56 protein-coding genes (2 of these 56 cut by a window edge) are annotated in these 57291 nt (G+C 56.8%); 33 read left to right on the top strand and 23 right to left on the bottom strand.

Annotated features, from left to right (window positions below):
* Window positions 1-127, top strand: the final stretch of a protein-coding gene (locus HFD87_RS12580) for a DUF3750 domain-containing protein (RefSeq protein ID WP_060680732.1). The gene continues 647 nt to the left of window position 1, outside the view; 127 of the gene's 774 nt are visible here — the last part of the coding sequence; its start codon lies beyond the left edge, outside the window; the stop codon is at window positions 125-127.
* A 30-nt stretch (window positions 128-157) separates the two neighbouring features.
* Here the strand turns inward: HFD87_RS12580 and HFD87_RS12575 are convergent, their stop codons facing one another.
* A complete protein-coding gene (locus tag HFD87_RS12575) occupies window positions 158-337 on the bottom strand; it encodes a hypothetical protein (protein WP_022624131.1) in 180 nt (59 codons plus the stop codon).
* Window positions 338-530: 193 nt separating this feature from the next.
* On the opposite strand from HFD87_RS12575, the gene HFD87_RS12570 reads away from it, so the two are divergent.
* Together HFD87_RS12570 and HFD87_RS12565 are read left to right on the top strand one after the other, a co-directional pair.
* Window positions 531-776 carry a hypothetical protein gene (locus HFD87_RS12570; protein ID WP_010671328.1) on the top strand — a complete coding sequence of 82 codons (246 nt, stop codon included), beginning with the start codon at window positions 531-533 and terminating at the stop codon, window positions 774-776.
* 20 nt (window positions 777-796) lie between these two features.
* Window positions 797-1294 carry an AlpA family transcriptional regulator gene (locus tag HFD87_RS12565; protein WP_010671329.1) on the top strand — a complete coding sequence of 166 codons (498 nt, stop codon included), beginning with the start codon at window positions 797-799 and terminating at the stop codon, window positions 1292-1294.
* Window positions 1295-1297: 3 nt separating this feature from the next.
* Here the strand turns inward: HFD87_RS12565 and mgtE are convergent, their stop codons facing one another.
* The 5 genes from mgtE to ppk1 form a co-directional block, all read right to left on the bottom strand.
* On the bottom strand, window positions 1298-2731 hold the full coding sequence (gene mgtE, locus HFD87_RS12560; RefSeq protein WP_010671330.1) for a magnesium transporter: 1434 nt from the start codon (window positions 2729-2731) through the stop codon (window positions 1298-1300).
* 140 nt (window positions 2732-2871) lie between these two features.
* Window positions 2872-3057 (bottom strand): YfgG family protein, encoded by a 186-nt coding sequence (locus HFD87_RS12555; RefSeq protein WP_010671331.1) that lies wholly within the window; start codon window positions 3055-3057, stop codon window positions 2872-2874.
* Between the two features lie 101 nt (window positions 3058-3158).
* Window positions 3159-3773 (bottom strand): tellurite resistance methyltransferase TehB, encoded by a 615-nt coding sequence (gene tehB / locus HFD87_RS12550; RefSeq protein WP_010671332.1) that lies wholly within the window; start codon window positions 3771-3773, stop codon window positions 3159-3161.
* A gap of 41 nt (window positions 3774-3814) precedes the next feature.
* Window positions 3815-5341, bottom strand: a complete 1527-nt coding sequence (ppx, locus tag HFD87_RS12545; protein WP_010260078.1) for an exopolyphosphatase — start codon at window positions 5339-5341, stop codon at window positions 3815-3817.
* A 5-nt stretch (window positions 5342-5346) separates the two neighbouring features.
* A complete protein-coding gene (ppk1, locus tag HFD87_RS12540) occupies window positions 5347-7407 on the bottom strand; it encodes a polyphosphate kinase 1 (RefSeq protein ID WP_010260075.1) in 2061 nt (686 codons plus the stop codon).
* Window positions 7408-7557: 150 nt separating this feature from the next.
* On the opposite strand from ppk1, the gene HFD87_RS12535 reads away from it, so the two are divergent.
* Genes HFD87_RS12535 through pstB form a run of 3 tightly spaced genes read left to right on the top strand, consistent with a single transcriptional unit; the run spans window position 7558 to window position 12056 of the window.
* Window positions 7558-9645, top strand: coding sequence for an ABC transporter permease subunit (locus HFD87_RS12535; protein WP_167423505.1), 2088 nt, complete (start codon window positions 7558-7560; stop codon window positions 9643-9645).
* Window positions 9642-11276: a phosphate ABC transporter permease PstA gene (gene pstA, locus HFD87_RS12530; RefSeq protein ID WP_167423504.1), complete on the top strand. Its 1635-nt coding sequence runs from the start codon at window positions 9642-9644 to the stop codon at window positions 11274-11276. The genes HFD87_RS12535 and pstA overlap by 4 nt, the downstream gene beginning before the upstream one ends.
* 12 nt (window positions 11277-11288) lie before the next feature.
* Window positions 11289-12056, top strand: coding sequence for a phosphate ABC transporter ATP-binding protein PstB (gene pstB / locus HFD87_RS12525; RefSeq protein ID WP_167423503.1), 768 nt, complete (start codon window positions 11289-11291; stop codon window positions 12054-12056).
* A gap of 109 nt (window positions 12057-12165) precedes the next feature.
* On the opposite strand, the gene purN is transcribed toward pstB, so the two are convergent.
* Together purN and purM are read right to left on the bottom strand one after the other, a co-directional pair.
* Window positions 12166-12804, bottom strand: a complete 639-nt coding sequence (purN, locus tag HFD87_RS12520; RefSeq protein WP_010260066.1) for a phosphoribosylglycinamide formyltransferase — start codon at window positions 12802-12804, stop codon at window positions 12166-12168.
* The gene (purM, locus tag HFD87_RS12515) at window positions 12801-13841 is read right to left on the bottom strand and encodes a phosphoribosylformylglycinamidine cyclo-ligase (protein ID WP_010671337.1); all 1041 of its coding nucleotides are present in this window, start codon (window positions 13839-13841) and stop codon (window positions 12801-12803) included. Before purM ends, purN begins: the two co-directional genes overlap by 4 nt.
* 230 nt (window positions 13842-14071) lie before the next feature.
* On the opposite strand from purM, the gene upp reads away from it, so the two are divergent.
* From upp to hda, 3 genes are all read left to right on the top strand, one after another.
* Entirely contained in the window at window positions 14072-14698 is a 627-nt protein-coding gene (gene upp / locus HFD87_RS12510) for a uracil phosphoribosyltransferase (RefSeq protein WP_009088774.1), read from the top strand.
* Between the two features lie 147 nt (window positions 14699-14845).
* Window positions 14846-16129 carry a uracil permease gene (gene uraA, locus HFD87_RS12505; RefSeq protein WP_010671338.1) on the top strand — a complete coding sequence of 428 codons (1284 nt, stop codon included), beginning with the start codon at window positions 14846-14848 and terminating at the stop codon, window positions 16127-16129.
* A gap of 101 nt (window positions 16130-16230) precedes the next feature.
* Entirely contained in the window at window positions 16231-16938 is a 708-nt protein-coding gene (gene hda, locus HFD87_RS12500) for a DnaA inactivator Hda (protein ID WP_167423502.1), read from the top strand.
* Here the strand turns inward: hda and arsC are convergent.
* Together arsC and HFD87_RS12490 are read right to left on the bottom strand one after the other, a co-directional pair.
* On the bottom strand, window positions 16935-17276 hold the full coding sequence (gene arsC, locus HFD87_RS12495) for an arsenate reductase (glutaredoxin) (protein ID WP_010260053.1): 342 nt from the start codon (window positions 17274-17276) through the stop codon (window positions 16935-16937). The genes hda and arsC overlap by 4 nt on opposite strands.
* Before the next feature lie 32 nt (window positions 17277-17308).
* Window positions 17309-18772, bottom strand: a complete 1464-nt coding sequence (locus tag HFD87_RS12490) for a M48 family metallopeptidase (RefSeq protein WP_039390812.1) — start codon at window positions 18770-18772, stop codon at window positions 17309-17311.
* 754 nt (window positions 18773-19526) lie between these two features.
* On the opposite strand from HFD87_RS12490, the gene HFD87_RS12485 reads away from it, so the two are divergent.
* From HFD87_RS12485 to HFD87_RS12445, 9 genes are all read left to right on the top strand, one after another.
* A complete protein-coding gene (locus HFD87_RS12485) occupies window positions 19527-20132 on the top strand; it encodes a DsrE family protein (RefSeq protein ID WP_010671340.1) in 606 nt (201 codons plus the stop codon).
* A 31-nt stretch (window positions 20133-20163) separates the two neighbouring features.
* Complete coding sequence (locus HFD87_RS12480) at window positions 20164-20772, top strand: DsrE family protein (protein WP_010671341.1); 609 nt, start codon at window positions 20164-20166, stop codon at window positions 20770-20772.
* Window positions 20773-20896: 124 nt separating this feature from the next.
* A complete protein-coding gene (locus HFD87_RS12475; RefSeq protein ID WP_167423501.1) occupies window positions 20897-21922 on the top strand; it encodes a LacI family DNA-binding transcriptional regulator in 1026 nt (341 codons plus the stop codon).
* A complete protein-coding gene (locus HFD87_RS12470; protein ID WP_033769710.1) occupies window positions 21906-22928 on the top strand; it encodes an ABC transporter substrate-binding protein in 1023 nt (340 codons plus the stop codon). Before HFD87_RS12475 ends, HFD87_RS12470 begins: the two co-directional genes overlap by 17 nt.
* Window positions 22928-23803: an ABC transporter permease gene (locus tag HFD87_RS12465; protein ID WP_045139763.1), complete on the top strand. Its 876-nt coding sequence runs from the start codon at window positions 22928-22930 to the stop codon at window positions 23801-23803. The genes HFD87_RS12470 and HFD87_RS12465 overlap by 1 nt, the downstream gene beginning before the upstream one ends.
* Entirely contained in the window at window positions 23800-24615 is an 816-nt protein-coding gene (locus HFD87_RS12460) for an ABC transporter permease (protein ID WP_033778681.1), read from the top strand. The genes HFD87_RS12465 and HFD87_RS12460 overlap by 4 nt, the downstream gene beginning before the upstream one ends.
* Entirely contained in the window at window positions 24612-25595 is a 984-nt protein-coding gene (locus tag HFD87_RS12455; protein WP_010260026.1) for an ABC transporter ATP-binding protein, read from the top strand. The genes HFD87_RS12460 and HFD87_RS12455 overlap by 4 nt, the downstream gene beginning before the upstream one ends.
* Before the next feature lie 10 nt (window positions 25596-25605).
* Window positions 25606-26436: a phosphodiesterase gene (locus tag HFD87_RS12450; protein WP_159227060.1), complete on the top strand. Its 831-nt coding sequence runs from the start codon at window positions 25606-25608 to the stop codon at window positions 26434-26436.
* A 161-nt stretch (window positions 26437-26597) separates the two neighbouring features.
* Entirely contained in the window at window positions 26598-28163 is a 1566-nt protein-coding gene (locus HFD87_RS12445; RefSeq protein WP_010260020.1) for a sensor domain-containing diguanylate cyclase, read from the top strand.
* A 99-nt stretch (window positions 28164-28262) separates the two neighbouring features.
* Here the strand turns inward: HFD87_RS12445 and bcp are convergent, their stop codons facing one another.
* Window positions 28263-28730, bottom strand: a complete 468-nt coding sequence (gene bcp / locus HFD87_RS12440; protein ID WP_010260016.1) for a thioredoxin-dependent thiol peroxidase — start codon at window positions 28728-28730, stop codon at window positions 28263-28265.
* Between the two features lie 157 nt (window positions 28731-28887).
* A complete protein-coding gene (locus HFD87_RS12435) occupies window positions 28888-29469 on the bottom strand; it encodes a glycine cleavage system transcriptional repressor (protein ID WP_010260011.1) in 582 nt (193 codons plus the stop codon).
* A gap of 143 nt (window positions 29470-29612) precedes the next feature.
* Here HFD87_RS12435 and dapA point away from each other — a divergent pair, with 143 nt between their 5' ends.
* From dapA to ypfH, 6 genes are all read left to right on the top strand, one after another.
* The gene (gene dapA, locus HFD87_RS12430) at window positions 29613-30491 is read left to right on the top strand and encodes a 4-hydroxy-tetrahydrodipicolinate synthase (protein WP_010260008.1); all 879 of its coding nucleotides are present in this window, start codon (window positions 29613-29615) and stop codon (window positions 30489-30491) included.
* A 14-nt stretch (window positions 30492-30505) separates the two neighbouring features.
* Window positions 30506-31537: an outer membrane protein assembly factor BamC gene (gene bamC / locus HFD87_RS12425; protein ID WP_010260005.1), complete on the top strand. Its 1032-nt coding sequence runs from the start codon at window positions 30506-30508 to the stop codon at window positions 31535-31537.
* A gap of 145 nt (window positions 31538-31682) precedes the next feature.
* The gene (gene purC, locus HFD87_RS12420) at window positions 31683-32396 is read left to right on the top strand and encodes a phosphoribosylaminoimidazolesuccinocarboxamide synthase (protein ID WP_013358686.1); all 714 of its coding nucleotides are present in this window, start codon (window positions 31683-31685) and stop codon (window positions 32394-32396) included.
* Window positions 32397-32526: 130 nt separating this feature from the next.
* On the top strand, window positions 32527-33393 hold the full coding sequence (locus tag HFD87_RS12415) for a neutral zinc metallopeptidase (protein ID WP_010259999.1): 867 nt from the start codon (window positions 32527-32529) through the stop codon (window positions 33391-33393).
* Window positions 33393-35393, top strand: a complete 2001-nt coding sequence (locus HFD87_RS12410) for a tRNA(Met) cytidine acetyltransferase TmcA (RefSeq protein WP_167423500.1) — start codon at window positions 33393-33395, stop codon at window positions 35391-35393. The genes HFD87_RS12415 and HFD87_RS12410 overlap by 1 nt, the downstream gene beginning before the upstream one ends.
* Before the next feature lie 73 nt (window positions 35394-35466).
* Complete coding sequence (gene ypfH, locus HFD87_RS12405; protein WP_064690306.1) at window positions 35467-36147, top strand: esterase; 681 nt, start codon at window positions 35467-35469, stop codon at window positions 36145-36147.
* Between the two features lie 92 nt (window positions 36148-36239).
* Here the strand turns inward: ypfH and HFD87_RS12400 are convergent, their stop codons facing one another.
* From HFD87_RS12400 to HFD87_RS12390, 3 genes are read right to left on the bottom strand one after another with little or no spacing between them, the layout of a single operon-like run.
* Window positions 36240-36428: a YpfN family protein gene (locus tag HFD87_RS12400; RefSeq protein ID WP_003848800.1), complete on the bottom strand. Its 189-nt coding sequence runs from the start codon at window positions 36426-36428 to the stop codon at window positions 36240-36242.
* Window positions 36429-36450: 22 nt separating this feature from the next.
* Entirely contained in the window at window positions 36451-37578 is a 1128-nt protein-coding gene (dapE, locus tag HFD87_RS12395; RefSeq protein ID WP_010671351.1) for a succinyl-diaminopimelate desuccinylase, read from the bottom strand.
* A gap of 1 nt (window position 37579) precedes the next feature.
* On the bottom strand, window positions 37580-37948 hold the full coding sequence (locus HFD87_RS12390; RefSeq protein WP_124890192.1) for an ArsC family reductase: 369 nt from the start codon (window positions 37946-37948) through the stop codon (window positions 37580-37582).
* Between the two features lie 284 nt (window positions 37949-38232).
* On the opposite strand from HFD87_RS12390, the gene HFD87_RS12385 reads away from it, so the two are divergent.
* Window positions 38233-38424, top strand: a complete 192-nt coding sequence (locus HFD87_RS12385; protein WP_010259981.1) for a hypothetical protein — start codon at window positions 38233-38235, stop codon at window positions 38422-38424.
* A gap of 104 nt (window positions 38425-38528) precedes the next feature.
* On the opposite strand, the gene acrD is transcribed toward HFD87_RS12385, so the two are convergent.
* From acrD to narQ, 3 genes are all read right to left on the bottom strand, one after another.
* Window positions 38529-41645 carry a multidrug efflux RND transporter permease AcrD gene (gene acrD / locus HFD87_RS12380; protein WP_115765051.1) on the bottom strand — a complete coding sequence of 1039 codons (3117 nt, stop codon included), beginning with the start codon at window positions 41643-41645 and terminating at the stop codon, window positions 38529-38531.
* 167 nt (window positions 41646-41812) lie between these two features.
* A complete protein-coding gene (gene narL / locus HFD87_RS12375) occupies window positions 41813-42442 on the bottom strand; it encodes a two-component system response regulator NarL (RefSeq protein ID WP_167423499.1) in 630 nt (209 codons plus the stop codon).
* 137 nt (window positions 42443-42579) lie between these two features.
* Complete coding sequence (narQ, locus tag HFD87_RS12370) at window positions 42580-44268, bottom strand: nitrate/nitrite two-component system sensor histidine kinase NarQ (protein ID WP_029519734.1); 1689 nt, start codon at window positions 44266-44268, stop codon at window positions 42580-42582.
* 254 nt (window positions 44269-44522) lie between these two features.
* On the opposite strand from narQ, the gene HFD87_RS12365 reads away from it, so the two are divergent.
* The 4 genes from HFD87_RS12365 to HFD87_RS12350 all read left to right on the top strand — a co-directional run bounded on the left by HFD87_RS12365 (window position 44523) and on the right by HFD87_RS12350 (window position 48554).
* The gene (locus HFD87_RS12365; protein ID WP_010671356.1) at window positions 44523-44795 is read left to right on the top strand and encodes a DUF1471 domain-containing protein; all 273 of its coding nucleotides are present in this window, start codon (window positions 44523-44525) and stop codon (window positions 44793-44795) included.
* 278 nt (window positions 44796-45073) lie between these two features.
* Window positions 45074-46570 (top strand): L-asparagine permease, encoded by a 1497-nt coding sequence (gene ansP / locus HFD87_RS12360; protein WP_010259970.1) that lies wholly within the window; start codon window positions 45074-45076, stop codon window positions 46568-46570.
* A 142-nt stretch (window positions 46571-46712) separates the two neighbouring features.
* On the top strand, window positions 46713-47291 hold the full coding sequence (gene nudK / locus HFD87_RS12355) for a GDP-mannose pyrophosphatase NudK (RefSeq protein WP_031592577.1): 579 nt from the start codon (window positions 46713-46715) through the stop codon (window positions 47289-47291).
* A gap of 189 nt (window positions 47292-47480) precedes the next feature.
* Window positions 47481-48554 (top strand): DUF1176 domain-containing protein, encoded by a 1074-nt coding sequence (locus tag HFD87_RS12350; RefSeq protein ID WP_010259965.1) that lies wholly within the window; start codon window positions 47481-47483, stop codon window positions 48552-48554.
* Here HFD87_RS12350 and ampH read toward each other — a convergent pair.
* The 5 genes from ampH to amiA all read right to left on the bottom strand — a co-directional run bounded on the left by ampH (window position 48551) and on the right by amiA (window position 55188).
* Window positions 48551-49714 (bottom strand): D-alanyl-D-alanine-carboxypeptidase/endopeptidase AmpH, encoded by a 1164-nt coding sequence (gene ampH, locus HFD87_RS12345; RefSeq protein ID WP_010259962.1) that lies wholly within the window; start codon window positions 49712-49714, stop codon window positions 48551-48553. The genes HFD87_RS12350 and ampH overlap by 4 nt on opposite strands.
* 256 nt (window positions 49715-49970) lie before the next feature.
* The gene (tkt, locus tag HFD87_RS12340) at window positions 49971-51971 is read right to left on the bottom strand and encodes a transketolase (RefSeq protein ID WP_167423498.1); all 2001 of its coding nucleotides are present in this window, start codon (window positions 51969-51971) and stop codon (window positions 49971-49973) included.
* Window positions 51972-52028: 57 nt separating this feature from the next.
* Complete coding sequence (tal, locus tag HFD87_RS12335; protein ID WP_010259954.1) at window positions 52029-52979, bottom strand: transaldolase; 951 nt, start codon at window positions 52977-52979, stop codon at window positions 52029-52031.
* 345 nt (window positions 52980-53324) lie between these two features.
* A complete protein-coding gene (hemF, locus tag HFD87_RS12330) occupies window positions 53325-54239 on the bottom strand; it encodes an oxygen-dependent coproporphyrinogen oxidase (protein ID WP_010671360.1) in 915 nt (304 codons plus the stop codon).
* 100 nt (window positions 54240-54339) lie between these two features.
* Window positions 54340-55188, bottom strand: a complete 849-nt coding sequence (gene amiA, locus HFD87_RS12325) for an N-acetylmuramoyl-L-alanine amidase AmiA (RefSeq protein WP_010259947.1) — start codon at window positions 55186-55188, stop codon at window positions 54340-54342.
* Window positions 55189-55395: 207 nt separating this feature from the next.
* Here amiA and HFD87_RS12320 point away from each other — a divergent pair, with 207 nt between their 5' ends.
* From HFD87_RS12320 to HFD87_RS12305, 4 genes are all read left to right on the top strand, one after another.
* On the top strand, window positions 55396-55821 hold the full coding sequence (locus tag HFD87_RS12320) for a GNAT family acetyltransferase (RefSeq protein ID WP_003848834.1): 426 nt from the start codon (window positions 55396-55398) through the stop codon (window positions 55819-55821).
* A complete protein-coding gene (locus HFD87_RS12315) occupies window positions 55811-56278 on the top strand; it encodes a DUF2919 family protein (RefSeq protein ID WP_010259942.1) in 468 nt (155 codons plus the stop codon). The genes HFD87_RS12320 and HFD87_RS12315 overlap by 11 nt, the downstream gene beginning before the upstream one ends.
* A 65-nt stretch (window positions 56279-56343) precedes the next feature.
* Window positions 56344-56961, top strand: coding sequence for an RpoE-regulated lipoprotein (locus HFD87_RS12310; protein ID WP_010671361.1), 618 nt, complete (start codon window positions 56344-56346; stop codon window positions 56959-56961).
* Window positions 56962-57214: 253 nt separating this feature from the next.
* Window positions 57215-57291, top strand: partial view of a sulfate ABC transporter substrate-binding protein gene (locus HFD87_RS12305; RefSeq protein WP_167423497.1) — the start only. The gene runs 940 nt beyond the window's last position; the window shows 77 of its 1017 coding nt (coding positions 1-77); its start codon is at window positions 57215-57217; the stop codon falls past the right edge of the window.

Here is a 57291-nt window from a genome sequence, read left to right as displayed (position 1 = left end):
TGCAGAAGAGGGATTTGAAGTGAATCTGCTGGGCCTGAACATGGGAGTCGATTTCACACCGTTCCGGCTGCGTCTGCCGTTTATTGGCGGCCTGGGAAATGACAACCTTCAGCAGGATAAGCCCTGACAGTCTGGCCCCGTCAGGGGCCGTTTCACTTCAGCACACGCCAAAGTCACCCTCTTCGTGATAGAGATTGACGCTCTCTGCTTTCACTTCGATCTCTTTTTTCGCCGCATCATCAACGCGTGCACACCATAAGGTGTCACCTTCGACGCGCAGCACCTGCATTTTCGGGCCGCCGGTTTTAGACTGAACAAAATCCTCTGCTTTAAACATATTGCCTCCGTTGATTATCGTTTCTGCTGCCAGATGACTTCTGGCGCTGATCGTTTTTTGTGTGACGTTTTCCAGTTTATACCCTGACTGTTTTACTGCGAGAAAAAGTCTGCGCATGCTGAGCCGCACTAAGATAATTTCATAGGGTTGTCAGTTGACAACTTATCAATTCAGCGTCAGGATAGGGAAAAATATGGCAAGGAAGCGGCATCCCAACAAAGAGATCGAAACGGCGTTACGCTACGCCGAATCCCATGGCTGGCTGGTCGTCACGGGAGGCCATCACGCCTGGGGCAAAATGTACTGTCCGAAAAATCTGTTGATGTGCCGATGTGGGGAGTTTTGTCTGACCTGTATCTGGAGCACACCAAAAAACGCACATCAGCATGCCCGCGCGCTGCGGCGCGTGGTCGACAACTGTCACTATCTGAAGTCCTGATGCAGCACAAGGAGAAGCATATGGAATATTGTTTCACATTACGGTTCAGCCTGCCGGAAGGGCACGCGCCGGTGGATGAACTGCTGGAAACGCTGGCAGCGGCAGGCTGTGATGATGCGCTAATCGGCCTGGGCATGCCGGGCAGAATTGCACTGGAGTTCACCCGCGAGTCTGACTCCGCAACGGATGTATTGAAGCAGGCAGAAGAGGATGTGCTGCGTGCGATACCGGGAGCCACGCTGGTGGAAGCCGCACCCGATTTTGTGGGATTGACGGATGTGGCGGAGATCATCGGCATGACGCGTCAGAATATGCGTAAGCTGATGCTCAGCCACCGCCCGCCGTTTCCGCTGCCGGTGCATGACGGTAAAACCGCCATCTGGCACTTAGCGGATGTGCTGGAGTGGCTGATTCAGCGTGGTAACTATACGCTGCCTGCGGCGACCCGAGAGCTGGCACAGGTAACGCGGCAGCGCAATCTTAACGGGTCGCTGCAACGTTACGGCCTGCAAGCCTGAAGATTAGTGCGGCAGCAGGAAGATCGTCGCCAGTCCCAGGAAAATAAAGAAGCCGCCGGTGTCAGTAAGGGCGGTGATCAATACGCTGGAGCCGACGGCGGGATCGCGATTCATTTTAGTCATGACCAGCGGCACCAGCACGCCCATCAGCGCGGCCAGCAGCAGATTCAGCGCCATGGCCAGCATCATAACGCCGCCCAGCGCCATATTGTCATACATCAGCCAGGTGATACCGCCCATGATGCCGCCCCAGAACAGGCCGTTGATCAGCGCCACGCCAAGCTCGCGGACGATCAAAAACGAAAAGTTGCCCGGTTCAACCTGATGTAAGGCCAGCGCCCGCACAATCATGGTGATGGTCTGATTACCGGTATTGCCGCCGATACCCGCGACGATCGGCATCAGCGTGGCCAGCGCCACGATTTGCGAAATCGTCCCTTCAAACAGCCCGATAACCCGTGAGGCGACAAAGGCGGTACAGAGGTTAATCGCCAGCCAGGCCCAGCGTTTACGTACCGATTTACGCACCGGCGCGAACACATCCTCTTCCTGACTGATCCCCCCCATTTTACGAATGTTGCTTTCGTTTTCGGCATTCACCAGGTCGATGATGTCTTCAATGGTCACGCGGCCAATCAGCTTGCCTTTGGCGTCGGTGACGGCGGCAGAAATGAGGTTATAACGTTCAAAGGCGCTGGCTGCGTCTTCGGCCTTATCATTGAGCTGGAAGGTGGTAGGGCGCGCGTTCATCACGTCGCTCACCAGGGTTTTGGGTTTGTTAAGCAGGATGTCCGTCAGCAGCAGTTCGCCCAGCAGCTGATTATCTTTATTGGTGATAAAGAGTTTATCGGTACCGCCCGGCATGCTTTTGCGCTTGCGCAGAAAGCGTTGCACCGTTGCAAGCGTGACATCTTCACGCACCGTCAGGATATTGAAATCCATCACCCGGCCCACGCGGTCACGGTCAAGCTGCACCATATCGAGCATGCGGGCGCGCAGGGCGGGCTCCACAGTTGCCAGCAGGCGTCCGGTCAGGTCACGTGGCAGATAACGCGCCAGCCAGACCTGATCGTCGATATCCAGCGGCTGGATAGCGCGCAGGATATCGCGGTCGCTCATCTCTTCGGTGAGGCTGGCCCAGACCGTTTCAGACGCTTCAACCAGCACATGGCCGCGCCGCTCGTTCGGCACCAGCCGCCACAGCGCCTGACGTTCTTCTTCGGGCAGGGCTTCGAGAATATCCGCGAGGTCAGCGGCATGCAGTTGCAGAATGTCCTGTTCCAGCGCGTCACGCTGGGCCGCATTTTCACGTTGCTGTTCAGGATTGAGATCGCCCGATTTCTCCAGCAGGGCATCAACCAGATCGTGCTCGCTGAGCAGCAGCGTCAGAATGCGATGACGTATTTCACTTAAACGTTGAGAGTGAGAGGCAGACACATTGGATCCCTTAAGTCTGAAAGCACCAGCACGAAGTGTAGCGTTTCGCCTGAAAAAGGGATGCAAAAAAGAGTCCAGTTGTCTGGATAACATTTACGTATCAGGTGCGTTTCAGGCGAAAGGTCGTTATTGGTTATTCGCTATCGCGTATCGCCTGATGTTATGGCAACCGGTTCAGGAATAGCTTTCTGTTGCTGATGATGCTCGAAGGCAGCAGGCAGGATAAAAATCAGGCGACTAAAAAGAATGATAAAACTAATCAGCAGCACAATGCGGGTCATGGTGCCGGTTTTTTGACGTCTTCGGGGAGAAATAGCGCTGTTCACGCGGGGTGGTTCCTGTAATGACCCCATCTGGGGCGACTGCAATATTTAGTCACAGTCGCCTGATGAAATCAATCGCTGTTGAAAAAAACAGCAGATAAAGATCAGTAACTCGCTTTTTGCGCCAGCAGCGTCGCAAACCGACAGGTGATGCGGTTGCCATTTTCATCTGTGCGATGCAGCTGACCGGGGTGCTCGTTGTACTTCACGATGTGCCAGTTGCGGTAGTAGTGGCTGAGCTCACCTGATTTAAACGCAAAGGAGAAATCAGCCGGGCAGGGCATATCGTCCGTGTTCATCGCCGCCACGATCAGGTTAAAACCGTCTCTGACCGTACAGGCCTGCATGTCGGCAATCAGCTGCGGAATAGTCTGCGGCTGCAGGAACATCATCACCACAGTCGATAGCACAAAGTTGAAGCCGCCATTAAAGCGCGTGTTGTTCAGGTCGCGCTGCTCGGTATGAATGCCGCTGAGATTTTCCTGCGCAATAATCTCCTGCAGGCGCGCCAGGCTTTGCGGATTATGATCCCACGCCGTGACGTCAAAACCGTGCTGATTCAGAAACAGCGTATTGCGTCCCACGCCACAGCCAAGGTCAAGCGCCTTGCCGACGTTGAGCTGGGGCAGCGCCGCAACCACTTCGGAGTGGGGCGGCGTTAAACCATAGGTTTCGGCAAAATAATTTTCGCCTGAAAGGGGTGCGGTTGGTTGTGTCATATTCATCATTTCAGTTAAACGGGCGCCAGGCGCCCGTGTTGTCAGACTTCTTCTTCGAGGATCAGTTTCCATCCCGTGACGTCATTCCAGTAAACCTGCTCCCGTTCAAGATCGAGCTGAACCAGGTTGTTCTGCGTGAAGTAGCCCGCCGGGAAGGTCAGCGTCCAGTGGCCATCATCGCATTTCAGGGTTAACGCCTCCGGACGCGTGGTGGCCTGTCGCTGATTATTCAACAGGGTACCCAGGCGAAGCAGGAAGATCAGCGGTACAAACTGCTTTTTCTTGAACAGCGTCACGCGCGGCAGCTCATCAAGCTTTATCGCTTTACGATGGAATCTGACCAGCGCCGCCAGCAGCATCTGCTGATCCTGATTGAAGCCCGGCAGGTTGGTGTTTTGCAGAATATAGGCTGAATGGCGTTGCAGGCCGCTGTGATTGATGGTCAGGCCCACTTCGTGCAGCATCGCCGCCCATTTCAGCAGTGCGGCCAGTTGTGGATTCGCCAGTTTCTGATTCTGCTCGCGCCACTGCAGATAAAGCTGCTCGGTGGTGTCGAGCACGCGTCGTGCCTGATCGCTGTCGATAGCATAATGGTTCGCCAGACTCTGTGCGGTACGGCTGCGAATATCCTGATGGCGGAAACGGCCCTCCATCTCATAGAGCACGCCTTCACGCAGCGCACCGTCGGAGAGGCGCAATTCGCGAATGGCCAGCGCATCAAATACGCCGCAAAGAATCGCCAGCCCGGGTACAAACACGCCTTTACGCTCTTCCGACAGACCTGGCAGGCTGAGTGCAGCAAAGGATTTGTGTTTCATCACCTCGTCATAGAGCTTTTCGAGGCGCTCAGGCGTAATCAGCTTCTCTTTTTCATCCATCGCCAGCAGCACTTCGCAGGCGGCTTTGATGGTGCCGGACGCGCCCAGCGCATATTGCCAGCCATGCAGACGATATTGCCACGCCAGCGTTTCCAGCTTCTGCGCGGCCGCTAAACGGGCGCGACGGAAGTTTTCACGGCTGATTTCACCTTTCGGGAAATAGAGCTGGGCGAAACTGACGCAACCCATGCGTCGGCTCTCAACCAGTTGCGGTTCAAAATCCTCGCCAATGACCAGCTCGGTTGATCCGCCGCCGATATCGATCACCAGCTTGCGACCTTTCTCCGGCTGGGTATGTTCAACGCCCATAAAGATCAGGCGAGCCTCTTCATGGCCCGAAATCACCTCGATCGGATAGGGGATCACCTCGGCCGCTCGTTGCAGGAAGGTTTCGGCGTTGACCGCCTCGCGCAGCGTGTGGGTACCGACAATCGTCACGTTGCTCGGACTGAACCCCTGCAGGCGCTCGGCGAACAGGGCCAGGCAGGCTAACCCTCGCTCCATCGCTTCCTCGCTGAGGTTGTGCCGGGCATCCAGCCCGTCAGCCAGATGGACGCGCTGCTTAAGGCGGCCCAGTACCTGCATCGCACCATCGACAACCCGCGCAATCACCATATGGAAACTGTTCGAGCCCAGGTCAATCGCCGCAAACTCCTGGGGTTTTGGCGTACTTTTATGAGAAATTGGCATAGGATTTATTCAGGTTGTTCCAGTTTCTTGATGTAATCATAAATGGCCAGCTGCGATCGCACTTTACGACGATTGCCGCGCTGGACGTAATGGTTACTCAACTCTTTATCGACGATGCGGGCTTTCACCGTATCACTCAACTGAATAGCAATAATGTCGAGTATGCGCTGCCGGATGTGGGGATCGAGAATCGCCACTGCCACTTCGATACGGTAATCAATGTTACGTGTCATCCAGTCAGCGGAGGAGAGGAACACCTTCTTATCGCCGCCATTCTCAAAAATATAGACGCGATCGTGTTCCAGATAACGGTCAACAATACTGATGACACGAATATTTTCACTGATCCCGGGCAAGTCAGGGATTAATGAGCACATTCCGCGCACCAGAAGATTAACCTTCACCCCTACGCTGGAGGCTGTATAAAGCCGATCAACCAGACCTTTGTCCACCAGATTGTTGATTTTCAGAGTAATGCCGCAGGGCTTATTCTGCTGCGCATTAGCAATTTCGGTGTCGATTAGCTCATACAGCATCCGGCGCGAGTTCTGCGGCGAGACCATCAGATGATCGAACGTCACGGGCCGGTAGGGATTCTCAATAAAGTTGAATACCCGACGCACTTCATTGGTGATGCGCGCATCCGCGGTCAGCAACGAGTAATCCGTATAGAGACGCGCGGTTTTCTCGTTAAAGTTGCCGGTACCGATATGCGCGTAGCGCACAATCTCTTCGCCTTCGCGGCGTGAGATCAGGAACAGCTTGGCGTGGATCTTCAGGCCTGGTGCGGAGAAAATGACATGCACGCCCGCTTCAGTCAGGCGTTTCGCCCAGTAAATATTGGCTTCTTCATCAAAGCGCGCCTGCAGCTCCACCACCACCGTGACTTTTTTACCGTTGTAGGCGGCATGGATCATCGCATCCATGATGCGGGAGTGTTTAGCAACGCGGTAGATGTTGATTTTTATCGCCAGCACGCTGGGGTCGAACGACGCCTGGCGCAGCAGCTCCAGCACATGCTCAAAGGTGTGGTACGGGTAGTAGAGCAGCACGTCGCGATTGCGAATCGCATCAAAGCCGTTGCGGAAACCATCAAAGCCGATGTGGCGAATCTGCGGCAGCGGGCGGTTCACCAGGTTATTTTTGCCGACGTTAGGGAAGCCGATAAAGTCTTTGAAGTTGTGGTAGCGGCCGCCTGGCAGGATGGAGTCCAGGTTTGAGATGGAAAGCTTGTGGCACAGCAGCGACACCATCGTGTCTGGCATATCGCGCTGGTAGACGAAACGCACCGGTTCCGCCGTCAGTCGCTGCTTCAGGCTGGAGGACATCAGCTCCAGCAGGCTCGACTCCATCTCCGTGACCAGGTCGTACTCGGCGTCACGCGTCATTTTCATTGAATAGGCGTTGAGCGCGTCGTAGTCGTAGAAACCTTTAAAAATGTCATCCAGGCAGTAGCGCAGAATGTTATCCAGCAGGATCATTGGCTTACGGCGGCGCGGTGGCTCAGCCGGTAAATTGATGAAACGCGGGACTTTGTCGGACGGAATTTCCAGCAGCGCATACTGAATATTGTCACCGCGAATGATCTCTACCGCCAGATAGGTGTAGTCATCTTTAAGGAATTCGGTCAGATCCGTTTCATGGGTGATCAGAATCGGCGAGATATGCTGACGCAGTTCGTGCTTGAAGTAGTGGCGCAGCCACGCCTGCTGATTGGATGAGAGCTGACGTTCGTTGATCAGGAAGATCTGGTTACGTGCCATCTCCAGCAGCAGATCGTTATATAACGCATCAAACTCCTGATCGGACTTCATTACCCGCTGCTGAATTTTCTTAAACAGATGGCGTGGCGTACTGGCGGAACCCTGCTCTTCACCAATCAGAATGCGGCGTTTGAGGTCTGCGAAACGCACTTTATAGAATTCGTCGAGATTATTGGAGTAGATACCCAGAAAGCGCATCCGCTCAATCAGTGGATTGCTTTTGTCTGCTGCTTCCTGCAAAACCCGTTCATTAAAGGATAACCAGCTTAATTCTTTTTCAATATAAAGCTTTACCTGACCCATTCTCACTCCATTTAGCGGTTGCAGGACTGAAGATCCAGTATCCACCAACATTATGGCGAGAGTATGGCAGCGTTGTCCAACGCCAGGAGTTGTCTTATCAATCGGCTACGGGCAACATAGCGGCTTATTTTGGCCTGCTAGCGGAACCGCATGAGCGCAAACCACATTCCTGTCCAATTCAGCGATCGTAAGCGTCGTGCCGTTGACCGTCTGACACGGCGACTGGTCACCTGCTGTGGCGTGGCGATCCTGCTATTGATGCTGCTGCTCTTCTGCTGGCTGATTGGCGTGGTATTACCGCTGTTTAATGCGCCGGGCCTGCAGATTGCGGCCAGCCAGCAACTCTGGGATCGTGCGCCAGCCTTAGCGATTGGCAATCAGGGGAAGGTCGGCTGGCGCATCAGCGAGCGCGGTGCGGCGCGTTTTATTCCGCTGGATGGTCAGCCTGCGGAACCGGCACTGGCGCTGACCCCGCCGCCCGGGGAGATAGTGCGGAGTGCCGATGAGCAGACGCTACTGCTGAATATGCAGGGTGCGCTGACACTGATGCAGCCAACCGCCGACCAGCAGTGGCGTTTTCCGCTGGGAGATAAACCTTTTCATCTGCCCGATGGCGCAGTGACGAAGATGGCGCTGGCGACGCGCCATGCGGGTCAGTGGCGTATAGCCGCACTCACTGAGGCCGGACTCCGGGTGCTGACGCTCGGCACCGATCGCCAGGCCTCGGTTATCCCGCTGCCGCAACGCCAGCTGGATCTGCTGGCGCTCTCGCCTGCCGGCGATCTGCTCTACACCACCGAAAGCAATCTGCTGCGGGTCTGGCAACTTGATGATGACCGTGCACTATTGCGCGAAACGCACGCCCTGCCGCAGCGGCCAAAAAGTCTGCATCTGCTGGTGGGCGGCACAAGCCTGCTGATCCAGGATGGCAGCGGCGTCACACAGTGGTTTGCTATCGCCAGCGAACAGGGGCCGCGCCTGCAGCGCATTCGTACCTTTGCCAACAGCGACGGCGAGACCATTCTGGTGACGGAATCACAACGCCGCGTGTTTGCGACGCTCAGCAAACAGGGGATGCTGCGGCTGTTTGCCAGCAAGCAGAATGGCCCGATACTGCAGCGTCAGCTGGAACCTGGCATTGTGCAGGCGCAGTTTTCGCCGCGTGGCGACAGCCTGCTGATTGAACGGGCGGGAAGCTGGCAGACTCTGCGGCTTGATAATCCGTGGCCGGACGTCACCTGGCGCAATTTCTGGCAAAAAATCTGGTATGAAAATTATCCCGGACCGGACTGGATCTGGCAATCGACCGCGGCGGGTGACAGTTATCAGGCCAAGTTCAGCCTGATGCCGATGGTGATGGGTACGCTGAAAGCGGCGAGTTTAGCGCTGCTGTTTGCCACACCGCTGGCGCTGGCGGCGGCGATGTACACCGCCTGGTTTATGGCGCCCGGCCTGCGACGCTGGGTTAAACCGGCAATCGAAATGATGGGCGCGCTGCCGAGCGTAGTGGTGGGGCTGGTTGCCGGGATCTGGCTCGCGCCGCATATTGGTCAGGCGCTGGTGGGTGTGCTGCTGCTGCCGCTGACGCTGGCGGGCACGCTGCTGCTGTGCGGCGTATTCAGCGCGCGTTTACCGCCGCGCTGGCGTCAGCCGGGTCGTGAAGTGCTGATTCTGCTGCCGCTGTTGCTGCTGGTCACGCTGCTGACGCTGTGGCTGCCCACGCTGTTGATACCGGATGCGGGCGACTGGCTGCCGCATTACGAACAGCGCAATCTGCTGGTAGCCGCGCTGGCGATGGGCTTTGCGCTGGTACCGCTGATCTTTACCCTCTCTGAGGATGCGCTGTTCAGCGTGCCTGCTGCACTGGGGCAGGGCTCGCTGGCACTGGGCGCGACGCCGTGGCAAACCCTGACCCGCGTCGTGCTGCCGGGTGCTTCCGCCGGTATTTTTGCCGCCCTGATGATTGGTCTGGGGCGTGCCGTAGGAGAAACCATGATTTTGCTGATGGCGACCGGCAACACGCCGCAAAGTGAAGGTGGCCTGTTCAGCGGCCTGCGCGCGCTGTCCGCCAATATCGCCATTGAGATGCCGGAAGCGGCGGCGGGGAGTGCTCATTATCGCGTGCTGTTTCTTAGCGCCCTGATGCTGCTGCTGTTTACGCTGGTGATCAACACGGTTGCCGAGCTGATCCGTCAGCGGCTGCGCCAGCGCTACAGCCAGCACGAGGAGCAGGCATGAAAGCGATGCGACAGAACGATCGCTGGCGCTGGCTAACCGCCGGTGCCGTAGCCGTCTGCCTGCTGGCCTTTACGCTGCTGATTGGGTTACTGGCCTGGCAGGGGGTGCGCGCTTTCTGGCCGCAGCGCGTCGATCTCTACACGTTTAGCCAGCCTGAAGGGGGCGAGACGCGGCTGCTGGGTGAAACCCTGGAACATCAGCGGCGCTTTCCGGCCCCGGCAGATGAGCAGGGCAACAGCGGCGGACAGGTTAATCGCTATCTGATTAAAACCGGTAACCGTGACTGGGACGCACCCGATTTCCGGGTGGTTTACAGTCGCACGGCGGCGCAGGTCAGCCAGCCCGCGGACATCATGGTGCTGCAGCGCCGCAGCCACGGTCAGGCATACGGCTGGTTTGTCGGCCTGCGTGAGGATAATGAAGAGCTGACTGCGCAGGATCCCGATGCACTGCTGCATCAGCGGCTCGGACAGGTGCAGATGCTGGTGCGGCAGGCTAATCAGATTCGCCGGGTCGATATGGCGCGCCTCAACAGCCAGCGTGAGCAGCTTGATGAGCAGGCGGCCAAAAACCGTGCTGCCGGGCGCTTTGATCTGCAGGCCGAGTCAGAATATCAGGCCAATCAGGCCGCTTTGCAGCGCCGGTTTAATCAGCTGAGCGAGACACTGGCTTCGCTGCAACAGCAGAGTCAGCGCGATCTGTTAATCCTGCGGGATGTGCATGGCACCGAACATGCGATCCCGCTGACCGAAATCGTTGACAGCTGGAAGCCGAACGCGATGACGCTAACCGGCAAAACGCTGCATTTTCTGCATCAGCTGTGGCGTTTCGTCAGTGATTCACCCGCTGAAGGCGAGAGTGAATCCGGGGCGTTCCCGGCGATCTTTGGCACCGTGCTGATGGTGCTGCTGATGTCGGTGGTCGTGATGCCGCTGGGTGTCATCGCCGCCATCTGGCTGCATGAATATGCCGGACGCAATGCGCTGACCAGACTGGTGCGCATCGCGGTGGTCAATCTGGCAGGTGTTCCTTCAATCGTCTATGGCGTATTTGGTCTGGGCTTCTTTGTCTGGCTGGTGGGCGGCACGATAGACCAGCTCTTCTTCGCCAGCGCGCTGCCCAATCCCACCTTCGGGACACCTGGTTTGCTGTGGGCGTCGCTGACTCTGGCGTTACTAACGCTGCCGGTGGTGATTGTGGCGACCGAAGAGGGACTATCCCGCATTCCCAACAGCCTGCGGCAGGGGTCGCTGGCGCTGGGCGCGACTCAGGCGGAAACCCTGTGGAACGTGGTGCTGCCGATGGCGGTGCCTGCCATGCTGACCGGCCTGATTCTGGCGGTGGCGCGTGCCGCTGGTGAAACCGCGCCGCTGATGCTGGTTGGCGTGGTAAAAATGGTGCCGGAACTGCCCGTCGACGCGGTGTTTCCTTATCTGCATCTGGATCGCAAATTTATGCATCTGGGCTTCCAGATTTACGATCTGGCGTTTCAGAGTCCGAATATTGAAGCTGACCGGCCGCTGGTGTTCGCCACCGCGCTGCTGCTGGTGCTGATTATTCTGTCGCTTAATCTGCTGGCGATGGGCCTGCGTCACCGTCTGCGTGAACGCTATCGCCTTATGACTCAATAACAGGCTATGACTATGACGTCCGACACGGATATCGCGCTGACCGTTAACCAGCTGTCGCTGTGGTATGGCGAGCGCCAGGCGCTGCAGGCTATTTCGCTGCAGGTGCCGAAAAACAAGATTACCGCGCTGATTGGTCCTTCGGGCTGTGGCAAATCGACGTTGCTGCGCTGCTTTAATCGCATGAATGATGTGATTGATCATTGCCGGGTCGAGGGTGAGGTGTTGCTGGGATCGCAGCCGATCCTGCGACCTGAGCAGGATCTCTCGGCGCTGCGTCGTCGGGTCGGCATGGTGTTTCAGCGCCCCAATCCTTTTCCAAAATCGATCTATGAAAATGTGGTCTACGGGCTGCGTTTACAGGGTGTACGCGATCGGCGGGTGCTGAACGAAGCCTGTGAACGTGCGCTGCGCGCGGCGGCGCTGTGGAGTGAGGTCAAAGATCAGCTGTCACAGAATGCGCTGACGCTCTCGACCGGACAGCAGCAGCGGCTGGTGATTGCCCGCGCCATTGCGATTGAACCGGAAGTTCTGCTGCTGGATGAGCCGACCTCCGCGCTGGATCCCATCTCCACGCTGGTGATTGAAGAGCTGATGACCACGCTCAAGCAGCATTTCACGCTGGTGCTGGTGACGCACAACATGCAGCAGGCTTCTCGCGTGTCAGATTACACCGCGTTTATGCATCAGGGCGCGTTAGTGGAGTTTAATGAGACTGACCGTATCTTTACCGCGCCAAAACAGCGACGGACCGAAGATTATATTACGGGGCGTTACGGTTAAGTCAGTAACGGGAGCAGAGCAGGTTGTTATGTCAGACGGCTCAAAGGCTCCCTGAGCCTTTACCCTGACCGCCAGCACTTCAGGGGAAGCCCCGGCTTCCCCTGTCGGGTCAGTCGTTAGCATAACCCTGCGGCGGCAGCGGTTCGCCATCCAGCCAGGCCTTGCCGTCACGCATCGCCAGACGACCCTCAACAAACCAGCCGATTACCATCGGATAGATGGCATGCTCCTGATGCTGCACCCGCTCCGTAATCTCCGCTTCGCTGTCGCCGGGAAAAACCGGGACTTTGGCCTGCAGGATCACCGGACCTCCATCCAGCTCGTCAGTGACGAAATGTACGGAGGTGCCATGTTCGCTATCGCCATTTTCCAGCGCCTGACGATGCGTATGCAGACCCGGATATTTCGGCAACAGGGAAGGGTGGATATTCAGCAGGCGATCGTGAAAATGGGCCACGAACGCGCTGCTGAGAATGCGCATATATCCTGCCAGCACAATCAGGTCTGGAGTGTAGGCTTCGATTTCAGCGATGAGCTGGCGATCGAAGGCTTCGCGGTCAGTGAAGTCGCTGGCGGCAAGCGAGTGGGCGGGAATCCCCGCCTCCTGCGCCCGCGTAAGGCCATAAGCGGCGGCGCGGTTGCTGAACACGGCAGCCACGCTGCCGTGAATCCGCCCGCTTGCACAGGCGTCAAGGATGGACTGAAGGTTACTTCCGTTGCCGGAAATCAGTACAACCAGCTTTTTCATCCGTTGATGACCACACGCTCTTCGGCATCAGACGCTTTAATTACGCCGAGCTTCCAGGCTTTCTCGCCCGCAGCCTGCATCAGCGCAATCGCGTTGTCCGCGTCTGCCGGACTCAGGGCGATGATCATGCCGACGCCGCAGTTAAAGGTGCGGTACATCTCGAAACGGCTGACGTTGCCCGCCTGCTGTAACCAGCTGAAGACGGCCGGCCATTGCCAGCTCTTCTCGTCGATGACGGCCTGAGTGTTGTCGGGCAGCACGCGCGGAATATTCTCCCAGAAGCCGCCGCCGGTCAGGTGTGCGATAGCGTGCACATCGACCTGCTCAATCAGGCTCAGGATATTTTTCACGTAGATGCGGGTCGGTTCCAGCAGATGATCGGCCAGCGGTTTGCCTTCCAGCTGTTCAGCCAGCGGATCGGTGTTGCTGACTTCCAGAATCTTACGCACCAGCGAATAGCCGTTGGAGTGCGGGCCACTGGAGCCGAGAGCGATAAGTACATCGCCATCCTGCACCTTGCTGCCATCAATGATCTCTGACTTTTCCACCACGCCAACACAGAAACCGGCCACATCGTAATCTTCGCCGTGATACATGCCTGGCATCTCAGCGGTTTCACCGCCCACCAGCGCACAACCCGACTGCAGACAACCTTCGGCGATGCCGGTGATCACCGCAGAGGCGGTATCCACATCCAGTTTGCCGGTAGCGTAGTAGTCGAGGAAGAAGAGGGGCTCGGCGCCCTGTACTACCAGGTCGTTGACGCACATCGCCACCAGGTCAACACCAATGGCATCGTGACGTTTGAGATCCATCGCCAGACGCAGCTTGGTGCCAACGCCATCGGTGCCGGAGACCAGCACCGGTTCACGGTATTTTTGCGGCAGCGCGCAAAGCGCACCAAAACCGCCCAGTCCACCCATCACTTCCGGGCGACGCGTCTTTTTCACTACGCCTTTAATACGGTCAACCAGAGCGTTACCAGCATCAATATCAACACCGGCGTCTTTGTAACTGAGAGAGGTTTTGTCGGTCACTGCGAGGTCCCCACGCGAGTTGCGGTTGGTGGTTTAAAATAAAGCGCGGCAATTCTATCAGTGCAGGCAAACGTTTGCGAGTCCGGGATTGCGCATCGGGCGATTTTCATTAATCCTCTATTTGTCCCGGTAAAACCCGCGGCTTTGCGCAAGAGCAGGTGGCGCGGAGCGTAAAAGGCGGTATAATCCCGCGATTTTTTTTTAGCTCAACTCATTCCGGGAGAACACCAATGAAGATCGTGGAAGTCAGACACCCGCTGGTCAAACATAAACTGGGCTTGATGCGTGAGCATGATATCAGTACAAAGCGTTTTCGCGAGCTGGCGTCTGAAGTGGGCAGCCTGCTGACCTACGAAGCGACCGCCGATCTGGAAACAGAGCGCGTAACCATTGAGGGCTGGAATGGCCCGGTAGAGATCGATCAGATCAAAGGCAAAAAAATCACGGTGGTGCCGATTCTGCGTGCCGGTCTTGGCATGATGGAAGGGGTGCTGGAGCACGTTCCCAGCGCCCGTATCAGCGTGGTGGGTGTTTACCGTGATGAAGAGACACTGGAGCCGGTTCCCTATTTCCAGAAGCTGGTCTCTAACATCGAAGAGCGCCTGGCGCTGGTCGTCGATCCTATGCTGGCGACTGGCGGTTCCATGATTGCCACCATCGACCTGCTGAAGAAAGCGGGCTGCACCAGCATTAAAGTGCTGGTACTGGTTGCCGCACCAGAAGGGATTGCCGCGCTGGAGAAAGCGCATCCTGACGTTGAGCTTTACACCGCGTCAGTGGATCAGGGACTGAATGAGAAGGGTTACATCATTCCCGGGCTCGGCGATGCCGGGGACAAGATTTTCGGAACCAAATAAATCGCACAGCCGACCAGAGAGTCGGCTTTTTTTTGGCAAAAAAAAGATCCCCGAACGGGTTTGGTGTGTCTGCGAGGCTCACCGGCGTGCCTGCTGCTGTGCCAGAGGCGCGCGCCCTGGGGGATAAATAACACAAGGGGATAAATGATGACTCGTCGCGCCATTGGCGTTAGTGAACGACCGCCGTTACTGCAAACCATTCCACTCAGCCTGCAACACCTGTTCGCCATGTTTGGTGCCACGGTACTGGTACCGATTCTGTTCCACATCAACCCGGCGACGGTGCTGTTATTTAACGGCGTAGGCACGCTGATCTACCTCTTTATCTGTAAAGGCAAAATTCCCGCTTACCTCGGTTCCAGTTTTGCCTTTATCTCGCCAGTACTGCTATTGCTGCCGCTGGGGTATGAGGTCGCGCTGGGCGGATTTATCCTGTGCGGCGTGCTGTTCTGTCTGGTGGCGCTGATTGTCAAACGCGCGGGCACCGGCTGGCTCGATGTGATGTTTCCCCCGGCAGCGATGGGCGCGATTGTCGCCGTCATCGGTCTGGAACTGGCGGGAGTAGCCGCCAATATGGCAGGTCTGCTGCCCGCGGAAGGCAGTGCGCCCGACAGTACAACCGTGCTGATTTCGCTGGTCACGCTGGCAGTGACGGTATTCGGTTCCGTGCTGTTTCGTGGCTTCCTGGCGATCATCCCGATTCTGGTCGGGGTGGTAGCGGGTTATCTGCTCTCTGCATTTATGGGCATTGTTGACTGGAGCGGCGTAGTCAAAGCACCCTGGTTTGCGCTGCCAACCTTCTATACCCCGCGCTTTGAGTGGGTGGCGATGCTGACGATCCTGCCTGCGGCGCTGGTGGTGATTGCCGAGCATATCGGTCATCTGGTGGTCACCGCCAACATCGTAAAGAAAGATCTGATTCGCGACCCTGGCCTGCATCGTTCAATGTTCGCCAACGGCTTATCAACGGTCATCTCCGGCTTCTTTGGTTCAACGCCTAACACCACCTACGGTGAAAACATCGGGGTGATGGCGATTACCCGCGTCTACAGTACCTGGGTGATTGGCGGCGCGGCGATTCTGGCGATCCTGCTCTCCTGTGTCGGCAAACTGGCGGCGGTGATCCAGGCGATCCCGGTACCGGTAATGGGCGGCGTGTCGCTGCTGCTGTATGGCGTGATCGGCGCATCCGGTATCCGGGTGTTGATCGAATCCAAAGTCGATTACAACAAAGCGCAAAATCTGATCCTGACCTCGGTGATCCTGATCATCGGCGTCAGCGGTGCGAAGGTGCATATCGGTGCTGCGGAGCTGAAAGGCATGGCGCTGGCGACAATCGTAGGGGTTGGATTAGCGCTGATCTTCCGTGTGATCTCGCTGCTGCGTCCGGAAGAAGTGGTGCTGGAGGCTGAAGAATCGCGCGAGCCGTGATCGCAGCAAGCCTGACAGGATCGGGGCAGGGACGCCCCATTCATCTCTTTCTGAAAACTGTGTTAGACTTCCCCCGATTTTTTGCTTGTTCTCTTGCTGAGGTGCTTCTGAACACGCCGGCACAATTGTCATTGCCACTCTATTTACCTGACGATGAAACCTTCTCCAGCTTCTGGCCGGGGGAAAACCCGTCGCTGATTGCCGCGCTGAAAGGCGCTCTCAACCAACAACATGGCAGCTATCTCTACTTCTGGTCACGCGAAGGCGGAGGGCGGAGCCATTTGCTGCACGCCGCGTGCGCCGAGATGTCAGCGCGCAGCGAAGCGGTCGGTTACGTTCCGCTGGACAAACGCACCTGGTTTGTACCGGAAGTACTGGAAGGGATGGAGCAGCTGTCACTGGTCTGCATCGATAACATCGAGTGCATTGCAGGCGAGCCTGAATGGGAAATGGCGATCTTCGATCTCTATAACCGTATTCTGGAAACCGGTAATACGCGCCTGTTTATTACCGGCGATCGTCCACCACGCCAGCTTAATCTGCAACTGCCCGATCTCGCTTCGCGGCTGGACTGGGGGCAGATCTATCGCCTGCAGCCTCTCTCCGACGAAGACAAATTACAGGCGCTGCAACTGCGCGCCGGGTTACGCGGATTTGAGCTGCCGGAAGATGTGGGGCGCTTCCTGCTGAAGCGACTGGATCGTGAAATGCGCACCCTGTTTGATACGCTGGATCGGCTTGATAGCGCCTCGATCAGCGCCCAGCGTAAACTCACCATTCCGTTTGTGAAAGAGACACTCGGCCTTTAAAACAGGTCGAGCACCGCTTCGGGCGGACGTCCGATCCGCGCCTTGTCGCCATTGATCACTATCGGCCTTTCAATCAGCACCGGATGTTCCACCAGCGCATCCAGCAGTGCACTTTCGCTTTTGTCGCTGAGTGCCAGTTCGCTATAGATCGCCTCTTTAGTCCGCATCAACTGCTGTGCACTCTGCATTCCCAGTTTCTGTAACAGGATTTGCAGCGTCTCGCTATCGGGCGGCGTTTGCAGATAGAGCACCACTTCCGGCTCTATCCCGCGGGCGTTCAGCAGCGCCAGCGTCTCGCGGCTCTTGCTGCAGCGCGGGTTGTGGTAAATCGTCACCATCTCAGACTCTCCTCTATTCGCAGCGTGAATGCTCAGCCTTTCTGATATTGCTTAAAGCGCTGTTGTAACTGGCGCAGCTGATCGATACGGGCATCGTAGCGCGCCTGTTTCAGGCTGCCGAGCGGCACCTGTGCGCTGGCGCTGCCAAGCGCGGTGATCGCCTGATCGAGCTGGCCATTCAGCGCCAGACTCTCTGCCCGCGCCGATAACTCTTCATCATTCAGTCCCTGCTGTGCAGACGCCTGGGCCAGCAAATCCCAGCCGTTGGGATCATCTTTATTAGCCCAGGTGTAGCGATTCAAAATGCGGCTGGCGTTGGCATACTGTTTCGCTTCAACGTAGGCATTGGCCAGGTTGAGCTGCACTACCGGGCTGTTTTTTGCACTGGTGGCGGCGCTGAGCAGGGCGATCGCCTGTTGTGGCTGATTCAGGCCGATATCGATATCTGACATAAGATCCAGGAACCAGACGTTATTAGGCTGTTTCGCCAGCAGCGGCGTCATAATCCGCTTCGCATCGGCAAAACTTTTCGCCTGCAAAAACTGTATGGCTTTGCCATATTGTGACGCCAGCTGCTCACGAGAATTGCCGCTGGCATACTGGTTCAGCAGTTCGTCGGTAAGCTGATTACGCCCGGTCGAGTACATGCCCAGTGAACGCACCTTTGCCAGATAGAAATCTTCTGTAGATTGCACCACCACCGGCCGCATCTGGTTAGCGCGGTTACGGGCATCCGCCAGACGGCTGTCGGGCAGGGGATGCGTCAGCAGAATTTCAGGTGGCTTCGAGGAGAAGCGGCTCTGATCGGCCAGCTTCTGTAAAAAGTTCGGCATCGCCTGGGGATCAAACCCGGCGCGCTGCAGTACCTGAATTCCGATGCGGTCGGCTTCCTGCTCATTACCCTGGGTAAAACTGATAATCCCCTGCTGAGTTCCCGCCAGAGTGCCGGTCAGTGCTGCCATGCCCGCCTGCGGATTGGCCATCGCCAGCAGAATAGAGCCCAGCGCACCGACCCATGTCAGTGGCGCATTGCGCTTCTGATCTTCCATTGCGCGCGCCAGATGGCGCTGGGTAACGTGTGAGATCTCATGCGCCATTACTGATGCCAGCTGGCTTTCATTTTCGGTATAGCGGAACAGCGCTGAGTGCAGCACCACGTTGCCACCAAAAAAGGCAAAGGCGTTAAGCTCATCGTTCTGAATCAGAAAGAAGTGGAACGGGGTTTTCACCGAGTCGGCATGCGACACCAGTCGCTGACCCAGCTGATTAATATACTGATTAAGCAGCGGATCGTTGATCAGCGGCGCACTGGCACGCAGCTGGCGCACATAAAAGTCGCCCATCTGCAGTTCCTGATTAATCGACAGCGTCGAACCGGCCGTAGTGCCAATATCGGGAAGTGAATCACTGACATCGGCATAAGCAGGTGACAGAGTAGTGAAAATGAGCGTCGGAAGGAGCGCGGCGATCAGCGTTTTCTTTAACCGGTTCAACATGCCTTAATCCTGTAGAGAGGCCCTGAAAATGGACAGGTGCGCAGCGGGAATGTTCCATTTTTCGCAGATAACGACGGTTCGTGACTATCTTAACCAGAGCATCAAAAGAATGAAATGTCGTTTTCTGGCAAACGACCAACGTAATTTGTGCAAGATCGCCCATTTTGACGAAAAAAACTGAACATCCTGCCAACTTAAACCGCGGTTAAACGAATAAAAACCGGCGGAGTATCGCCGGGTTTGTGAGCGGTTAATTAACGCCTTATTCATTTATTCCCAATGCGCTTCGGCAGAATAAAGCAGAATCTGCTGCCGCGCAGATTTAGCCTGTGAGCGGATTTTTTTAAAGTTATGTAAATTCACTCAAAAAAACTGACTATGGCATGAGTTTTTCCAGGTCTACTCTGAAAAAATAGCTCTCTCTGAGCCGTGAATCTCCTCTTCGCCATTGATAAATTAAATCGTAGCTCCCGCCTTTATCCTGCTTATTCCAGCTCCAACTGGCTGTTATTTATTCCTGTTAATGTCACACGAAGGGAGAAGAGCACTAAGAGTCAGGTCCATTCTGATTAAGACCTTTTTTTACTCATAATGAAACTTTTCGATTAATACGGAAGGTGAATAATTTCAGCGGTTATCAGCCGCGCGCTGACCTGAATTTACGCAGGCGAGAATTATGCCTGCGCTGTGATATAGATAGCCGACCTGATTCAGTCCTGAATCTGCCAGACATTATTTGCCGGAGAGAAGTGTTATGCGTTCAGTTGTTTCATACGCGTTAATCGCCATTATTGGCGGAGTCGTTGGCGCGGCTGTCACACAGAGTGGCGAGATTTATGACAAAGTGACACGCCATTTTGCAACCGAGCCACAGGAAGCCCCGGGATTCTGGAGCACACCGGCGATTGAAGGTTACGGCAAAATTCATTATGAGCCCGACGCCGCGTTTAAACCGGTGGCGGGCCTGAGCAATAAAATTGTTTTCCAGATTACCCGAAGCGACGGCGCGATGACCGCGCCCAATCTGGGACTGGAGCGTGTGGCGCGCGTGGTGAATTTATATATCGCCTCCGGCATTCCGGCCGATCAGCTGAAGTTTGTCGTTTCGGTCACCGGCGACGCGACGCCCGCCATGCTGGATAACGCCCATTTTAAAAAGTTTTATGGCATCGAAAATCCAAACCTGAAGCTGATTAATGAGCTGAATCAGGCGGGAGTGAAAGTCTCGGTCTGCGATCAGTCCGTGGCATTCCATCACTATCCCAATAACTGGATTGATAAATCTGTAGTCCATGCGCTTTCCAGTCCGACCACCGTATCAACCCTGCAAAACCAGGGATACGCGTGGCTGGCAATGTAATTGATGTTTTAAACGATCGGGAGAAGAGTTAATGCGTCCAGCAGCTTTAGTGGTGATGGCAGCCGTAGCGGGATTTATCGGAGGCAATGTTTTACAGTTGCCGGAATTATTCGATAAGGTCAGCGGAAAAATGGCGGATAATAAATCCGAACCTGCTGATTTCTGGAGTACGCCAGCGATTGAAGGCTACGGAAAAATACATTATGTCGATACGCCTGCATTTAAACCCGGCACGACAGCGGGCCTGAGTAATAAAATAGTATTCCAGATCAACCGCAGTGAAGGGGATATTCGTAAGCCGAATCTCGGTCTGGAGCGCGTAGCGCGCGTCACCAACCTCTATTATGCGGCAGGTGTGCCACTCGACCAGCTGAAATTTGTGGTATCAATTAACGGCGACGCGGTTTCATCAGCGCTGAATAATGACCAGTTCAGCAAAGCCTACGGCGTCGATAACCCGAACCTGAAGCTGATCAGCGAACTGAAAAAAGCGGGCGTTCAGGTCACTATCTGCGATCAGTCAGTGGCGTTTCATCAGCTTGAGCGCAACTGGATCGACCCGATGGTCACTCACACCATCTCCAGCGGCACCACCGTTGCGACCCTGGAAAACAGCGGTTACGCCTTCCTGATGCTTTAATTCCCTCACAGCGGCGTCACTGCCGCTGTCACCTGCCCGTCAAATTCCTGTGATGCCCCTGTCATAGAACGCCGCTAGTGTTGTCGCAATGAGATCGATCTCATCGACAATACACGAGGCAGTCATGACCGATTTAATCAGCGTAGCCAGACTGGCAGGGGTCTCCCGCGCAACCGCCGCACGCGCCTTTTCTGACCCTCATCTGCTAAAACCGGGCACGCTGCAAAAGGTGCTTGCCGCCTCGGAACAGATCGGTTTCCGTCCAAATCATATTGCCCGTCAGCTCCGCACCCAGCACTCCACCACGCTTGGCGTCCTGTTGCCTTCACTGCTCAATCCGGTTTTTGCCATGCAGTTACAGGCGATGGAGCAGCAGGCTCGTCTGGCGGGATATGGGCTGCTGGTAGCAACCAGTGACTATCAGGCTGAGCGGGAAGCGGCCATTGTCGAACATATGCTGCACCAGCGTGTCGCCGGTCTGGTACTGACGGTGGCAGATGCCGACAGCAGTGCGCTGCTGCCGACACTGGCGGCGGCGAAGATGCCCTTCGTGCTGACCCACAACGTACCGCAACAGCACGAATGGCCCGCGCTGTGCGTAGATAACCGCAAAGCCATTGCCGAAGCGACCGCCCATCTGGTGTCACTGGGCCACCGCCACATCGTGATGGCTGCGGGCCCTATGCAGCAATCTGACCGCGCCCGTCTGCGCTATCTCGGCTACTGCGATGCCATGCAGCAGGCCGGTCTGACGCCGCAGGCGATGATTGAGATGCCCAGCCATATCCAGTCCGATTTCCATCTGTTGCTGCCGCTGATTAATGCACCTTTGCCGCTGACGGCGGTGATTTGCAGTAACGATCTGCTGGCTATCAGCCTGCTGGGCGCCGCTGCGCGTGCCGGCGTCAGCGTTCCGAATCAGCTCTCCGTGGTCGGCTTCGATGGCATTGAGCTGGGCGAACAGCTTTCACCTTCACTGGCCAGCGTGGTGCAGCCGATTGCGCTAATGGGCGCGCGCGCCATTGACCTGCTTCTGAATCCCGTCGGCGGTAAAACCCATCTGCTGGCTCATCATTTACGTCTCGGGGAGAGTGTCGCCCCGGCATTTCATGGCTCTTTTTCAGGGAAACATCATGTCACTCACCGTTAACTTCAAACCTATCGCCAGCGCTGCGCTGCTGGCCGGATGCACGCTTGCCTCATCGTGGGCGCAGGCGGCTGAAAATGCTATCTGCTACAACTGCCCGCCAGAGTGGGCCGACTGGGCGACACAGCTCCAGGCGATCGAAAAAACGACGGGCATTCATGTGCCGCAGGATAATAAAAATTCGGGTCAGGCGCTGGCGCAGCTGGTTGCCGAGAAAAGCAATCCGGTCGCCGACGTGGTCTATTATGGCGTCAGCTTCGGCATTCAGGCAGTCAGTGCAGACGTGGTCAGCGCTTACAAACCGGCAAACTGGGATCAGATCCCGGCAGGCATGAAAGATCCTGCTGGCAAGTGGGTGGCGCTGCACTCCGGTACCATGGGCTTTATGGTCAATGTTGATGCGCTGGGTGGCGCGCCGGTGCCGCGCTCCTGGGACGATCTGCTGAAGCCGGAATATAAAGGCATGGTGGGTTATCTTGATCCGGCCAGCGCCTTTGTCGGCTACGTTGCAGCCGTCGCGGTGAATCAGGCGAAAGGCGGCAGCCTGCATGACTTCACCCCGGCTATCAACTGGTTCAAAGCGCTGCAACGCAACCAGCCGATTGTGCCTAAGCAGACCGCCTATGCCCGGCTGATTTCAGGCGAAATCCCGATTCTGATCGACTACGACTTCAACGCCTATCGCGCCCGCTACAAAGATCACGCCAATGTGGAATTTGTGATCCCCAGCGAGGGGACGGTCACGGTGCCTTACGTCATCAGCCTGGTGAAAAATGCGCCGCATCCGGCCAACGGTAAGAAAGTGATCGATTTCGTGCTGTCAGATGCCGGTCAGGCGATCTGGGCTAATGCCTGGCTGCGTCCGGTCCGGGCGGGCGCGATGTCACCCGAAGCGAAGAAATATTTTCTGCCTGACAGCGACTATGCGCGCGCTCACACGGTGGATTATCAGCAGATGGCCGACGCGCAGAAGAGCTTCTCCGCCCGTTATCTGAGCGAGATCCGCTGATGTCACTCTCAGAGATCAATCCGTTTGCTGCTGGCGACTCAGTTCGCCACCGCCTTCGGCCGCTGGGGGCAAACTGGCCGTGGATGCTGCTGCCTGCGCTGCTGTTCTTTGCTGCCTTCTGGCTGTTGCCGTTTGCTCGTCTGTTGCAGATCGGTATGACGGAAGATCGTACAACTCACCACAGCGGCTACTGGACGGTAATCAGCCAGCCGCAATATCTGCAAAGCCTGCTGAATACCGTGCTGCTCTCGGCAGCGGTCACACTGGTGACGCTGCTGATTGCTGCGGTGGTGGGCTGCTTTCTGGCACGGCAGCGCTTTACCGGGCGAGGCACGCTGCTGGCGCTGCTGACCTTTCCGCTGGCCTTTCCGGGCGTGGTGGTGGGATTTCTGATGGTCATGCTGGCGGGGCGTCAGGGTGTTCTGGCGCAACTCAGTCTCAGCCTGTTTCATGAGCGCTGGGTCCTTGCCTATTCGCTCAGCGGCTTATTTATTGGCTATCTCTATTTTTCGCTGCCGCGCGCCATCGTGACGCTGGTGGCGGCCAGTGAAAAGCTGGACCGTTCGCTGGAAGAGGCCGCCCGATCGCTGGGTGCCAGCCAGTGGCGCATCATCATTGACGTCATCATTCCTGGGCTGAAACCGGCGCTGCTCTCCTGCGGCGCGCTCTGTTTCGCCACCAGCATGGGCGCCTTTGGCACCGCATTTACCCTTGGCACAGAGCTCGCGGTGCTGCCGCTGACCATTTATGGCGAGTTCACTAATTACGCCAACTTTGCCACCGCAGCGGCGCTTTCGGTGGTGATGGGGGCGGTTGCCTGGCTGGCGCTGATGCTGGCGAACGGACTGGCTGCCCGCCGTAAGGAGAAGACATGAAACGCCGGGGGCTGTTCTGGCTGCAGGTGGTGATCACCAGCCTCACCGCGCTGTTTATGATTGTGCCGGTTGTGCTCTCGATGCTGGCGGGCGTCACGCAGAACTATTTCACTGGCCTGCGCAGCGGCCTGACGCTGAAGTGGGTGGAACAGGTGTGGCAGATGTATGCCGACACCTTCTGGCTGTCGCTGCTGATCGCTCTGAGTTGTCTGGCGGTGACGGTTATCGCTGGCGTGCCAGCCGCCTGGGGCTTACTGAAATCACCGTCACGCTGGGCCAGCCGCATTGAGGAGTGCCTGATGCTGCCAGTCGCATTGCCGGGCCTCGCCACCGCTCTGGGCATCATTCTGCTCTATGGTCAGTTCAGCGCGTTGCGCGACAGCTGGCTCTTCATCCTGATCGGCCATGTGCTCTTTACCTTGCCCTTTATGATCCGACCGGTGCTGTCGGTGATGCAGGCAATTGATCTGCCGCGCCTTGAAGAAGCCGCCGCCAGCCTGGGGGCGGGCTTCTGGCGCCGCTTCTTTACCGTGGTCGTCCCGAACTGCCGCAACGGCATTCTGGCGGGCGCATTTATGGTGATCACCCTGTCGGTGGGGGAGTTCAACATTACCTGGATGCTGCACACGCCACTGACCAAAACCCTGCCGGTCGGTCTGGCCGACAGCTACACCTCGATGCGGCTGGAAGTCGGGTCCGCCTATACCCTGATCTTTATTATGATGATTTTACCGCTGCTGCTGTTGCTCAACGCCTGTAATCACTGGCTGGAACGGCAATCTTCGCAGCAGCAGAGAGAGGAAACCGTATGAATGAGGCCGTCAACGTGACGCTGCGCCACTGCTCGCGTCGCTTTAATCAGCAGGTGGCGCTGCATCCGCTCGACCTGCAGGTTCACGCCGGTGAAACACTGGTATTGCTGGGGCCGTCAGGCTGTGGCAAAACCACGCTGCTGCGTATTATCAGCGGTCTGGATAGCAGCGATCCCCCGGGAGAGATCTGGTTTGACAAGCGTAACGTCACCGCGCTGCCGATTGAGAAACGCAATGTTGGCATGGTGTTTCAGAACTACGCGCTGTTCCCGACGCTCAACGTGGCGCAGAACGTCGCCTATGGTCTGAAGGTGCAGGGCGTGCCACGTGCCGAGCGTGATGCGCGGGTCGCGGAGATGCTGGCACTGGTTGACCTGACACATCTGTCCCACCGGGCGATTGATAAATTGTCCGGCGGGCAGAAGCAGCGGGTGGCGCTGGCACGTGCGCTGGCCGCCCGGCCTAAAGTCCTGTTGTTCGATGAGCCGCTGGCGGCGCTTGACGCCAGGCTGCGCGATCGACTACGGCTGGAGATCGGCGCGCTGCTCAAGCGGCTGGCGATCACCGCGGTTTACGTCACCCACGATCAGCAGGAGGCGATGGCGCTGGGCGATCGCATCGCGGTGATGGAGCAGGGCCGTCTGGTGCAGTTGGATACTCCGCAGGGAATTTATCAGCGCCCGGCCTCCCGCTTTGTGGCGGATTTTGTGGGCGCCATAAACTGCATTGCGCACGATCCCGACGGTCATCCCCTGCGTTTTTGCCGCCCGGAAGATGTGTTGCTGGCCGACGACACCCGCTATGCCCAGCGCGGTGTGGTGGTGGGCAGTACGTTTCTTGGCGCCTCGCAGCGCTTACTGATCGATATCGGGCTGGATAACCCCATTCAGGTCGAGCGTCATGCCCGCGAAATCTGGCAGGCGGGACAGCGCATCAGCTGGTCGCTGACCCGCCAGGCCGCGCTGGAATTTAGTTGCTAAGGAGTCTGTTGTGTCTGTTCAACCCACAGTCATCGCGCAAATCAGCGATCTGCATATCAAGGCCTTTGGTCGTCTCTCTTATAAACAGGTCGATACCCATGCCGCTTTACTGCAGGTTATCGATACCCTTAACGCGCTGCAGCCGCGCCCCGATGTGGTGGTGATTACCGGCGACCTGGTGGATTTTGGCAGGCCGGAAGAGTATCAGACGCTGCGCGAAGCCCTGCAGCGCCTCCAGTTGCCCTTTTATCTGATGGCGGGCAATCACGACGATCGCAAGGCACTGCGTGCTGCCTTCCCGGATCACACCTACCTGCAGGCGGGGCCGACCCTGAACTGGCAGCTTAGCGTGGGCGGCGTCAGGCTGCTGGCCCTGGACTCCAGCGTACCGCAACAGCCGTGGGGGGAGGTGGATGAGCAGCAGTTGCAATGGCTGGATCAGGCACTGCGCGAGGCCGCGGATCAGCCCACGCTGGTGATGCTGCATCATCCCCCTTTTGCCTGTGGCATTGCGCATATGGATCGGCAACGGTTACGCCATCCAGAGGCACTTGAGGCGATCATTGCCCGCCATCCGCAGGTTGAGCGGGTGCTCTGTGGCCATCTGCATCGCAGCCTGCAGACCCGCTTTGCCGGAACCCTGGCCTGTGTCGCACCCGGCGTGTCGCATCAGGTGGCTCTGGATCTGCACCCGGAGGGGCCGGCTCACTTTATTCTGGAGCCGCCCGGCTTTTTGCTCCATTGCTGGCAGCCAATGCAGGGAATGGTCACGCATCAGTGCGCGATTGGCCACTTTTCGGGACCCTGGCCATTTTACGATAGTCAGGGGTTAATCGATTAGTGCCAGCTAAATCTGTATTAAGCGGGGTGATATTTGTCTTAATGCTGCTCAAAAATGCCGACACAGTGTAGACTTAAGCCCGGCTATCAGGGCTTCTGGCACACATTAAAAAAATAATCAGGCATTCACGACATGACACTCTTCTCCGGGGCGGCGACGCCATGTTAAAGCTCTTTCGGCCCAAGGCCGACTTGCGCAATCTGATCGCCCTGCTGGTGATTGTCAGCATTGTTATCACGCTCGCGAATACGCTCTACGCCACCTGGCGGGTGCAGCGCCAGGTGCTGATTGACACCACGCTTGAGGCTAACCGGGCCTATGCCGCCAAGCTGGCCTCAACCAGTGAAATCTTTTTTCAGCTGGCGCAGTCACAGTTGCACTACAGCGCCAATCAGCTAAGCCGTGACTTTAATAATGAAGGACTGCTGAATAGCGAAGTCAATCGTCTGCGTGAGCAGACCACCAGTTTCAACTCGGTTGCTGTGGTGGATGAGCAGGGCGCGATCAAAGCGATCTCGCCCGAATCCCTGACGCTGAAAGGGATGCGTGTCACCAGCGACGCCTCCCGCGAAGCGCTGACGTTGCGGCAGCCGATCATCAGTAAACCGACCCTTTCTGCAGCCAATAATCTGCTGGTGTTTGTCTCCTGGCCAATCTGGAGTCCCGATGGCGACTATCTGGGCTACATCGGCGGCACGATCTATCTGAAGAAAAAAAGCATTCTGAATGCGCTACTGGGTGAACAATTCTACCGTGATGGCACCACGGTCTATGTGCTCGACAGTAATAATGAGGTGTTGTATCACCAGAATCGTCAGCTGATTGGTAAAGTTCTGCCCGCCATCGTCAGTCCGCGTGACGAGCAGACCAATGGCTCGCTGATGCTTGCGGGTGCAGGTGAGTCGACGCAGCTGGCGGGCTATGCCGTCGTGCCGACCACCGGCTGGACGGTGGTGGCGCTGAAGCCGATTAACGTCACGCTGAACCCGCTTTCAGGCCTGTTAATGAAAGTCCTGAAGAACTCGGTGCCGTTCGCACTGCTGACCCTGCTGGTTGCGTTAGGGCTGGCACGGCTGATTGCCCGACCACTGTTCCAGCTGGCCCGCAAAGCCAGCCGGATGGATGCGCAGGGCGTATCAAAAGAGATTGGCGGCATCAGTGCCTGGTATTTTGAGGCGGCGCAGGTCAAGCGCGCGCTGCTCACCGGCATCGGACTGGTGCAGGATAAGATCGGTCGTCTGAGTTCGGAAGCCCAGACCGACCCCCTGACTCAGTTGCTGAATCGGCGTGGTCTTAATGCGGTACTGGAGTACTACCGCACGCTACGTCAGCCTTTCTCGGTGCTGGCGCTGGATATCGATCACTTTAAAAACGTCAACGATAGCTGGGGCCACGATGTGGGCGACCGGGTGATTCAGCAGGTGGCGAGCACGCTGCGTGCCAGCGCCCGTCAGTCTGATGTGGTGTGCCGCAACGGCGGAGAGGAGTTTCTGATGCTGCTGCCGGGAACGGCGCTGGATGAGGCGCAGATTATCGCCGAGCGCGTGCGACTGGGTATTGCAGAAGCCTGGCTCACCGACGTGGGACGCATTACCTTGTCTATCGGCGTCGCGGCCTGGAATGGTTCGCAGGATGTCGGGCTGGAAGGCAGTTTAAAACAGGCGGATGCGGCACTCTATGAGGCGAAAAATGCCGGGCGCAACTGCGTTATCGTGGCCGCCGCGTAATCGCGTTAACTCACAGTGTTTCGCAACGGCAGGATAAAAACGGGCGGGGAAGAGGCAGCTAAGCAGGGCGCGGCGTTAAGGCTACCGCGCCCCTCAACATCAGGCTGACTTGACGTAATCCAGCACCATGTCGTGGTGATTCGAGGTCTTGAAGTTATCAAACACTTTTTCGATCCTGCCCTCAGCATCTATCAGGAAGCTGATGCGATGAATGCCGTCATAGGTTTTCCCCATAAACGTTTTTTCACCCCAGACGCCAAACGCCTGGCAGACTTCATGGTTTTCATCGGAGAGCAGGGTAAAGTTCAGCAGCTCTTTTTCGACAAACTTTGACAGTTTTTCCGGTTTGTCGGTGCTGATGCCCAGCACTTCCACGCCCGCTTTTTTCAACTCATCCATGTTGTCACGCAGACCGCACGCCTGCACGGTGCAGCCTGGTGTCATCGCTTTCGGGTAAAAGTACACCAGAACGCGCTGTCCCTGGAAGTCGGTCAGATTCACGTGTTCGCCGTCCTGATCGGGCAGGCTAAATGCGGGTGCAGTATCTCCGGCTTTCAGTGGATTCATTACATCTCTCCATTTTCTTATTCAGGCTGTGGGTAATACACCATCCGGTCAGAAACGGCCAGAGGGAAAATTACCATCAGGGGGTATTTCACCACATAGCCGGTCACCTTTCAGTGGCAGTAATGTGGAGAAATAACTCCGGTTAATTGACCAAAGCTTAGCGTACCGCGCTGACAGATTCGCTGCTGTCGGCATCTGACACACTGTAAAGGCGCAGCGTTCCCTGAGCATTCAGCTCCTGACACAGGGTATTAAACGCCTGCTCAAACGGGGTGCCACTGGTTCGCGTCGGACTGTGAGCGGTCATTTGAATATAGAGCGTAGGGGGCAAATTGTGTTGCGCTGGTGTAATGCGCGACACCAGTTCGGCCACATTCATCTGATGCTTATCGATAAGATCGGTAAAGCGTTCAATAATATGCGGCGAATCAGCCACCTCAACCTGAATGAACGCGGTGTCGGGCATCGGCGGACGGAGCCGGGCATTGGTGCGCTTCATGACGATCAGCAGTTCCAGCTCTGCCCCTTTCAGTGGCAGGGTCGATTCAATCAGTGTGATCGCGTTCCAGCTGCCCGACAGCAGCATGATAAAGGTGAACTCATCCCCAAGCATGGCAAGACGGCTATCTTCAATATTGCAACCGCAGCTGCTGACGTGTCGGGTAATGGTGTTGACGATACCCGGACGGTCAACACCGAGCGCGGTGATCACCAGATGATGGGGCTGAGATTGCGGCAAAATGGCTTTTCCTCTGCTTTCGCTAATAACCATAAGGTAAACATAAAAAAAACTGCTGACAAGCGCGGGAATGGCGTGGCTGGCTTGCTTTTCCCTAAGTGTAAAACGTACCATGAAGCACTTGTTTGTCGAGGGGATCGCCAATGTTTACGGGAAGTATTGTTGCACTCGTTACGCCAATGGATGACAGCGGTAATGTCTGCCGGTCGAGTCTGAAAAAACTGATTGATTATCACGTCGCCAGCGGCACCGCGGCGATCGTTTCCGTCGGCACCACAGGCGAATCTGCTACCCTGAGCCATGAAGAACATGGTGATGTGGTGATGCTGACCCTGGAGCTGGCCGATGGCCGTATTCCGGTGATTGCCGGAACCGGGGCAAACGCCACCGCTGAAGGCATCTCTCTGACTAAGCGTTTTGAAAATTCCGGCGTTGTGGGTTGCCTGACCGTGACCCCATATTACAACCGTCCGACGCAGGAAGGGCTGTTCCAGCACTTTAAAGCGATTGCGAATAGCACCAGCCTGCCACAGATGCTGTATAACGTTCCTTCGCGTACCGGTTGTGACATGCTGCCGGAAACCGTTGCCCGCCTGGCCGAAATCAAAAATATTATCGGAATCAAAGAGGCAACCGGGAACTTATCGCGGGTTAGTCAGATCCAAGAGCTGGTTAATGAAGATTTCATTCTGGTGAGTGGCGATGACGCGACTGCGCTGGACTTTATGCAACTGGGCGGCAAAGGCGTTATTTCGGTGACGGCCAACGTGGCTGCGCGCGAAATGGTCGAACTGTGTCAACTCGCACAGCAGGGCAATTTCGTCGAGGCACGCCGCCTGAATCAGCGTCTGATGCATCTGCACCAGACGCTTTTCTGTGAACCCAATCCTATCCCGGTGAAATGGGCTGCGAAACAGCTAGGATTAATCGCTAACGACACGCTGCGTCTGCCAATGACGCCACTGACTGCAGCCGGCCAGCCGAAAGTGGAGCAGGCGCTGGTGAAAGCGGGTTTGCGATAATTTAGGGAGTTTGAATGAATTACTCAGTAAAGCGGTCAACAGTAGCCACAGTGGTGGGGCTTTCTACCCTGATGCTGTTGTCGGCCTGTTCAAGCGATCAGCGTTATAAGCGCCAGGTCAGCGGTGACGAATCTTATCTTGAAGCCAGTCAGTTAAATGAACTGAAAGCGCCTGCCGGAATGATCCTGCCGGTGCAGCGTGGTGATTTCGACGTGCCGCGCACGACCAGTCAGGCACCCACCGGCAAGCAGCTCGACATCCGTCCGCCAGCCCAGCCGCTGGCGCTGATGAACGGCACCCGCGCACAGTTCAGCAACAATACCGGCGCGCTGATGATTGATAACAGCCGCGGTTCAGTCTGGTCGCAGGTCGTCAACGTGGTGCAGTCATACAAATTCCCGATTGCCTCCCGTAATGACGCAGGCCAGCAGCTGACGACGGACTGGGTGCAGTGGAACCGTGCTGATGAAGATCAGCAGTATCGTGGCCGCTACCAGATCAGCGTGCAGTCGCAGAGCTATCAGCAGCAGTTAACCGTTCGTCTGCTGGAGCTGCAGCAGGATGGTAAAACCATTACCTCACCTGTGCAGATCCAGCGTTACACCGCGCAGATGCTGAATGACATCAGCACCGGTATGGACAAGATTGATACGGCGAGTGAAAACGCGGCCTCTGGTCGGGTGAACGGGGCCATTGATGTGCAGAGCGGTGCAGATGATACCGGCCTGCCACTGCTGATCCTGCGTACGCCATACAACGTGGCATGGCAGCGTCTGCCTGATGCAATGAAACGCGTCGGGATGGAAGTGACCGACACGACCCGCTCAACCGGCAGCATGAAGGTGACCTACAAGTCACTGAGCAGCAGCGACTGGGATTCAGTCGGTGCGAAAGATCCGGAATTACCAAACGGTGATTACAAAGTGCAGGTCGGCGATCTCGACAACCGCACCAGTCTGCAATTCATCGACCCGAAAGGGCATGTGCTGACCCAGTCGCAGAACGATGCGCTGGTGGCCGTGTTCCAGGCGGCGCTGAACAAATAAAGTTGCCCCAGGCCGGAGATTCTCCGGCCTTTTTATTTTGTTTTTGGCATAATAGCGCGCGGCGAAGTAAACGATTGCGTCAAGGCAATCGCCGCAGCGGCACTGGCCGCTGAACACCCGTTATTTCAAGTCTGGAGTGAACAAGATGCAAAAGCGAGCTGAGTTGTATCGCGGTAAAGCGAAAACCGTATACAGCACCGATAATCCGGATCTGCTGATACTCGAATTCCGCAACGATACGTCAGCAGGTGATGGCGCCCGAATCGAGCAATTTGATCGCAAGGGAATGGTTAACAACAAGTTTAACCATTTTATCATGACTAAATTGCAGGAAGCGGGTATCCCGACCCAGATGGAAGCGCTGCTGTCAGATACTGAAGCGCTGGTGAAGAAGCTGGAGATGGTGCCGGTAGAGTGCGTGGTACGTAACCGCGCCGCAGGCTCGCTGGTAAAACGTCTGGGCGTGGAAGAGGGCATTGTGCTCAATCCGCCGCTGTTTGATCTTTTCCTGAAAGATGATGCAAAGCATGACCCGATGGTCAATGAATCCTACTGCGAAACCTTTGGCTGGGTCAGCAAACAGAACCTGGCGCGGATGCAGGAGCTGACCTTTAAAGCCAACGACGTGCTGAGCAAACTGTTCGACGATGCGGGTCTGATTCTGGTCGACTTCAAACTGGAGTTTGGTCTGTTTAACGGCGAAGTGACGCTGGGCGATGAGTTTTCGCCAGACGGTGCGCGCCTGTGGGACAAAGAGACGCTGGATAAAATGGATAAAGACCGTTTCCGCCAGAGCCTCGGCGGCGTGGTGGAAGCCTATGAAGCGGTTGCACAGCGGCTGGGCGTGAAGCTCGACTGAGTTTGCCTGCCGCGCAGAAAGAAAAAGGAGAGCCCCGGCTCTCCTTTTTTCATTTCAGGGTAAAGCTGGTGATTGCTGCTTCACACAACTAAAATCATGCCATCTGAAAAAATGACTGAGGGAATACAGCATGCGCTGGCAAGGGCGTCGCGAAAGCGACAATGTAGAAGACCGTCGCGATCAATCGTCCGGTTTAGGCGGCGGAGGCCGCCAGATTCGTCTGCCGCGCGGTAAAGGCGGTATTGTGCTGCTGATTGTCGTGGCCATCGCGGGTTATTACGGTTACGACCTGACCGCACTGCTGACAGGCGGCGAAGTTGCACCGACCAGCCAGCAGCAACAGCGCAGCGTCAGCGCCAATGATGATGAGGCTGCGAAATTTACGAAGGTGATCCTGGCCACCACGGAAGACACCTGGGGCAAACTGTTCCAGCAGATGAACAAACAGTATGTGGCACCGAAGCTGGTGATGTATCGCGGCGCAACCCGCACTGGCTGTGGTACCGGACAGTCAGTCATGGGGCCGTTCTACTGTCCTGCCGATCAGACCGTCTACATCGACCTCTCTTTTTATGACGAGATGAAAACCAAACTTGGCGCGGACGGTGACTTCGCCCAGGGCTACGTCGTCGCGCATGAAGTTGGCCACCATGTCCAGAAACTACTGGGTATTGAACCGAAAGTGCGTGAAATGCAGCAGGGTGCCAGCCAGACGCAGGTTAATCAGCTCTCCGTCAAAATGGAACTGCAGGCGGACTGTTTTGCCGGTGTCTGGGGACACTATATGCAGCAGGAAAATATCCTTGAAGCGGGCGATCTGCAGGAAGCGCTGAATGCCGCCGAGGCAATTGGCGATGACCGCCTGCAGCAGAAAGGTCAGGGCCGCGTAGTGCCGGACAGCTTCACCCACGGCACGTCTGAGCAGCGCTACACCTGGTTCAAGCGCGGGTTTGATGGTGGCAATCCAGGACAGTGCAACACCTTCGCCAGCAACTGATGAGTCTGCAGCCTCTTACGCAGCTTATGCAGCAGGCCGGTGTGCGTCGTCTGGCGGTGATCAGCGGCGACCCGGCCTGGTGTTTACTACGGGCTGCGGCGTGGCGTGAAACGCTGACCGGCGACTGGCTGGCGTTGAGCCCGGAACCGCTGTTCTCTGCTTCGGATAAAGGGCCGGGTCAGTATAAAACGCCGGTCCTGCACAAACAGCCTGCTGCGGTGCGCACGCTGCTTGGCCGTGAATTTCGTCATGCTCTGTTTGACGCCCGTCAGGGCTTTCATGCCGACGCTTTCGCTGCGCTGGCTGGCACGCTCACCGCCGGTAGCTGGCTGTTACTGCTGGTGCCGCCCTGGGAAGAGTGGGCGCAGCAGCCTGACAGCGACAGCCTGCGCTGGGCCGATGTCGCTGAACCCATCGCCACCCCTTATTTTGTTCACCACCTGCAACAGCTGATATTAGCGGATGACCAGGTGCTGCTGGAGCGGCAGCATCAGCCATGCCGGTTTCCGGCGCAGCCGGACTGGCCGCAGTGGCACTGTCAGGCACCGCAGCAGCAGCAGGCGATACTCGATCAGCTGATGAGGCTGCCATCGGGGGTTGCCGTGCTGACCGCGCCCCGTGGACGCGGTAAATCGGCGCTGGCGGGTATGCTGGCGCGATTGAACGGACATTGTCTGGTGACGGCTCCGGCCAAAGCCTCAACGGAGGTGCTGAGCACCTTCGCCGCTGATGCCTTTCACTTTATGGCACCCGATGCGCTGCTGGCGCTGGAGACGCCACCGCAGGCGGAATGGCTGATTGTGGATGAAGCGGCGGCGATCCCGGCACCGCTGCTGCAGGCGCTGGTCAGTCGATATCCCCGTGTATTGCTCACCACCACCGTACAGGGCTACGAAGGAAGCGGGCGCGGGTTTATCCTTAAATTCTGCGCCGGGCTTCCTGATGCATACTATTTTACGCTCGATGAGCCGCTGCGCTGGTCGCGTTTCGATCCGCTGGAGCAGTGGCTGAACCAGGCGCTGCTGTTTGACGATGCCGCCGCGACCGCACCCGATTCTCCTGTAACGCCTCATCGTGTTGAGCGCCACGATTTCAGCGCGCTGGAGGCCGCGTATCGTCTGCTGACCAGTGCACACTATCGTACCTCGCCACTTGATCTGCGCCGCCTGCTGGATGCTCCGGGCATGCAGCTGTGGCGGGCCGGCGACGCGTCGGCGTTACAGGGCGCGCTCTGGCTGGTGGAAGAGGGCGGTCTTGAACCTGCACTGGCACAGGCGGTCTGGGCGGGCACCCGGCGACCCCGCGGGAATCTGGTGGCGCAGTCGCTGGCAGCCCACGCTGGTCTGGCTGAGGCGGCGACATTGCGCTCGCTGCGCATCAGCCGTATTGCCGTGGCGGCGGAGCGGCGTCGTCTGGGAACCGGACAGCAGCTGGTTGCGGCAGCGGCCAGTGCGGCAGCCGGATATGACTACCTCTCCGTCAGCTTCGGCTACACTGAATCTCTCTGGGCGTTCTGGCGCGCCTGTGGCTTTAGCCTGGTGCGGATTGGCAGTCAGCGCGAAGCCAGCAGCGGCTGCTACGCGGCGATGGCCATGTTGCCCTGTTCTGCTGCGGGTGAGGCATTGCAGCACCGCGCGGCAGAACAGCTGGCGCGAGACTGGCCGCTGTTGCGCCAGCATATCGCACTGGAACTGCAGTTTGATCAGGTTACTGACGACGGATTGACCGCGCAGGATATTCGTCTGGCGGCGGGTTTTGCCTGGGCGCAGCGGCCACTGGAAGCGAGCCTGCCGGTGTTGCAGCGTCTGGTGCAGGCCAGTTCAGCCTCTGTACCGCTGCTGGCTGCGGCGGTGGCCACACCCACAGCCCTGGGCGAACTGGCCCAGCAGGCGGGAGTGAGTGGGCGCAAAGCGCTAGTCGCAGCGCTGCGTCAGCAGGCGGCAGCGGCCCTCCAGACACTGGGCGTTGATGCAGCCTTGCTGCACCTGCCGTTGAAATAATTCGACCAGCTGGTTCAAATTATCCTCATATGATTTTATGCCAGGCGGCGTAGAGTGAACACAGGAGGTCAACATGACACTGAAATATGTAATCGTTCAACAGCCTGCCACCACAGCACAGCTGTTTCTGCTCTACCATGGCGTTGGCGATAACCCGGATTCAATGGGCGAGATTGGCAACTGGTTTGCCCGAACGTTTCCCGACGCGCTGGTGGTGTCCGTCGGCTCGCCTGGTGCGAGTCGTCAGTGGTTCGGCGAAACCGACCTGCACGATCAGACCGTCCAGCAGCGGGTTGATGCGGCCATGCCGCAGTTTGTTGGGTCTGTGCGTCACTGGCAAAAAAAGAGCAGCGTGCGGCCGGAAGCGACAGCCTTAATCGGCTTTTCGCAGGGCGGCAGTATGGTGCTGGAAGGGGTTAAGGCGCATCCGGATCTGGCGGGCCGCGCGGTGGTGTTTAATGGCCGGTTTATTACCCTGCCGGAGAAGGCCAGTACCCGCACCACCATCCACCTGATCCACGGTGATTATGATGAGCAGGTCCCGCTGCACCATGCGCAGCAGGCGGAGCATCGGCTGACCGCCTGCGGTGGCGACGTTACCCTGGATATCGTTGACGATCTGGCGCACGCCATCGATCACCGCAGCATGGAGCTGGCGCTGAATCATCTGCGTTATACGGTGCCAAAACGCTACTTTGATGAGGCGTTAAGCGGCGCAAAACCGGGTGACGATGATGTTATCGTGATGATGTAAAAAGCCCCTGCGCAAGCTCGATCTTAACGCTGATGAGAGCTGACTTTGTGATGAACTATAAAAAAGCCCCTGCATAGCAGGGGCTTTTTCGTTTACTTCTTCTTCGGCCAGTTGTCGTCGTCATCCCATTTATCGTTGAAATCACGATGCGGCGGCAGGTCAGGTTTGTTATCCATAAATTTTTTATGATCGATGCGTTTCAGATCTTTATAAACGTTCATCAGCACGCCAACCATCAGCAGGATCACCAGGATCCACCAGTAATCTTTAATAAATTCCATTTGCTGCTCCTTAAAACCGCCGTCAGGCGATCAGTTGTTCCATGATGCGTTGGTACATCCGGCTCAGCATCTGCAGGTCGGAGGCTTTCACACACTCATTGATTTTATGAATGGTGGCATTCACTGGCCCCAGTTCCACCACCTGTGCACCCATCCGGGCAATAAAGCGGCCATCGGAGGTTCCGCCCGTGGTCAGCAGCTGCGGCTTAATTTCATTATAGTGCGCTACAGCTTTCACGACGGCATCAACCAGCTTACCGCGCGTGGTCAGGAAGGGCTGGCCAGAGAGTTTCCACTCAATGGTGTAACGCAACTGGTGACGATCCAGCAGCTCTGCGACCCGCTGACGAATCATCTCATCGGTGAGTTCGGTGCTGAAGCGGAAGTTAAACTGCACAAACAGCTCGCCGGGGATCACATTGTTACTGCCGGTGCCCGCCTGGACGTTGGCAATCTGCATGCTGGTCGCCGGAAAGAACTCATTCCCCTGATCCCACTCGGTCGCGACCAGCTCGTTCAGCGCGGGCATCGCCCGGTGAACCGGGTTATCCGCCAGATGCGGATAGGCGACGTGGCCCTGCACGCCATGCACCATCAGGTTAGCGGTGATCGAACCGCGACGGCCATTTTTCACCACATCACCCACCACTTCCGTGCTGGAGGGCTCGCCGACCAGGCAATAGTCGAGCCGTTCGCGGCGCGCCATCAGCCGCTCAACCACTTTAACCGTGCCATTGGCCCCGCTGGCCTCTTCATCAGAGGTAATCATAAAGGCGAGTCGCCCTCGGTGATTGGGACGCACCGCAACAAAACGTTCGGCAGCCACCACCATTGCCGCCAGCGATCCTTTCATGTCGGCCGCGCCGCGGCCAAACAGCATGCCGTCGCGGATGGTGGGTTCAAACGGCGGATTAATCCAGCGGCTGGCATCGCCAGGCGGCACCACATCGGTGTGACCGGCAAACGCCAGCGTTTCACCTTCGCCACGGGTGGCCCAGAAATTCAGGGTGTCGTCGATGTTCATCGTTTCAATCTTAAAGCCAATGGCTTCAAGACGGGCGATCAGCAGAGCCTGACATCCGGCATCATCGGGGCTGAGAGAGGGGCGACGAATAAGCTGCTGCGTCAGCTCAATGACCGGGCAAAACATATTATGACTTCTCCTGGATAGCATTCTGATAGGTGGCTTCGCTGAAACCGGCGAGCAGGGAGCCATCCGGGGCGCGCAACAGCGGACGCTTAATCATGGCGGGATGCGCCAGCATCAGCGCTTTGGCGCTGCTGGAATCGGTAACCGCGTCGCGATCACTCTCAGGCAATTTACGCCAGGTGGTGCCCCGGGTGTTAAGCAGAGCCTGATAACCCAGTGCATCGATAAACTCCTGCAGCAGGACATCGTTCAGGCCATCCGCACGGTAGTCGTGGAAGTGATAGTCAACGCCTGCGTCTGTTAAAAAGCGCCGGGCTTTTTTTATGGTGTCGCAATTTTTAATCCCGAACATCACCCACTGCGTGCTCATTGCCCGATCCTTATTGTCCTGTGAGAAGTGAAAGCTGAAAAAAGCAGCCAAAGTGCGAGTTTACCATAGTGTGATCCGTTGCGGCATCTGCACAGGCGCGGGAATCGGGCCACAGAGCACGGCAGCAAGGTCATCGTCCGGCATCGGGTAAACGCTATCAATTTCGCAGCTAACCATTACCCTGCTTATCAATAAGAGCTTAGGAATTTCGCCATGTTGATAAAATAGTCTACCGCTGGGTTTAAAATAAATTATTTTCAACGGGGTTAAGGAGTTGCTGAAGTGTGCGTCAGCTTGCAAAACCAGCAACATTCATGTTTTTATGGCGTATGCCGATAGATATAACAGGTGTAAACGTATTCACCTGTATAAAAAAAGAGCGTAACATTGCCAGCACAATAAGAGAGGGCATTATGATTGACACCGAAATGGGAACCTGGAAAGAATTTATCGAAGCGATGTTACGCAACAAGTAACGCGCGAAGAAAAAGCAGGTTAATCCCGCTTGCTGGAATTCTTACCACACACAGAAATAAGGCGGCCACTGATATCAGTGACCGCTTTTTATTTGCGCCTCTACTTAGTCGAGCGGCTTCTCTTTGAGCGGGAAGCGGCGGCGTACCAGCACAAAGAACAGCGGCACAAAAAAGATCGCCAGCAGTGTGGCAGAGATCATTCCGCCCATCACACCGGTTCCTACGGCATGCTGGCTGCCGGAGCCCGCTCCGCTGCTGATCGCCATGGGCAGTACACCAAAGATAAAGGCCAGCGAGGTCATCAGAATCGGCCGCAGGCGCTGACGCGATGCCTCCAGCGTAGATTCCACCAGCTCGCGTCCACGGCTGTTGATCTCATTAGCAAATTCTACAATCAGGATGGCGTTTTTGGCGGATAACCCCACTACCGTCAGCAGGCCAACCTGGAAATAGACGTCATTTTCCAGCCCACGCATCCAGGTGGCGATTAGCGCCCCGACCACGCCCAGCGGCACTACCAGCATCACCGAGAACGGGATCGACCAGCTTTCATATAGCGCGGCCAGGCAGAGAAAGACCACCAGCAGCGAAATCGCATAAAGTGCCGGTGCCTGCGAACCGGAGAGCCGCTCCTGATAAGAGGCACCGGTCCACTGGAACCCGACGCCCAGGGGCAGGGCATTAACCAGTTTTTCCATCTCATCCATCGCCGTGCCACTGCTGACGCCACTGGCCGCTTCGCCGACAATCTCCAGCGACGAATAGCCGTTGTAGCGTTCAAGACGTGGGGAACCGGTCTCCCAGCGGCTGGTGGCAAACGCGGAGAAGGGCACCATTTTGCCGCTGCTGTTGCGCACGTACCATTTGTTGATGTCGTCTGGCAGCATGCGGAATTCAGCGGCGGCCTGCACATAGACCTTCTTCACCCGGCCACGATCCAGGAAGTCATTCACGTAGCTGGAACCCCACGCGGTGGTCAGGGTGTCGTTGATGGTATCCAGCGACACGCCCAGCGCCTGCGCTTTACGTGCATCAACATCGATCTGCAGCTGCGGGCTGTCATCCAGTCCATTGTGTCGTACCCGCGACAGCGCGTTGTCATTGCCCGCCATCTCCAGCAGTTTGTCACGCATCGCCATCAGTTGGGTATGACCGACGCCCGCGTGATCCTGCAGTTGCAGGTCAAAGCCGGAGCTGCTGCCCATGCCGGTGATGGCTGGCGGGCTGCTGGCAATCACCCGGCCCTCTTTGATCTTCTGGAATGCCTTCGTCGCGCGATCGATAATCGCGAACGAGGTGCGATCGGCACCGGGCCGCGCTTCCCAGTCTTTAAGCCGCACAAACAGACGCGCCACGTTTTGTCCATTGCCGCCCGGACCTGCGCCGATGGTGGAGAAGACCGACAGCACATTGGCTTTCTCCTCGGTGAGATAATAGTTTTCAACTTTGGCGACGACGCTGGCAGTTTGCTCAAGCGTCGCGCCTGCCGGAAGCTGAACCTGCGTCAGGAATACGCCGCGATCTTCCAGCGGCAGAAACGACGTCGGCAGACGCAGAAACAGAAAGGCCATCAGGCCGATGATGCCGAGATAGAGCAGCAGCCAGCGACCGCCCTTGCGCAGGATACCCGCGACCCCGCGCTCGTAGCGGTCAGCATTGCGATTAAAGTGACGATTGAACCAGCCGAAGAAGCCGCGACGCTCAGGCTGCTCGCCCTGTGAAACGGGTTTGAGCAGCGTGGCACAGAGCGCCGGTGTCAGGATCATCGCCACCAGCACCGACAGCACCATCGCCGACACAATGGTAATTGAGAACTGACGGTAGATAGCGCCGACGGTGCCGCCGAAAAACGCCATCGGCACAAACACCGCAGAGAGCACCAGCGCGATACCCACCAGCGCGCCCTGAATCTGGCCCATCGATTTTCGGGTGGCGGCACGCGGCGAGAGTCCTTCTTCATGCATGATACGTTCAACGTTTTCCACCACCACGATGGCATCATCCACCAGCAGCCCGATTGCCAGCACCATGGCAAACATGGTCAGGGTATTGATGCTGAACCCGCAGGCATAGAGCACGCTGAAGGTGCCGAACAGCACCACCGGCACTGCAATAGTAGGAATTAAGGTGGCACGGAAGTTCTGCATAAACAGGTACATCACGCCAAATACCAGCACAATCGCCTCCAGCAACGTCTTCACCACATCGGTGATTGACGCTTTAACGAAAGGGGAGGTTTCATAGGCGATTTTTGCTTCCAGACCGTGCGGGAAGTAGTGGGACAGCTCCTCAATGCGCGCCCGCACCAGCTTATCGGTGTTCATCTCGTTGGCACCGGATGCCAGCTTCACCCCCAGGCCTGACGCGGGCTGGCCATTGTAACGACTCAGATAATCATACTTCTCAGCGCCCAGCGCCACGCTGGCGACATCGCCCAGCGTCACCACCGAACCATCGGGATTGTTCTTCAGGGTAATCGCCCGGAACTGCTCAGGGGTCTGCAGCATCGACTGGGCGTTGACCGTAGCGTTAAGCGCCTGTTTCTCTACCGACGGCAGGCCACCCACCTGACCCACGGCAACCTGGGTGTTCTGCGACTGGATCGCACTGACCACATCTTCCGTGGTCAGCGAATAGGCGATCAGTTTATTGGGATCGAGCCAGATACGCATCGCATATTGCGAGCCGTAAGCGTCAACCTGGCCGACGCCATCAATACGGCTTAGCGGATCCTGAATATTACTGGCGACATAGTCTGAAATATCCTGCTTATCCATGCTGCCGTCGGTTGAAACGAATGCCACCATCAGAATATTACTGTCACCGGTTTTATTGACGGTCACACCCTGCGACTGCACCGCCTGTGGCAATTTGCGCAGTGCGGATTGCAGCTGGTTCTGTACCTGCTGACGGGCTTCATCGGGATTGGTCCCGGCGGTAAAGGTGAGGGTGATCTGTGCCTGGCCGGTGTTGCTGCTGTTAGAGGACATGTACATCAGATTATCGATGCCGGTCATGTTCTGCTCGATCACCTGGGTAACGGTGTTTTCCAGCGTCTGGGCGGATGCGCCCGGATAGTTAGCGGTGATGCGCACGTTGGGCGGTGCCAGATCGGGGTACTGTTCAATAGGCAGCGAAATAATCGAAAGCGTGCCACACAGGCACAGCAGAATCGCCAGAACCCAGGCAAAGATAGGGCGGTCGATAAAGAAATTCGACATTAAATCGACACTCCTCACTACTTTTATCGTTGGTCAGGCCCACCAGCAACGGGCGCTCTGGCAGGAAAATCGGCGGGTCTTTGCCATGATTCTCCGCCGCCGTTTACTCTACGTGCGGCAGCGGGGGAAATCGTGGAGAAATTGAGGAGAAAATGTAAATTCGTTGGCTATTTGCGGCTTTCAAGCCACATCACCGTGGCGGCGACGCGTGAGCGGACATCCAGTTTCCGCAGCAGGTTACGAATGTGCACTTTTACCGTCTCTTCAGAGATATGCAGAATAGCGGCAACCTCTTTATTCGACAGGCCACGCGCCACCTCCTGCAGCACATCCCGTTCGCGCTCGGTGAGCTGACGCAGAGGCTCGGCACTGTGCTGGCGATTAGCCAGATAGCGGGTGACGTCCTCGCTGAAGACCTTTTCGCCCCGCGATGCCTGCAGGATATGCCCCAGCAGGACCTCCGGCTCGCTGTCCTTGAGCAGATAGCCGTCAGCACCGGCATCCACCATGGCAAAAATATCGCTGCGGGCGTCAGAAACGGTCAGCACCAGAATGCGCGAACTGATCCCTTCATGGCGCAGCGCCTTCAGCGTATCCAGTCCTGACATGCCTTTCATATTCAGGTCGAGCAGAATGATGTCCGGTTCCTGATGGCGGGCCTCCGCCAGCGCTTCAGTGCCGTTGCTGGCTTCGGCGATCACCTCCAGCCGGGGATCCAGCGCCAGCAGCTGACGGACACCGCGGCGCATCAGCGGGTGGTCATCCACAATCATCAATGTTAATGCGGGCTGTTGCATATTTTCTCCGTTTCATTGGTTTCAGACTGCGGCAGATCAGACGGTATTGTTCAGGGACAACACCCTGTTCTGTATCGAATAGTCCGCGGTCGCAAACCGATAGATTATTTTAATAAATTAAGACCCGCTCTGGCCTGCTATTCCAGCGGGCGCGCCGGTTGCGGTGGAAAGCGCAACTCCACCCTGGTACCCCGTGGCTGTGCGTGGAGGGTCAGATGGCCGCTCAGGCGCTGAGCGCGCTCCGCCATAATAGTCAGGCCGTAATGGCCCGGCGGTTCGTCAGTGCTGTTCATCCCCACGCCATCATCCGTAATCGTCAGTAAGTGCTCACCTTTTTCACTGTGCTGATAATCCACCCGGATAACCTGCGCACTGGCGTGACGAATCGCATTCAGCAGCGCCTCACGGACGATCTGCAACACATGCACCTGCTGTTGTGCTTCCAGACTCTGCAGGCCGGTCTGATAGTTAAAGTGTATCTCTGCACTGCTCTTCTCCTGCAGCGAGGCGATCATCGCCTGCATGGCCGCCACCAGATCCGCCTGCTCAATGGTCAGACGGAAAGTGGTCAGCAGCTCACGCAGCTGACGATAGGCCTCGGCCAGCGCCTGATCGAAGTCCGCGATAATGGTATGGGCGGCGCTATCGTCTTTATCAACGGCGCGGCGCAGCAGGGTCAGCTGAATGCGTAAAAATGAGAGCGACTGCGCCAGCGAGTCATGTAATTCCCGGGCAATGGTCGTGCGCTCTTCAATCAGCAGCATCTGCTGATACTGCTGCTGTGCCTGCCAGATCCAGATAGCCCGTCCCAGCATCGCCGCCAGGCTGCGCATCAGTTCATCCGGAGGCGAGGCACCAGCTGTCTGCCAGCGCAGCTCGCCAATCTGCTGCTCGTCCTGCTGTAACGGCAGACGTTGCCACTGACCGGCTGCCTGATCATCACCGGCGCGAAACTGAAACTGGTCGCTGTCGAGCCGGATCGCCGTCAGTTTCTCGCGCGTCAGTACATTGGTTAACACGGCTTCAAACAGTGCCGGATGCAGCGGGCTGGCGGTCAGCATTTGTGAGCTGTCATAGAGTAGCGACAGCGTGCGATTAGCCTGGGTTAAATCTTCTGTTTTGGCGCGCACCGTGCTTTCCAGCAGCTGGTAGTGCGAATGCAGCCGTGCCGCCATGCCGCTGAAGGCATGCGACAGCACCCGCAGTTCATTCTGCTGCTCAACGTGCAGCGGCGGAAAAGCAAAGTTACCGCTCTCAACATAGCGACTGGCGGTAACCAGCGCATTAAGCGGGCGCACCACCTGCAGTCGGGTAAAGCGAATCGTCATCAGTGCCAGCGCCACAATCGCAATGACCCCCACCAGGCTGCTGGCGGCCACCAGATGCATTTTCAACTCGGTATAGCGCTGCAGACCCAGCACAAAGCGATCGATTTCACCGACGTAGATCGGCACCTGCTGCTGATAAGCCACGGTATCGCCCTGTTGCAACTGTTGCTGCAGCGAGGGCCAGGCGGCACGCAGCCGTTGATAGCGAACACTTACTTCACGGGGTACCCAGGGCCGATCGAGTTTCTGCAGCACCGGGGCATCCAGCGTTTGCTGATAGCGCGCCAGATGATGAGCCAGATTTTGCGGCTGACGGCTGGCATCCCAGGCCATGCGATAGCTCTGCATGCGCAGTGAACCCGCCAGATTGATCGCCTCCGCGTCGCGCTGGCTGCTCAGGAGCGTGACCAATGCCAGACCGGTGGTGAGCAGCGACAGCAGGACAATGGCGCTGAGCGCCTGAGCGATGCTTTGAGTTACGGAACGTTTAACAATCACATGAATGGCCCTGTTGAGAGTGCGGGAATTATAAGAGCGCATTAACGTAACGCAAATGATCCATTCCCTGTTTATCGCACAGGACGTTACACATCGCACATAAAATGACCACAACTGACAGTTCCCAGGACGTGCTGCTGTTCCACGCTTAAAAAAGGAACAGGTTTACATCGTCCCGATGTTGCTTTTCATTGCAGCGCTAATAATTCATCCAGTCATCAACTCAACCCCGATCACAGATTAAGGAGCATCCAATGAAAAAGCTGAATGCTGTCCTGGCGGGCGCATTACTGGCTACCGCCTCATTTGCCACTTTCGCCGCCGCGCCGGTCGATCAGTCGCAGGCGCAGAGTATGCAAAGCATCGGTAGCGTTTCGGTTTCCGGCGTTCGCGGCTCGCTGGACGATGCGAATCGCCAGCTGTCGCAAAAAGCGGAAGAGATGGGCGCCAGCCATTACCGCGTTATCGGTGTCGATAACCCAGGCGACTCCAGCCTGTGGAGCGGCACCGCAGAGATTTATCGCTAACCCAACCCTCCTGTTTCCATCCCTGTAGCTTTTACCGGCCTGAAAATGGCCGGTTTTTTTGTTTTTGTGCATCAGGATGGATTCTTACAAATCAGCCTGTGCATCTGCCCGGTATATTTTGCTTCGTTCTTGCAGAACGGGTAGGATTCATCGCCGTAAATTCCCGCGCTGTCTGGCACTCACTCACAGGCAAACGCACAGAGGAAAATACCCCATTTCACAGGGCATTACGCCTGAAATGGGGGCGACGACTGATAGTCAGGACAAACAGGAATGCTATGAAATCTAAAAACAAAACCCCAGGCGAGATGCGCGCTGCGAAACGACGCTGGCTCAACTCTCATGACGCCGGCTACCAGAAGGCGATGGGTAACCGTCACGTACAGATGATTGCGATCGGCGGTGCCATCGGTACCGGTTTGTTCCTGGGCGCAGGTGGCCGTTTGCAGGCTGCTGGCCCCGCCTTAGCCATCATCTATCTGGTGTGTGGCATCTTCTCCTTCTTTATTCTGCGTGCGCTGGGCGAACTGGTGTTACACCGTCCCAGCAGCGGCAGCTTCGTCTCCTACGCCCGTGAATTCCTGGGTGAGAAAGCCTCCTACGTGGCGGGCTGGATGTACTTCGTCAACTGGGCAATGACCGGCATCGTCGATATCACCGCCGTCGCGCTCTACATGCACTACTGGGGCGCATTTGGTGATGTGCCACAGTGGGTGTTCGCCCTGGGCGCGCTGGCGATTGTCGGCACCATGAACATGATCGGCGTAAAGTGGTTTGCCGAGATGGAGTTCTGGTTCGCGCTGGTGAAAGTGCTGGCAATTGTGATCTTCCTGGTGGTGGGCGTGGTGTTCCTTGGCACCGGCAAACCGCTGGATGGCAACAGTACCGGCTTCCATCTGATCACCGATAACGGTGGCATGTTCCCGCACGGCTTACTGCCTGCGCTGGTGCTGATTCAGGGTGTGGTGTTCGCCTTTGCCTCTATCGAACTGGTAGGTACGGCGGCCGGCGAATGTAAAGACCCGAAAACCATGCTGCCGAAAGCGATCAACAGCGTGATCTGGCGTATCGGCCTGTTCTACGTTGGCTCCGTGGTCCTGCTGGTGCTGCTGCTGCCGTGGAACGCCTATCAGGCGGGTCAGAGTCCGTTTGTTACCTTCTTCTCGAAGCTGGGCGTGCCTTACGTTGGCAGCATCATGAATATCGTGGTGCTGAGTGCGGCGCTCTCCAGCCTGAACTCGGGCCTCTACTCAACCGGGCGTATTCTGCGCTCCATGTCGATGGGTGGCTCTGCACCGAAATTCATGTCTAAGATGAACGGTCAGCAGGTGCCTTATGCCGGTATTCTGGTGACCATCGCCGTCTATGTGATTGGTGTGGTGCTTAACTACTATGTGCCTTCTCAGGTGTTTGAGATCGTCCTGAACGTCGCCTCGCTGGGGATTATCTCCTCCTGGGCCTTTATCGTGGTTTGTCAGCTGCGTCTGCGCAAAGCGATTAAAGAGGGCAAGGCGGATGATGTCAGCTTCAAGCTGCCAGGCGCGCCGTTTACCTCATGGCTGACGCTGCTGTTCCTGTTCAGCGTGCTGGTGCTGATGGCGTTTGACTACCCGAACGGGACTTACACCATCGCCTCCATTCCGCTGATCGCGGTATTGCTGGTGCTGGGATGGTTTGGCGTGCGTAAGCGTGTTCACGCCATAGCTGAGACCGAACAGGATCATCACGAAGAGGAGCCTCAGCCGACCCGACTGGCTGACGACACCTCACGCTGATAAGCGCTGCAGCAATCAGGCCAGCCTTCGGGCTGGCTTTTTTTTGGCGTAAACTGCCTCATTCACCGCGAGAATTAAGATAGTTTTCCCGCAAGCTTGCCCCTATGATGAAAGGCTCCCTTTATGCGGTAGCGGAGTCCTCATGTCGTTTAAGATCAACATCATCAAAGATAAGCTCCTGTCCGAAAACTGGTTTGTGCTGCGTAACTACACCTATGAGATCACCGATGGTCGTGGCGAGGTTATCCGCCATAAACGCGAAGTCTACGATCGTGGAAACGGGGCGACCATCCTGCTCTATAACCGCGAAAAGAACAGCGTGGTCCTGACGCGCCAGTTCCGTATCGCCACTTACGTCAACGGTAACGAGGGCGGCATGTTAATTGAAGCCTGTGCCGGCTTGCTGGACGACGACTCTCCGGAAGATTGCATTCGCAAAGAGGCGATTGAAGAGACCGGTTATGCGGTGGGCGAGGTGGAGAAACTTTATGCCTGCTATATGTCGCCGGGCGGCGTCACTGAATTGATCCACTTTTTCGCAGCGGAATATAATGAATCGCTGCGCGACAATGCGGGCGGCGGCGTTGAAGATGAGTCGATCGACGTGCTGGAACTGCCTTTCCCTGATGCACTGGCAATGGTCGCCGATGGCCGCATTCGCGACGGCAAAACCGTCATGCTGTTGCAGCATGCGCAGATTGCTGGCTGGCTGATACCATAAAAAATCATGCAGTTAGCCTGTTGCAGCGTGACGGCGTTGAGCGTGGAAAGTGAAGCATAATCCACTTTTCATGCACGCTTTTTAAGCAGTTAACTGCGCTTTTTGCACAGGTTCACAGAATGGGAACCCTGGCAGGCCCGTTGATGCGCTATCCTCTCCACTCTGGGTATTCGGGGATCGATTTTCTTAATGTCGTATTGGATGAAATCGCTGTGGCTGTTGCCGTCTCTGTGGGTTGCCTGTGTTCAGGCGGAACCGTTGCAAAAGTCATTCAACGACTGGCAAATCACCTGCAACAATGAAGCCTTTTGCGTGGCGCGCAATATTCCGGGCGACAAAGGGTTAGTGATGACGATTTCGCGGCATGCGGGCGTCAACGATCGCCCCTTGCTGCGAATCGACTACGGCAGTGCCTACAGTGGCGCGCTGCCTGGCGGTTCGCTTCAGGATAACCTGCTACTGGATCAGCGTCGTCTGAAACCCGACCTCAAACACTGGACGGTTGAACCGCACCATCTCGCCACCAGCAATGCCATCGCAATTGATGAGTTTCTTGATCTGGTGATGGAGGCGAAAACCCTTCAGCTCACTTTCGATCCCAATGCGCTGATCTCCCTGCGCGGTATGAAGGCCGCGCTGTTGCTGATGGATGACACCCAGGGGCGGGTCAACAGCATGAGCGCATGGGTTAAGCGTGGCGATCGCGCCAGCTGGGATGTTCCACCACCGCCTGCGCTGCCGCCATTGCCGCCTGCTGTCGAGCCACCCGCGGCATTGACGCGCGATGAGACCAGCGGATTAATTGATTACGGCACCTGGCGGGTCAATACCGACTCCTGCTCACTCGATCCACTGCGCCGTGAAGTCAGCGTGGCGCCACTCACCGATCAGCGCGCGCTGCTGCTGGTGAGTTGTGAGATGGGGGCTTATAACGTGATCGATCTGGCGTTTGAAGTGACGCGCAGCCAGCCGTATGTCGCGCGCGGCATCACCTTAACTCTGCCGTTTACCCCACCAGGTGCCAGTGACCGACAGCTTGAGCTGATTAACGCCGAATATGATGCGGCCAGCGGCCAGCTCTACACCTTTGGTAAAGGACGTGGGTTGGGTGACTGCGGCAGTGCCACTCGCTGGCAGTTTGATGGCACGCGTTTTGTGTTAGCGGAGTATGCGGAGGAGTCGACCTGTGACGCCTGGCACAGCAGTGATGACTGGCCAACCCTGTGGGTCAGCCAGTCTGACGGTGGCGTACAGCAGCGTTAACGAATCGCCTGCACCATCATCGGTGAGCCAAGCTGATTGCCGACCAGTTCGGCCAGCATATTATTCACGCCGTCGCTCATTGGCGTAAAGCGGGTCAGCGGCGAGCGGGTCACCACCACAAATACCCCCACGTTATGCTGCGGCACCATCGCCATATAGGTGATGAAACCGCCGCCGCCGCCGGTTTTCTGAATAATGCCAGGGCGACCATTTTTCGGCCCCATAAAGACCCAGCCCATCCCCAGCGCATCCGCTTTACCCGGCACATCCATGCCTTCTACTTTGCTCAGCTGATCGCGACGATAGATCAGCGTCTGCAGTCGATCGATCTGCGGCGTGCGGTGGTTAACCGAAGAGTTAAGGAACTGCTGCATCCAGCGGCCCATATCATCCGGCGTGGAGTAAACGCCGCCGCTGCCAATCGCCGCCAGGGTGTTATTGCACGGACTGGCCCCTTTTTCCGCCACCATCAGGCGTCCGCACTGCTCTGGCGAAGGCGTAAACGTCGTGTCCTTCATGCCGAGCGGGCGGGTAATCAGCTGCTGAAACAGCGCCGGATAGGGTTTGCCGGTGGCGCGCGACAGTGCATCACCCAGCAGATCGTAGCCCAGGTTAGAGTAGGCGGCACTGCTGCCTGGCGCCGCTTTGAGGTTAGCGCGCGACAGCCACGCCCAGCGTTCACCACGGGTCGGCCAGACAAATACCGGACGCTGCGCTTTGCCGCCTGGCTGTTCGCGAGGCAGTCCGCTGGTGTGGGTCGAGAGATTGATCAGGCGAATGGGCTGACCATTGTAGGTGGGCACGCGTGAACCCGGCGGCGCATATTTACTCAGGGGATCGTCGAGGCGGATCTGTCCGCGCTCAGCCAGCTTCACCATCACTTCACTGGTCATCAGCTTACTCAGCGAGGCGATGCGAATCAGCGAATCTTTCTGCGGACGGACATTGTTGCCGGGACGGGTTTCACCAAAGCTGGCGAACACCCGCTGATTACCATCAATCGCCACCAGTGCCATGCCGGTTGCACCGCTGCCGTAAAAGATATGTTCCGCATAGCGATCAACAATCTGAGAGGCCAGCAGTGGATCGGGCGCGACCTGCGCCATGCTTTTTAATGGAAGCAGTGAAACCATCAGGGCCAGTAAATAGGGTGTGCGCATGTTCAACGGAAGTGGCTTCGCTATAAAATCGGAGGAAATCTGCCTTCACTCATCGGGATGCATCAGGACAGAACCGCGTTATCCTGGCAGAACAACAGCAGGAACAGACGGACAGCCAGCGCACAGGCAGCATTAAGTATGACGGCTCTATAGTAATGAGTTTGCGCAGGGCGGGAAGAGGGGAATGGAGTTTTTTTTATGTATCAGGCTATAAGTGGAAATGGCCCTTCCCGGTGAGCCGGGAAGGGCATAAGCATTAAACTGGCTTGAGTAATGCTTCAGCGTGGCTGACGATATTCTCAACCGTGAAGCCAAACTCCGGGAACAGCTGACTGGCCGGGGCCGATTCACCAAAGGTCGTCATACCGACAATCGCACCGTCCAGACCGACATACTTGAACCAGTAGTCAGCAATACCCGCTTCTACCGCCACACGCGCTTTCACGCCGCTTGGCAGTACGGATTCGCGGTAAGCGGCATCCTGCGCATCAAACAGGTCAGTAGAAGGCAGTGAAACCACCCGCACCTTGTGACCGCCTAAAGTGAGCTTATCCGCTGCACCCAGGGTGATCTCAATCTCTGAACCGGTCGCGATCAGAATCACTTCTGGTGTGCCGTCGCAATCCTTCAGCACGTAGCCGCCGCGTTTGATGTTTTCGATCTGCTCCGGGGTACGTTCCGGCTGCAGCAGATTCTGACGCGAAAGGATCAGCGCAGTCGGGCCGTGATGACGTTCGACGGCGGCTTTCCACGCTACGGCTGTTTCGACCTGATCGCACGGACGCCATACGCTCATATTTGGCGTCAGACGCAGGCTGGCGATCTGCTCTACCGGCTGGTGCGTCGGGCCATCTTCGCCCAGACCGATGGAGTCATGGGTGTAGACCAGAATCTGTCGTGCCTTCATCAGCGCAGCCATACGCGCGGCGTTTCGCGCATATTCGACAAACATCAGGAAGGTTGCGGTGTAGGGAACGAAACCGCCATGGTGCGCGATACCGTTACCAATCGCCGTCATACCAAATTCACGCACGCCGTAGTGAATGTAGTTACCGGCCGGATCCTCTTTGATCGATTTAGAACCGGACCAGATGGTGAGGTTACTCGGTGCCAGGTCAGCAGAACCGCCGAGGAACTCCGGCAGCATTTTGCCGTAGGCTTCCAGCGAGTTTTGTGACGCTTTACGGCTGGCGATTTTCTGCGGGTTAGCCTGCAACTCCTGAATGAACCGGGTCGCTTCGGTTTCCCAGTTGGCGGGCATTTCGCCATTCATCCGGCGCTCATACTCTTTCGCCAACTCTGGATGGGCTTCTTTGTAAGCCGCAAATTTTGCATCCCAGGCTTTTTCACGTTCAGCACCCGCCGCTTTGGCATCCCACTGCTGGTAGATTTCAGCCGGGATCTCAAACGCCGGATAGTTCCAGCCGAGCTGTTTGCGGGTCAGGGCAACTTCTGCCTCACCCAGCGCCGCGCCGTGCGACTCCTCTTTACCGGCTTTGTTCGGCGAACCGAAACCGATAATGGTGCGGCAGATAATCAGTGAAGGCTTATCGGTGACACTCTGCGCCTCTTTGATCGCCTCACGAATGGCATCAGCGTCATGGCCGTCGATGTCGCCAATCACATGCCAGTTGTAGGACTCAAAGCGTTTATGGGTGTCGTCAGTAAACCAGCCTTCGGTCTCGCCATCGATCGAGATACCGTTATGGTCATAGAAGCCGATCAGTTTGCCGAGACCCAGGGTCCCCGCCAGTGAACAGACTTCGTGCGAGATGCCTTCCATCAGACAGCCATCGCCCATAAACACATAGGTGTGGTGATCGACAATCTCATGATCCGGACGGTTAAACTGTGCGGCCAGCGTGCGTTCTGCAATGGCTAAGCCCACGGCGTTAGCCAGTCCCTGACCCAGCGGGCCGGTGGTGGTTTCAACGCCTGGGGTGTAGCCGATTTCCGGGTGACCTGGCGTTTTAGAGTGCAGCTGCCGGAAATTTTTCAGCTCTTCAATCGGCAGGTCATAACCGCTCAGGTGCAGCAGGCTATAAAGCAGCATCGAGCCGTGGCCGTTGGAGAGGATAAAGCGGTCGCGATCAAGCCAGGCGGGATTGGTCGGATTATGCTGGAGGAAGTCGCGCCACAACACTTCGGCGATATCGGCCATTCCCATTGGCGCACCGGGGTGGCCTGAATTTGCCTTCTGTACCGCATCCATGCTCAGTGCACGAATCGCGTTTGCCAACTCTCTGCGTGAGGACATAAAGTTCTCCCTTGTTATGCATCAGGGCGGGAAAGTCCCGCCCGACTAAAATAAAGACTACAGGCGTGCGGCGAGCACATCTTCCAGCTTCTGCTGGTCAACCGCGAACTGGCGGATGCCGTCAGAGAGTTTTTCAACTGCCATTGGATCCTGATTATGTTCCCAACGGAACTCCGCCTCGGAGAGCGGCGACGGCTGGTGGAAACCTTCAGTTGAAGGCTCCAGTTTGCGCTCAAGCGGCGCATCACTGTTCTGCAACTCTTCCAGCAGGTTAGGTGACAGGGTCAGGCGGTCGCAGCCTGCCAGCGCGATAATCTGCTCCACTTTACGGAAGCTGGCGCCCATGATGATGGTGCTGTAACGGTGCTTTTTGTAGTAATCGTAGATGCGACGCACGGATTTCACGCCCGGATCTTCATCTGCCACGTAGGGGTCCATGGGTTTGCGCGAGTTATACCAGTCGTAGATGCGTCCAACGAACGGGGAGATCAGGAACACGCCCGCTTCGGCACAGGCACGCGCCTGAGCAAAGGAGAAGAGCAGTGTCAGGTTGCACTGAATGCCGTTTTTCTCCAGCTCTTCCGCTGCGCGGATGCCTTCCCAGGTCGAGGCCAGCTTAATCAGTACGCGTGAGCGATCGATACCGTGCTCTTCATACATCCGAATCAGTTTTTCTGCTTTGGTCACACACATGCCACGATCGAAGGAGAGGCGCGCATCCACTTCGGTCGAAACACGGCCCGGTATGCTTTTCAGGATTTCCATACCAAGGTTGATCGCCACTTTGTCGCTGGCGTTAATAATCTGCGTCTCTTTGCTGCCGCCCTGTTTTTTGGCGTACTCAATCGCGTCATCCATCAGGTGCTTATACCCTTCGAGACCGGACGCTTTCAGAATGAGTGAGGGGTTGGTGGTGGCGTCTTCCGGGTGGTAATTACGAATCGATTCGATATCACCACTGTCCGCCACCACGGTGGTGAACTGTTTTAGGGCTTCTAGCTGGTTCATCTCTAAACTCCTTGAAAAGAAAAATGAAAGCGAACAGGGGGCACCTCAGGCCTCGCAGCCGGTCTGTGGCATGTTCTGCTACCGGGAACGCGAACCCATAACATTGCAACAGAGAGTTTCTGATGAACATGCGGTTTCTCTGATTGTTGCGCTGCGAGGCGGTGCGAAGGAGCCGTCATGCGGTGTTAACCGTGGGGTGCGCCATATTCCACCCATAAGCATAGCAGTCAGGAGGAATGACGCAGGCCACACTGTAGCAATCTGTGCCCTGTGAAAGGGGACGTGTCGGGAAGGAGGAGGGAAGCGCAGCGCGGGTTGAGGCCCGCACTGCCGCAGCAGACGTGATCAGACTGGCAGATTCAGCCAGTTCTTCACCGGCAGGAAATCGCGATAGAGGGCGGCTTCAGGTGAGTCGGCATCGGGCTGATAATCATATTCCCAGCGCACCAGCGGGGGCATCGACATCAGGATCGATTCAGTGCGACCGCCGGTTTGCAGACCAAACAGCGTGCCGCGGTCCCACACCAGATTAAACTCCACATAGCGACCACGGCGATAGAGCTGGAACTGACGCTCACGATCGCCCCACGGGTGATCTTTACGGCGCGCCACAATCGGCCGATAGGCATCCATAAAGCCGCGGCCAACCGCCTGCATGAAGCTGAAGCTCTGCTCAAAGTCGGGCGTATTGAGATCGTCAAAAAACAGGCCGCCAATGCCGCGCTGCTCATCACGATGCTTCAGATAGAAATAGTCATCACACCACTTTTTATAGCGCGGATAGACATCCTCGCCAAAAGGCTGGCAGAGGTCAGCGGCGGTCTGGTGCCAGTGCAGCGCATCTTCTTCGAAGCCATAAAAAGGGGTCAGGTCAAATCCGCCACCAAACCACCAGACCGGATCGGCACCCGGTTTCTCCGCGATAAAAAAGCGCACGTTGGCGTGGCTGGTAGGTACATAAGGGTTGTTCGGGTGGATCACCAGCGACACGCCCATTGCTTCAAAGCTGCGACCCGCCAGCTCCGGCCGGTGTGCAGTGGCGGATGCCGGCATCTGATCGCCATGCACGTGCGAAAAGTTGACGCCCGCCTGCTCAAACACCGCGCCGTTGCGCAGGACGCGGCTCTGACCGCCGCCGCCGCCAGGGCGCTGCCAGCTATCTTCAGCAAACGCTGCGCCGCCATCTTCAGCCGCCAGCTGGTTACAAATCTCATCCTGCAATGCGAGCAGGAACGCTTTTACGCGGGAAATATCAGCCATTTTTTCGCTTATGGTTTGTCAAAGTCTGACGCGATTATACGCAAAACCGCGCCGCTTGCATGAGTGCGGCGAGTCGCACGGCCTGAACCGGCGACATGCATCAGGCGTTGCGGCGATCAAACTCATCAAAGTAATTGACGATGCCGCTGGCAATAGCCGAGGCGATTTTCTGACGAAACGCGGTGGTGCCGAGCAGCTGCTCTTCACGCGGATTAGTAATAAAGGAGGTTTCGACCAGCACCGAGGGGATCGACGGTGACTTGAGTACTGCGAAGGCCGCCTGCTCGGTGTGCTGGCTGTGAAGATGATGAACCGGGCGGATCTGATCCAGGACATGCTTGCCCAGCGTCAGGCTGTTTTTGATGGTGTCCGTCTGCACCAGATCGAACAGAATCTGCTGCAGATAGTGATCCTGCTGCTGCGCTTTCACGCCACCCAGCTTGTCCGCATCGTTCTCCCGCTGTGACAGATAACGCGCCATCGAGCTGCTGGCACCGCGATTAGAGAGCGCAAACACCGAGGCACCGCTGGCATCGGGACTGGTAAAACCGTCGGCATGAATCGACATAAAGAGATCTGCGCCGTGCTGGTGGGCGATCTCTACCCGCTGATAGAGCGGAATAAAGTGGTCGCTGTCGCGGGTCAGACGCACTTCTATGCGCGGATGGCTCTGTAGCTGACGCTGCACGTTACCGGCAATCTCCAGCACGATGTGTTTCTCTTCGGAACCCTCTTCGCCAACGGCACCAGAGTCGATGCCGCCGTGACCTGGGTCGATCATCACGATACGTTTCCCGTTCTTAGCGGGCGGGGCAGGGCGCGAGTGACGATTTGCACCAGTAAGCGCAGACTGCTCTTTAGCCTGAACCGCGCGCGGCGATAAAATGGCCAGAGCCAGCCCGGAAAGCAGTAACTGACGGCGATGAATCAAACGTTTAAGCAGGTGCATGTGCGGGTCCGGTAACAGGAATCTTGCCGGTGTTATAGCCTAAGGGGCTGCTGCCTGCGATCACAGAACCATTTCAGGGCATTACTTTGTATTGCAGGTCGCGAACAGTAAATTTGCGCTTTTTTATTTGTCGCCCGTCATGGAGGGTTGCGTGCGGCAGAGAATGCGTGATAATCAGCAAATTGTGCTTATTTGCAGGTAAAGAAGATGGAAATCCGCGCCTTCCGCCAGGAAGATTTTGAAGAAGTGATCACCTTATGGGAACGTTGCGATTTGTTACGGCCATGGAACGATCCTGAGCTGGATATCGAACGCAAAATGAATCACGACCCCGATCTCTTTCTGGTCGCTGAAGTGGGCGGCGTGGTCGTTGGCACACTGATGGGCGGCTATGATGGCCATCGTGGCGCGGCTTACTATCTGGCCGTGCATCCCGACTACCAGGGACGCGGCTTTGCGAATGCGCTGATGAACCGTCTGGAGAAGAAGCTTATCGCGCGCGGCTGTCCGAAACTGCATCTGATGATCCGTGAAGAGAATGATCAGGTGGTGGCGTTCTATGAGAAGCTTGATTATGAGCCGGTCGATGCGCTGCTGTTTGGTAAACGTCTGATCGAAGATCGTGAATACTAAGCCGTCACCGGGCTATCTGCCGGACGAGTATGACGCCAGAGGGCAGCTGCGGCTGCCGTTTCTTTTTTGGCTGATCCTGTTACTCCAGGCACGGACCTGGCTGCTGCTGGTAATGGCCGGTGCGTCTCGGCAGCAGGGCAACGATCTGCTGGCGCTGTTCTATCCGGATCGTCAGGCGTTCTGGATCGGTCTTGCGCTGGGTTTACCGGCGCTGGCGGGCCTGCTGCTGACCGGGTATCGCACCCGCCTGCCGCGACTCTGGCAGCACTGGCGCAGCGTGCTGGCGCTGTCGCTGCTGGTGAATCTGCTCTGGCAGGGAATGCAGTTTGTGCAGGGCGATCTGCTCACCTCACCGCTGCCATTGCTGCTGACGCTCTTTGACCTGCTGGCGCTGATCTGGCTGCAATCCAGCCGCCGCTGTCGCGACTGCTTTCTGCCCGAACATCATCTTCACTAAACTTTTTGTCGCTTTGCGACTCCAATCAGTTCCGCCTTTCCGGCATCGCATTTACAGGAGTTCTCATGAAAGCTGTTCGTTCCACGCTACTGATCGCCGCGGTTGTACTGAGCGGCTGTGCCAGTTCGGGTTCCGGCGCTGACAGCAGCCAGCAGGCAAGCTGGTGGAATCCGCTGACGTATCACTGGTCTTCGGCGCTGCCGTGGAACTGGTTCGGTTCCTCGCTGACCGCGACTGAACAGGGTGTGGGTGGGTTAACTGCCTCGACCGCCATGAAAGAGGACGCGATTAATGCCGGACTGAACGGTGACTATAGCCTGCGTCAGGGCATGCGCAGCCAGAATGGTCAGGTGGTCTCTTTCTGGCAGGCGCTGGATGATGGCAACGTTAAACTGGTGATTTACGGGCAGTCGCAGGTCGAACGTATTGAGGTCATGGACAGCGCAATCGCCAGCAGCGATGGCAGCAAAGTGGGTGATGTCTTCAGTAATAAGTTCAGCAAAGCCTTCGACAACTGCACCTTAGCCAGCGGCACCGATGCGCGTGACGTGGCATGCCGTGCGCCTGGCAGTCAGCATCTGACCTATGTTTATCAGGGTGACTGGCATGGACCGGAGGGCTTAATGCCCTCGGACGATACGCTGAAAAGCTGGAAAATCAGCAAGATTGTCTGGCAGCGTTAATCCCTCGTCTTCAGCGCGCCGCCCGTCAGGCGGCCGCTGAGCCTCCCAAAACCTTTGCCGGCGCGCACGGCACGGGGTTCCTCCTCCCCATCGGCTTTTGCTGATTTCTGCATAAACAGTGCCGTCGTCTTATGCTTTTTTCGACTTTGAAATCATCAAACGATATATAAAACCGTTACTGGTTTTCACTGAGTTATAAATAAACTGGTGCCTCAGCGGGTGAGATCCGCATCAATCTTTTTCAGGGTGCCAAATGACATTACAAGCGATGAAAAAAATCGTGAGCGGTATCGCGTTGTCGCTGAGCCTGGCCGGCGCAGCCAATGCCAC

The organism is Pantoea sp. EKM21T, from assembly GCF_011800405.1.
Taxonomy (GTDB): domain Bacteria; phylum Pseudomonadota; class Gammaproteobacteria; order Enterobacterales; family Enterobacteriaceae; genus Pantoea; species Pantoea agglomerans.
The sequence above is the reverse complement of the archived record's forward strand: the minus strand, read 5'-3'. Positions and strand labels throughout refer to the sequence as shown.

What these genes read in the sequence shown, in the direction of transcription:
- arsC (WP_010260053.1), bottom strand. Translation starts at nt 17,276, where the DNA reads ATGGTGACGATTTACCACAACCCGCGCTGCAGCAAGAGCCGCGAGACG.
- dapE (WP_010671351.1), bottom strand. Translation starts at nt 37,578, where the DNA reads ATGTTTTGCCCGGTCATTGAGCTGACGCAGCAGCTTATTCGTCGCCCC.
- pstA (WP_167423504.1), top strand. Translation starts at nt 9,642, where the DNA reads ATGAAAGCGATGCGACAGAACGATCGCTGGCGCTGGCTAACCGCCGGT.
- HFD87_RS12320 (WP_003848834.1), top strand. Translation starts at nt 55,396, where the DNA reads ATGGAAATCCGCGCCTTCCGCCAGGAAGATTTTGAAGAAGTGATCACC.
- upp (WP_009088774.1), top strand. Translation starts at nt 14,072, where the DNA reads ATGAAGATCGTGGAAGTCAGACACCCGCTGGTCAAACATAAACTGGGC.
- ypfH (WP_064690306.1), top strand. Translation starts at nt 35,467, where the DNA reads ATGACACTGAAATATGTAATCGTTCAACAGCCTGCCACCACAGCACAG.
- purN (WP_010260066.1), bottom strand. Translation starts at nt 12,804, where the DNA reads ATGAAAAAGCTGGTTGTACTGATTTCCGGCAACGGAAGTAACCTTCAG.
- acrD (WP_115765051.1), bottom strand. Translation starts at nt 41,645, where the DNA reads ATGTCGAATTTCTTTATCGACCGCCCTATCTTTGCCTGGGTTCTGGCG.
- nudK (WP_031592577.1), top strand. Translation starts at nt 46,713, where the DNA reads ATGTCGTTTAAGATCAACATCATCAAAGATAAGCTCCTGTCCGAAAAC.
- tkt (WP_167423498.1), bottom strand. Translation starts at nt 51,971, where the DNA reads ATGTCCTCACGCAGAGAGTTGGCAAACGCGATTCGTGCACTGAGCATG.
- ansP (WP_010259970.1), top strand. Translation starts at nt 45,074, where the DNA reads ATGAAATCTAAAAACAAAACCCCAGGCGAGATGCGCGCTGCGAAACGA.
- narL (WP_167423499.1), bottom strand. Translation starts at nt 42,442, where the DNA reads ATGCAACAGCCCGCATTAACATTGATGATTGTGGATGACCACCCGCTG.
- bamC (WP_010260005.1), top strand. Translation starts at nt 30,506, where the DNA reads ATGAATTACTCAGTAAAGCGGTCAACAGTAGCCACAGTGGTGGGGCTT.
- tehB (WP_010671332.1), bottom strand. Translation starts at nt 3,773, where the DNA reads ATGACACAACCAACCGCACCCCTTTCAGGCGAAAATTATTTTGCCGAA.
- HFD87_RS12365 (WP_010671356.1), top strand. Translation starts at nt 44,523, where the DNA reads ATGAAAAAGCTGAATGCTGTCCTGGCGGGCGCATTACTGGCTACCGCC.
- ppx (WP_010260078.1), bottom strand. Translation starts at nt 5,341, where the DNA reads ATGCCAATTTCTCATAAAAGTACGCCAAAACCCCAGGAGTTTGCGGCG.
- tal (WP_010259954.1), bottom strand. Translation starts at nt 52,979, where the DNA reads ATGAACCAGCTAGAAGCCCTAAAACAGTTCACCACCGTGGTGGCGGAC.
- HFD87_RS12460 (WP_033778681.1), top strand. Translation starts at nt 23,800, where the DNA reads ATGAAACGCCGGGGGCTGTTCTGGCTGCAGGTGGTGATCACCAGCCTC.
- bcp (WP_010260016.1), bottom strand. Translation starts at nt 28,730, where the DNA reads ATGAATCCACTGAAAGCCGGAGATACTGCACCCGCATTTAGCCTGCCC.
- pstB (WP_167423503.1), top strand. Translation starts at nt 11,289, where the DNA reads ATGACGTCCGACACGGATATCGCGCTGACCGTTAACCAGCTGTCGCTG.
- HFD87_RS12575 (WP_022624131.1), bottom strand. Translation starts at nt 337, where the DNA reads ATGTTTAAAGCAGAGGATTTTGTTCAGTCTAAAACCGGCGGCCCGAAA.
- HFD87_RS12470 (WP_033769710.1), top strand. Translation starts at nt 21,906, where the DNA reads ATGTCACTCACCGTTAACTTCAAACCTATCGCCAGCGCTGCGCTGCTG.
- hemF (WP_010671360.1), bottom strand. Translation starts at nt 54,239, where the DNA reads ATGGCTGATATTTCCCGCGTAAAAGCGTTCCTGCTCGCATTGCAGGAT.
- HFD87_RS12570 (WP_010671328.1), top strand. Translation starts at nt 531, where the DNA reads ATGGCAAGGAAGCGGCATCCCAACAAAGAGATCGAAACGGCGTTACGC.
- HFD87_RS12465 (WP_045139763.1), top strand. Translation starts at nt 22,928, where the DNA reads ATGTCACTCTCAGAGATCAATCCGTTTGCTGCTGGCGACTCAGTTCGC.
- HFD87_RS12535 (WP_167423505.1), top strand. Translation starts at nt 7,558, where the DNA reads ATGAGCGCAAACCACATTCCTGTCCAATTCAGCGATCGTAAGCGTCGT.
- HFD87_RS12410 (WP_167423500.1), top strand. Translation starts at nt 33,393, where the DNA reads ATGAGTCTGCAGCCTCTTACGCAGCTTATGCAGCAGGCCGGTGTGCGT.
- HFD87_RS12475 (WP_167423501.1), top strand. Translation starts at nt 20,897, where the DNA reads ATGACCGATTTAATCAGCGTAGCCAGACTGGCAGGGGTCTCCCGCGCA.
- HFD87_RS12480 (WP_010671341.1), top strand. Translation starts at nt 20,164, where the DNA reads ATGCGTCCAGCAGCTTTAGTGGTGATGGCAGCCGTAGCGGGATTTATC.
- HFD87_RS12490 (WP_039390812.1), bottom strand. Translation starts at nt 18,772, where the DNA reads ATGTTGAACCGGTTAAAGAAAACGCTGATCGCCGCGCTCCTTCCGACG.
- amiA (WP_010259947.1), bottom strand. Translation starts at nt 55,188, where the DNA reads ATGCACCTGCTTAAACGTTTGATTCATCGCCGTCAGTTACTGCTTTCC.
- HFD87_RS12445 (WP_010260020.1), top strand. Translation starts at nt 26,598, where the DNA reads ATGTTAAAGCTCTTTCGGCCCAAGGCCGACTTGCGCAATCTGATCGCC.
- HFD87_RS12400 (WP_003848800.1), bottom strand. Translation starts at nt 36,428, where the DNA reads ATGGAATTTATTAAAGATTACTGGTGGATCCTGGTGATCCTGCTGATG.
- HFD87_RS12455 (WP_010260026.1), top strand. Translation starts at nt 24,612, where the DNA reads ATGAATGAGGCCGTCAACGTGACGCTGCGCCACTGCTCGCGTCGCTTT.
- ppk1 (WP_010260075.1), bottom strand. Translation starts at nt 7,407, where the DNA reads ATGGGTCAGGTAAAGCTTTATATTGAAAAAGAATTAAGCTGGTTATCC.
- purC (WP_013358686.1), top strand. Translation starts at nt 31,683, where the DNA reads ATGCAAAAGCGAGCTGAGTTGTATCGCGGTAAAGCGAAAACCGTATAC.
- HFD87_RS12565 (WP_010671329.1), top strand. Translation starts at nt 797, where the DNA reads ATGGAATATTGTTTCACATTACGGTTCAGCCTGCCGGAAGGGCACGCG.
- HFD87_RS12310 (WP_010671361.1), top strand. Translation starts at nt 56,344, where the DNA reads ATGAAAGCTGTTCGTTCCACGCTACTGATCGCCGCGGTTGTACTGAGC.
- HFD87_RS12415 (WP_010259999.1), top strand. Translation starts at nt 32,527, where the DNA reads ATGCGCTGGCAAGGGCGTCGCGAAAGCGACAATGTAGAAGACCGTCGC.
- HFD87_RS12350 (WP_010259965.1), top strand. Translation starts at nt 47,481, where the DNA reads ATGTCGTATTGGATGAAATCGCTGTGGCTGTTGCCGTCTCTGTGGGTT.
- dapA (WP_010260008.1), top strand. Translation starts at nt 29,613, where the DNA reads ATGTTTACGGGAAGTATTGTTGCACTCGTTACGCCAATGGATGACAGC.
- HFD87_RS12485 (WP_010671340.1), top strand. Translation starts at nt 19,527, where the DNA reads ATGCGTTCAGTTGTTTCATACGCGTTAATCGCCATTATTGGCGGAGTC.
- uraA (WP_010671338.1), top strand. Translation starts at nt 14,846, where the DNA reads ATGACTCGTCGCGCCATTGGCGTTAGTGAACGACCGCCGTTACTGCAA.
- HFD87_RS12390 (WP_124890192.1), bottom strand. Translation starts at nt 37,948, where the DNA reads ATGAGCACGCAGTGGGTGATGTTCGGGATTAAAAATTGCGACACCATA.
- ampH (WP_010259962.1), bottom strand. Translation starts at nt 49,714, where the DNA reads ATGCGCACACCCTATTTACTGGCCCTGATGGTTTCACTGCTTCCATTA.